Here is a 57,671-nt window from a genome sequence, read left to right as displayed (position 1 = left end):
CGGCAGGTTTTCGGGCGTCACACGCTCCATGCCCTCTTGGGGCAAACGGGCATGCAGATGTTCCAGCACGTCGTGGACAAAGTTGCCCTTCTCCATGTTGCCAAAACCCGCGTCGATAGACTGGGGCTTAACGCGATACGAGACGAACCAGCACAGCGGGCAGGTGGAATAGGCCTCGATCTGCGAGGCAGACGTCAGACGCGGTACAAGCGGCGCGTCCTCGCCCTCGCCGTCCCGACGGCGCAAGACCAGATATGGCACGGCCGCCTCGCTCAAATGCTGAGGAGCCTCGCATGCCACGCGCTCGCGCTTGAGGCCCTTGCCGGCTGCAGGGTCAAAATCACCTACGATATCGCCCTCGCCCACGCATGTCACCTGAGCGGCACCGGTGGCCTCGGCATGCGCCCGCAACTCGGTCCACACGGCAGCCGGATAGCACTCGCGCGCCTGGCGATCGTGCGTCACGCGCGCAAGCGCAACTGGGCCACGTGCCGCCCGCATCGCGTGGCCAAAGCGCACGCGCAACAAGGCCGCAGGCTCAAGCGTCACGCCCTCGCGACCAAGGCTCGCAGCCAACGTGGCCAGCGGTCCTTCCTCGTGTGAGAGCGGATAGCTGTCCAGATCGACATCGGCAAACAGCACGGCATCGTAGCTGCCGGGGCGCAGAGCCGCCGCATCGGCAAGCGAGGCAAAGCGAACCTGGGCACGTGGCGCACCGTCAACCTCGTAGGTCTCGTAATCGTAGGCGGTGCTACGCTTGTCCACCTTGGTGCGAATGCCATCGAGCACGGGCACGGTCGCGGCCTGCGACACGTCGAGCGCGCGGGCGTCATTCATAAGGATGTCGATGGCGTGGCGCAGCAGGGCCGTCTCCGCTTGGCGACGAGCTTGGCCATCCAGGCTGCCCAGCGAGCGATCGGGCAACGCCTCGGCAACGGCAAGCATGGCCTTGAGCGCCGTCACGGGCTTGTCGCGCCACAGTGCCTGGAACACGTCCGAGACCACACACGGTACGTTCTTAAACCAGTTTTCGTCGCTCGCCGCCTTGCGTGCGCCCCTCACCTGGCCTTGCACGCTCTGCAGCAGGCTCTTAGCGCCCGCGGTAGTCTTGCTACGCGAGAGACGCATATTCTTATCGAAGATACGGGCATTGGCTGCATCAGCGCCCGAAAGCGGGCTGTAGATCCAGTCGGTAAGCTCCGGCGCGGGCCACCACTCGGTCTTTGACGCCACACCCTTATCGGCCGCCTTCATGCGCTCGATCAAGCTGGCAAGCGCCGCAAACTGCCTGCCCGCAATGGATTGGGAAAACGCCGTGAATTCAGTTGTCTCGGCAGCGATATGACGAGCCGCCAGACGAGAGGCGAGCTCACCGAACAGCTGGGGTGCCCGGGCAGAAACAACGAGCACGCGTACGGGGTCGGCGGAGAGGCCGGCGGTATCGTCGGCCCCGAAACCCTGGCACGCTTTTACCAGATCATCAATTGCGTCCGCATAAGCATGAGCACGGGCGTGGGGGCCAGCGACCTCAATAAAGGCAGGCTGAGCGGTAGCTCCACAAGCGGCATCAGACGCGACGGCGTCCTCCCCCAGCGGCGCGACCTCAAACAGCACACCGCTGGCATCAAATGCCGCGGCAAGTTCCTCGCGCATCGCCGCCTGCTCGCGAGCAAGCAGCACGACGACCTCTCCCCCACTGTTCGCCACAGCAGACAGCAGCTCGAGCAGACCGTGCGTAAACGACGTGACGCCGCGTACACAGACGGCACGGGCGCGCGCCGGCAGATTATCGGCCAGGGCGCTGGCCATAATGTCAGCCGCCTCGCAGGGCTCGACCATATCTCGACGGTCCAAACCGCCCGCGTAGGCACGCAAAAGCTCGAACACACGAGCCTCGGCATCGCTTTTTGGCTCAGGCCGGCAATTGTTGCCACGGCATCGCTCGGCAGCTGTCCCCGCCACACCTGGCAGCACATCGCGGGCCATGCGCGCAAGCATGCGCACCGTGCCCTGGCTGCGCGAAAGCGGCTGCAGGTCGACATCATCGAGACGCGTGACCATGTCCGAAAACAGCATCTGGCGCTGCAGGTTGTCGACGAAACCGCGCCCGTCGCCCAAAAGCTCCCAAAGCGAGCGAAGCCACGACGCGGGCGTCTTGTAATCGATGCCCAGCGAAACGCCGGCTTCCGCCGCATCATGACGGCACAGGTCGAGCTCGGCAAACGTTGGCGCCAGCAGCACGGCACGCCCGTGGCGGGCAATAAGGTCGGCAAGCAGCGCCGATTCGGCATCGCTCAAATCCGTGCCGGCATTAGTGGTATAGATTCGAACAGGCATGGCCCTCCACTCAAACTGTTCGCAATAATCAATGCATCCATCCTACCCGCCCAAGCGGACACATTGCCACCGCAGCTTCATCTTTTGGCGCTTTGGAGACAAGTCGCTTTGCACCACATTGGTGCCAAGGGGGCAGACTCGTCCGTCGGTGCAAGGGGGACAGGTTCGCTTGCGCCACATTGGTGCAAGCGAACCTGGCCCCTTTGCACCAATTATTCGGCATATAAAAACCGCCCCCGGAGGAGCGGTTTTTCACAATTCGTTTTGCCGCGGCCTATTCGCCATCCTCCAGCTTAATGAGGATCTTGCGGTAGCCACCGTACTCGCCGTTGAGCGCCTTGGATACACGGCTCACCGTGGTGGACGAAGCGCCGGTACGGACCTGAACCTCGACATAGGGCTCGCCCTCATCCAGGTAGCGCGCGACCTGCAGACGCTGCGATAGATCGCAAATCTCGCGCGGTGTGCAGATATCGGTCAAAAACGCTTGGATATCTTTCTCGTCGTCCAAAAGACTAAATGCGTGGACTAGCTGCTTGACATCAGGCTTGTCAAACATGTTCTCGATATTCATCGATCACCGCCAAACCCGCCAAAAGGCATCGAAGTTGATACTGGCACCGGGCATCGTTCGCCCATTCTATGCAATAGGGCAACGCATGTAGCTTTTGCCCGTAGCAGTTTAGCACACCACCAAACTAAAGTGACAAGACTCTCTGTCAGCGGCGCGTTTTTTAGGACGAACGCCGTTTTGAAACCGAATGCGCACGCAAGCTCCACGAATATCTGAGACAATGGGCGCCCAACGCAGAGGCGCACGCCAAGGCAACCATCCGATTCGCCGCGGCAAACGAGCTTACGCGCCACCAACACGTCACGCGCACCGGAAAGGAACCCACCATGCGCTTCTTGCTCAACTGGCTTTTGACCTCAATCGCTATCGCGATCGCCACGTTCCTCGTCCCCGGCATTCAGCCCTTCGGCATGGCCGACGCCTGGGTCTGCTTTGCCTTTGTGGGACTGTTCCTCAACGTCGTCGACTCGCTCGTCAAGCCGCTCCTGACGGTCATCTCGCTGCCGCTCACCATTATCACGCTGGGTATTTTTCAGCTTGTAGTCAACAGCTTTATGCTCGAGCTTGCCAGCTACCTATCGGTAAATCTACTGGGCGCGGGCATCTCCATTGCCAGCTTTGGGTCGGCCTTTATGGGTAGCATTTTGGTGTCCATCACTCGAAGCATCTTCGACAGCATCGCCAGGAACTAAAGCAACCGGATACGGACCGCCACAACACGCCAAAACGAAGGCCGTCCATCGCAACGATGGACGGCCTTCGCCTTTGTCAAGCCTCAGAGGACAAGAAAATCTACCATTTCTACCCCGTCCCCAAATGGCTGGTGGGGCTAGATGACGTAGTCGTAGCCCCCGTTGGGGGCGACGAGCGCATCGAGCGTCACACCGTCGAGGTAGTCGTTGATGAGCTTGTCCAGGTTCTTCCACACGTCGAGCGTGGGGCACTCATCAGATCGCGAGCAGCCCTTGCAGTCGCCATCCAGGCAGGCGACCGGCGCCAGGCTGCCCTCGGTCAGGCGCAAGATCTCTCCCACCGTGTACTGCTCGGGCGGGCGCGTGAGCACGTAGCCGCCGCCCTTGCCACGCATGCCCGAAAGCATGTTGGCGCGCACGAGCGTAGCCAAGATGTTCTCGAGATATTTCTCGGAAATCCCCTGTCGCGCCGCGATCTCTTTGAGCGGGATGCGACCGGCCGCCTGGTGCTCGGCCAGGTCGACCATAACGCGCAGGGCGTACCTGCCCTTAGTAGAAACCAACATATATAGTGCTGCCTTTCGGTCTTTTAATCCGTTGAAATTCTAGCCGAAAAATTGGCTTTGAAAATACCCATTCCAGTCAAGGTGGTTAATCGGCTCGTAATAATCTCCTATTTCCTATTGCATTACTAGGCTTTAGTGTCTACTATGCTTGCCAACAGCTAAATGAACAACCTATAAGGTTTATGGGTTTAGCTACTAGGCCACCGTAAAACTACACGGTATCCAGTCATTTGAACACTTGGAGGTTCACCATGAGCAAGGTTTATACGTCCATCGATCAGCTTATCGGCCACACCCCGCTTTTGGAGCTCACTCACTTTGAGGCCGATGAGGACCTCAAGGCCCGCGTGCTCGTCAAATTGGAATACTTCAACCCCGCCGGGTCCGTCAAAGACCGCGTCGCCAAGAACATGATTGACGAGGCCGAGAAGGCCGGCAAGCTCGTGCGCGGCGGCGACTATACCATCATCGAGCCCACGAGCGGCAACACCGGCGTCGGCATCGCCTCGGTGGCGGCGGCTCGCGGCTACAAGGTGATCATCACCATGCCCGAAACCATGTCCGTCGAGCGCCGCAAGCTTATGCAGGCATACGGCGCACAGCTCGTGCTCACCGACGGCTCCAAGGGCATGAAGGGCGCCATCGCCAGGGCCGAGGAGCTGCAGAAGGAGACCCCCAACAGCATCATCGCCGGCCAGTTCGTGAACCCCGCCAACCCCGCCATTCATAAGGCCACGACCGGCCCCGAGATCTGGGACGACACCGACGGCAAGGTCGACATCTTCGTCGCCGGCGTTGGCACCGGCGGCACCGTGACCGGTGTGGGCGAGTTCCTCAAGGAGCAGAACCCCGAGATTCAGGTTGTCGCCGTCGAGCCCGCCACCTCCCCGGTACTCTCCAAGGGCCAGGCCGGTCCGCACAAGATCCAGGGCATCGGTGCCGGCTTTGTGCCCGACGTCCTCGACACCCAGGTCTATGACGAGATCATCCCCGTCGAGAACGACGACGCCTTTGCCACCGGCCGCGCCGTGGGCCACAAGGAGGGCGTGCTCGTGGGCATTTCGTCCGGTGCCGCCGTGTGGGCCGCGCTGCAGCTAGCCAAGCGCCCCGAGAACGAGGGCAAGACCATCGTGGCACTGCTCGCCGATACCGGTGAGCGCTACCTGTCCACGGCACTGTTCCAGGACTAGAGCCTTTTTCCCATAGGTTGAGCTCAAGGACGAACCTGCCTCCTCTCTCTCCCGGCGGTCTGAGCCCATCCCGTCGGGGTGTCCCACGAGACGTCCGAACTTGCTACAATGTCTGCGGCGCGGAACCAGCCTCCCGCGCCGCTTTTCTTTTTTGGCCACATGCCACCAAGGAGAACCTCCCCATGCACAACAAGCGCGTGCTCGTCGCCATGAGCGGCGGCGTCGATTCCAGCGTGACTGCCTATCTGCTCAAGTGCCAAGGCTACGAATGCGTCGGAGCCACTATGCGCCTCACCTGCCCTGCGCCCGATCCCGTCACGGGCATGAGCAAGGTCGACCGTGACATCGCCGATGCAAAGGCCGTCGCCGATCGCCTGGGGATACCTCACCATGTGCTCGACCTGCAGCAGACCTTCGACCGCAACGTTATCGAGCGCTTCGTGACTGCCTACCAGGAGGGGCTGACGCCCAACCCGTGCATCATCTGCAACCGCCATATTAAGTTTGGCGCGCTGCTCGACGCGGCGCTCGATATGGGCTGCGACTACATTGCCACGGGTCACTACGCCAAAACGAGCCAAGCGCCCGATGGCACCTGGCAGCTGCACCGCGGCGAAGACTCCAAGAAGGACCAGAGTTACTTTTTGTATTCGCTCACGCAAGAGCGCCTGGCACGCACAATCTTTCCGCTGGCAGGGTTGGACAAAGAGCACGACGTGCGCCGCATTGCCGCCGAGCAGGGCTTCGTCAACGCCAAGAAGGCCGAGAGCGAGGATATCTGTTTTATCGCGGACGGCGACTACGCGGGCTATATCGAGCGCCGCTGTGGGCATGCCGCCGAGCCAGGCGATATTGTATGGCGCGACGGCAGCGTGGTCGGACGCCACAACGGCGCACTGCGCTATACCGTCGGCCAGCGCAAGGGCCTGGGCGTCGCGATGGCGCGCCCCGTGTATGTAACGGGCGTCGATGCCGCCAACAACATTGTGCATCTGGGCGAGGCTGAGGACCTGACGGCGACAGCACTCACGGCCAATGACTGGATCTGGAGCGCCCCTGCCGACCGCATGGAGGCAGAGCTCACGTCCGGCGACATTCGCGTGGGCACCAAGTACCGCTACCGTCAAAAGGACCAGGCAGCGACCCTTACACGTGGCGCCGACGGACAGATGCTTCTGACCTTTGACGAGCCGCAGCGCGCCGTCGCCCCCGGCCAGGCCGTCGTTATCTATCGCGGCGACGTCGTCCTGGGCGGCGGCACCGTAACCGCCGCCATCAGGTAGCCGCAGGATTATCGCCGCACGTGTCGAAGCACTTCAACAGCAGCATTCACCTCGATAACGCGACGCTCGAGGCCGCGGCAAATGGACTCGAGCCGGCCCTCCGCTGTGGCCCATTCGCTCTGCGAAAGAATCTCGATCGCCTCATCAACAAATCCGTTGAGCCGCGATGAATCGAACCAATCGAGTGAGTCCGCAAGCGCCAGCTGGACGGAAGGGTCGGGCCCAAACGGCTTAGCAGAAAACCCAAACTCCCCAGCTGCGAGCACGGCAGTTGGTACGTTGTACCATAGGCAGTTGCCGCTATCGAACAGCGGAGCAGGCCTTATCTCCAGGGTGTCGACATTGCGGATGATGCCGAAGTTTCGCCAATGGCGATCGCTGTTGGCCAAAAGGGCATCGCAGACAATCATCTGCGACATAGACCTTCTCACGGCAGCCTCGTCTGCTCCATGCTTACCAAGGAAGCGGCAGTACCGGTCGTATGTCGAGTTTCCCCGCTGGCTACCAAGTGCGCCCTTACCGTAAACAGCCGGAACGTATTCCTCGCGGCCGTCAAGAAAGTCGTCGCACAGACACACAGGGCCATCGAACATTCGCTCAACCGTATAAGGAACATACTCGCCCTCCGACAACAAGCGACGATGTAGAGCCGTTGCAACCGCCTCGTTAAAGGGACGCTGATCGTCCATGCCGCAACCTTTAGCCAAAACGCGAATGCCGTTTCGGATCATCCACGATTTAGGGAGCTCGCCCTCGGACGTGTTATCCGGATTTTTAAGACCGATGCCCTCCAGCCAACCCGAACGTCCCTCGGGCGCCGATCGCTCAAAATCATTCTCGAAGTAATTGAGGTTTCGCCATTTGAGCCCGTCGCATTCTGCCGGCCGCAGCCAATAGCAATCCGAAAGCGAGAGGCCCAGGCACTGAACCGGGACCTCGATGCCACTGGCAATTCCCAGTTCACGATAGCGCGAGACGAGTCCGGGGCGAACATCGGGCACCGACCGATGGCTCCACCACACGTTGAGCTCCCGTTTATTCACCGTAGGAGAAGAGCTCGAGCACGTGCCAAACGGCATTCGTTGTGCATCGAGGACCTCCGCGATTTCGAAGGGAAATTCGCGCGACGGATCAAATGAGACATGCGCGACCTCATGGTCGGCCGACATCAGCGTAAACTTGCGCCCCACATCGGCCGCAGGACGGCGTCCACGTTTGCGGACCTTTTGATAAGCGACCGCGGAATTGTACTCGACCATCTTCCGTCCGCCCACAATATCGCACGCGAGCGTTCCCGATGCGGCAAGTTGAGATATGCGAGCTTTCGTAACGCCCAGCAGGTGGGCAGCATCACCCATAGACAAGTACTCAGACGTATCCATACACCGCATCACCTCGTTAAGTAATTTATACGTTTAGTTAATAGATTACATACATCATAATACTAAACGACCCAAAGCGAAAAAAAGCCCGAGAAATCGGGCTTTAGCGATTGGTCAGCCGAGTCGCAAGCTGCTCCCCTAGCGCTGAACGTAGGCGCGAACCAGCTCGTAGGTATTGCGCACGCCGTCGATGTGGCTGCGCTCGTAGTTGTGGCTCGCGTACACGCCGGGGCCGATCAGGCCGTGACGGATGTCGTAGCCGGCCGAGAGCGTGGCCTCAACGTCTGAGCCGTAATGCGGGTACACGTCGATGGCGTAATCGAGCTCCAGCTCGCGCGCGATATTGGACAGCGTGGTCACCAGATCGTAGTTGTAGGGGCCGCCCGAATCCTTGGCGCAAATCGACACCATGCGCTCGGTGCAGCCCAGATCGTCACCCACGCAACCCATGTCAACGCTGATCATCTCGCGCGTGTCGGCTGGCACGAAAGCGCCACCGTGGCCGACCTCCTCGTACACCGTAAAGAGCAGTGAAACCTTGCGCGAAAGCGTCACCTCGCCAGCGGCGACGGCACGCGCCAAGCCCAGCAAAATGGAGGCCGACAGCTTGTCATCCAGGAAGCGGCTCTTAATGTAGCCGCTCTCCGTCACCGTGGTACGCGGGTCCATAGCGATGATGTCGCCCGTCTGAATGCCCAGCTCAAGCACGTCATCCTTGCTGTCGACATTCTCATCGAGCAGGATTTCCATGTTCTTCTCGATGGTCTTGACCGGCTCGTCGGCCACGTGCGCCGAAGGCTCGGTATTGAGGACCACACCCGTGTACACATTGCCATCGCGCGTGTAGACGGTGCAGTTCTCGCCATCGGCCGTAGACCACTGATGCCCGCCGAGCGTCGTGGGACGCAGGCGACCATTGTCCTTAATGGAGCGCACCATGGCGCCCAGGGTATCGACATGGCTCGCCAACACAAGCGGCTCGCCCTCGCCGCCAAGCTCAACCAGCACGTTGCCCTTATTGGAACGCTCGGGGCCAAAGCCCATATCGCGCAACGTTTCCATTAGATAATCAGTCGCCGCACGGGTATAGCCCGTAGGCGAAGCAATAGAAGTCAGCGCCTTCAACTGGTCAGTAATATAGGAGAGCGTAGAATCCATCTTGGACACCAAAGTCACCCTTTCATATCGAATTAAACCCACAGCAACGATACCACCGCGAGCCATCTTTTTACCTAGCGAGACAACCCATCGGGCTTCTCAGAGCAGCGCCCACCACGATAACGAGCCGGCGGGCCCCGCCCGTTAGCCCCAGAATCTTTCCGCAGGACAGAAGGAGGCCCCGCCGCACGTAGTGCGCAGCGGGGCCTCCGACATGTCCGAGGACGATTGTGGGGGTAACGGGCAGGGGCCCGCCGAACCATGTTAGGCAGCCGGGCAGATCTTCTTGAAGAGCTCGATGACGTCGTCGAGCGTCGCCTCACGCGGGTTGCCCGGGAAGCAAGCATCGGCCATGGCGTCCTTGGCCAGGACCTCGATCTCGTCAGCCTTCATGGCCTCGCAGACGTGCGGGATGTTCACGTCAGCGGAGAGCTGCTTAACGGCGGCGATAGCGGCGTCGGCAGCCTCATCGGTGCTCATGCCCGTGGTGTCAACGCCCATGGCGACGGCGACCTTGGCCAGGCGCTCGGCGCAAACCGGCTTGTTGAACTCCATGGCAATCGGCAGCAGCATGGCGCAAGCGACGCCGTGCGGGGTGTCGTAGTGAGCGGACAGGGTGTGAGCCATGGCATGGTCGATGCCCAAGCCAACGTTAGAGAAGCCCATGCCGGCGACATACTGACCAAGAGCCATGCCCTCGCGGCCGGAGCCGGGCTGGCCGGACTTGGCCTCGGCAACGGAGTCGCGCAGGTTCTCGCTGATCAGCTTGATGGCCTCAAAGTGGAACATGTCGGAGAGCTCCCAAGCGCCCTTGGTGGTGTAGCCCTCGATGGCGTGGGTCAGAGCGTCCATGCCGGTGGAAGCGGTCAGGCCGGCGGGCATGGAAGCCATCATGTCGGGGTCGACGACGGCGACCTCGGGGGCATCGTTGGTGTCGACGCACACGAACTTGCGGACCTTCTCGGGGTCGGTGATGACGTAGTTGATGGTCACCTCAGCAGCGGTACCGGCGGTCGTCGGCACGGCGATGGTGAACACGGCGTGGTTCTTAGTGGGAGCAACGCCCTCGAGGCTGCGGACATCGGCGAACTCGGGATTGTTGATGATGATGCCGATGGCCTTGGCAGTGTCCATAGAGGAGCCGCCACCGACGGTCACGATAGCATCAGCCTCGGCGGCCTTGAAGGCCTCGACGCCGTCCTTGACGTTCTGGATAGTGGGGTTGGGCTTGATCTCGGAGTAGAGGCTCCAAGCGATGCCGGCGGCATCGAGCTCGTCGGTCACCTTAGCGGTAACGCCAAACTTGACCAGATCGGGGTCGGAGCAGACGAAAATCTTCTTGTAGCCGCGACGCTGGAGCTCGCCGGGGATCTCCTTGATGGCGCCGGAACCATGATAAGAAATAGTGTTGAGAACGAAACGATTAGCCATTGATAGCCTCCCATCGTGTGCGGGGCACCCATTACGCCCCACGCTATAAGTCCCATCCTAACGCTTTTGAAGCGAAAAACGCGTGAGAACGTCAGATTATTTAAAGCGTTTCAACAACTGGTATCGTCACCGCCTGACCACTAAACAAAAAAGGGGCGGCCGAGATGACCGTCCCCTCCCCATTATTGATCAGTGTGGCAAGGGGTCAGCCCCTTGCCACATCCTGCCGCTATTTTTGGCAGGCCTCTTTCCAATCTTCGCAGGCGCGCTTCCAGCGAAAACGCAGGTCGCGCTCGCGGTCGATAAACATGATGGCAAACGCCACGAACAGCAGCACGCTCGCCACCGCAATAGCGTGCAGCCCCATGCGCTCAATACACCAGTTTCCCAGCACAGCGCCAAACACAAAGGTAAAGATCACGCCAAAGTACAGCAGGCCGTTTTCCAAAAAGCCGCGCTTGTGGGTGATGATGTAGTCGTCCACGTTTTGCAGAGCATTGCGCAGGTTACCGATGCACATGGTCGTGGCAATACCGTGACCGTGGATCTTGCGAAAGCTCTCGACCTGCATACCGCAGGCAAACGAGATGAGGCAGTTGGCGAGCAAGTTGTAGCCGCCACCGGGGATAAAGCTCACGCCCAGCAAGATGACGGCTTCAAAGAACACCGTCACCTGGCGCCAGTGAATCACGCTGCCAAACCGTTCGTGTACCAGGTCGGCAAGCATAATGCCCACAGCAAACGACACCACAGGGAAGAAATAGCGCCCCGCGAGCGCCCAATTGCCCTCCGAGATGCTCACGCCCACCAGCAAGATGTTGCCCGTCTGTGCGTTGGCGAAAACATGGTCGCGCCCAATGTACGAATAAACGTCCATAAAGCCACCGGCGAGCGCCAAGATGATGCCCAGCTCAATAGACTCCGATATCTGTTTGGCACGCTGCATCGTCGTGCGCCCTCCTTGTTGACGACCCTCTCGTGCGTTGGCGGAAACATAGCCGCCGTTCATACTGTAACCCATTGACAACATGGCGCGCCCGCGAGACGGACTCCCCAACGCGCAGATACACCGTCTGGAAACAAACGGCGGGCGCGGCATCGACACCCGACACCTCGTGTACTCCACCAGTCTTTTTAGCCCCGTCCCAAAAAGACTGGTTACAATTACGTGCAGCATACAAACACCGGGAGGAATCGTGGCAAAAAAGCCCCAGGACGCTCAGCACAACCAGCACGGCAAGCATGCCCAACGCGGCCAGCAGCAAAAGCGTGGAAGCAAAGCCCAGGGCTCGCGCCCCGCGCATGTCCCGGCAGCGCCTGTCCGCCCCTGGCGCCCGGGCCGCGATAAGTTCCTCCCCGTCAGCCGCGCCGACATGGATGCGCGCGGCTGGGACCAGTGCGACTTTGTCTACATCTGCGGCGACGCTTACGTGGACCATCCCAGCTTTGGCATGGCCATCATCAGCCGCGTCCTCGACGCGCACGGCTACAAGGTGGGCATCATCTGCCAACCCGACTGGACCGACCCCGCCAGCATCACCGTGCTCGGCGAGCCGCGCCTGGGCTTTCTCGTCAGCGCCGGCAACATGGACTCCATGGTCAACCACTATTCGGTGACCAAGCACCGCCGCCACACCGACGCCTATACCCCCGGTGGCGAGGAGGGACACCGCCCCAACCGTGCCGTCACGGTCTACGGCAACCTCATCCGCCAGACATTCAAGGACGCCCCCATCATCATCGGCGGCATCGAGGCAAGCCTGCGTCGCTTGGCCCACTACGACTACTGGCAGGACAAGCTCAAGCACTCGGTACTGCTCGACTCGGGCGCCGACATCCTCATCTACGGCATGGGCGAGCACGCGATTGTCGAGATCGCCGACGCGCTCGACGCGGGACTGCCCGTCGATCAGATTACCTATATCAACGGCACCGTCTACCGCACGGGTTCGCTCGACGAGGTCTACGACTACGACCTGCTGCCCAGTTGGGACGACCTTACCGCCGACAAGCTCAACTACGCGCGCAGCTTTAACGTGCAGCAGCAGAATATGGACCCCATCACCGGACATCGCCTGGTAGAGCCCTACCCCAACAGCGTCTATGTGGTGCAGAACCCGCCGTCGGCGACGCTCACCACCGACGAGATGGACGAGGTGGCCGAGCTCCCCTACGCACGCGATTGGCATCCCGATTACGACGCGGCGGGCGGCGTGCCGGCCTTTGCCGAGATCAAGTTTTCGATCAGCTCCAACCGCGGCTGTTTTGGCGAGTGCTCGTTTTGCGCGCTCACCTTCCACCAGGGTCGCGTGCTGCAGATGCGCAGCCACGACTCGATCATGCGCGAGGCCGAGCTGCTCACGCGCGACCCCGAGTTTAAGGGCTATATCAACGACGTGGGCGGGCCGACGGCCAACTTTAGCCGTCCCGCCTGCGACAAGCAGCTCAAGCACGGCGTATGCAAGAACAAGCGCTGCCTGTGGCCGAGCGTGTGCAAGAACATGGTGGTCGACGAGAGCGGCTACACGCAGCTGCTGCGCGACCTGCGCCAGCTGCCGGGCGTCAAGAAAGTCTTTGTCCGCAGCGGCATCCGCTTCGACTACACCATGGCCGATGCCTCGGACGAGTTTTTGCGCGAGCTGCTAGAGCACCACGTCTCGGGCCAGCTACGCGTAGCACCCGAGCACGTGAGCGACGCGGTGCTGTCCGTGATGGGCAAACCGAGCCGAGCCGTCTACGACGCATTCTGCCGCAAATTTGAACGCTTGAACCACGAGTACGGACTCAAGCAGTACGTGGTGCCGTATCTGATCTCGAGCCACCCCGGATCGACGATGAAGGAAGCCGTGGACCTTGCCGAGGCCGTGCGAGACATGGGCTACATGCCCGAGCAGGTGCAGGACTTCTACCCCACGCCGTCCACCATGTCGACGTGCATGTACTACACCGGCGTGGACCCGCGCACCATGGAGCCGATCTATGTGGCGCGCGACCCGCACGAAAAGGCCATGCAGCGCGCGCTCATCCAGTATCGCAAGCCCGAGAACTACAAGCTCGTGCGCGAGGCGCTAGAGAAAGCCGGCCGTCGCGACCTGATCGGCTACACCAAGCATTGCCTGATCCGCCCCGTGCCGCCACGCCCGGGCGAGACATCTGCCGGCGGCGGACATGGCACCGGCAAGAAGGGCGGCAAGGGCCACGGTGGCGCTGGCGGCGCTGGAGCCAAGGGGCCCAAGGGCAGCAAAGGGCACAGCGGCATGTCGCGCGCGCAGAACACCGCCGGGCGCAACCGTGCGGCTCAGGGGCGTCAGGGTGCCAACGGAGGCGGTCGCCGCAACTAAGGCAGCAGTGTGCTCGCTGCGTCCATCCCACACGCGTGGCGCAGCGAGCGCATTGCCTCAACGAGGATGACGCCGGCGATAGCGACCGTAATTGCCACGTCGACCGGCGTGTTCACAAACCACAGCAGGCCCATGAGATACGACCCGGCATTAAAGGCAAAGTGCAGCAGGATCGTGTAGCGAAGCTTTCCAGTCGTCACGAGCACCCAACCAAAGATGAGGCCGGCGGCACCCGCGTAGCAACCCTGCACCCAATTCATGTGCATAAAACCAAAGATTGCCGCCTGCAGCACAATCGCCGCGGCGACACCCCACGTGCTTGGGGCCGCCCAGGGCACTATGGCGCCGTCTTGCGCACTCGCACGACGCCGGCGCTTCCAGAGCGGACGGCACTGGGGATTAAACGCACGCAGCGAAAACTCAAAGATGACACCGCGCACCAGGAGCTCTTCGCAAAACGGCGCGCCGAGCACCGTGGTCAGGACGGCAAGAGGACTGGTATCGCCCATGCCCGTTTCCTCGACAAGCTCGCTGTAGTCGGCCGCGGCATCGGGCAACAGCGACAGCACGGCGTCGGTCACGTAGCTAACGACCACCTGCAGGGCAAGACCGATCACGATAACGCAGGCGATGCGTTTCCACGCCCCACGCGCTCCCCCGCCGAGCGGATGCTCGCTTTGCGAACGCGTCATAAACGAGCGCGGCCACAGATAACGCCACCACAGCAGCGCCATCAAAAACGACGCCGTCTGAGCGGCGGCCTGAAGCAATTGAATGTCGAGGTCATCGATCGAAAAACCCATGAACACCGATGCGACGCCAAGGGCGGAGAACAAAACGACGCTCAGGGCTATATCGGCAGCGACAACGCCAAAACAGGCGAGCGCCCACGCTATCGCATTGAGCATGCCAGCCTCCTCAAAACCCGGTACTTGGGGACGTTCCTTAACTGCCGGCAGAAAATGAACGTCCCCAAGTACCGGCAGTTTGGGACAGTCATTGTTGATGAGAATCGGGTGCAGTGCCAAAGGCCCCGTTGGGCGAGATGTCGAACGGGAAGGTGCCACAGCGATTGAACGCGGCGATAAACATGCGGATGGCGTTGGACGGCGTGGTGCCCACGAGCTGGGTCGCCGCCGCGAAGGCCGCCTTTTCCTCGGGCAAGACCTTCGCGACAACCGGGGTCATGTGTTCTGCCATGGCGCTTCCTTTTTTGAAACAACGGTAGTGCGGATAGATGCGGGCCACGCGGCTGGGCGACGGGCTGTGAAGGCAACCCGATTGGCCCGCATCTGGAGTTTGTTTCTGCGGCGTTGGTATTACTTGGTATTCCTAAGTTATACCCGGCAGATAGAATACCACACCCGATCCCATGGGGACGGAGAAAAGACGGATTAATTTGTTGCTGGGTAAGTATTTAGAGCGTGATGATGTCCGAGATATCGAGGTCCTAAGCGTCGGCGTATGGCGCGCCCAGGCTGGGTATCCGGCGCATGGCGCCCTATTGTCTTGCATAATTTCGCTTATGCCATGCATAAAAAGACGGGGGCACCCCTTCTCGTCCCAACGTACCCCCGCTTGTACCGTGCAAAAACCGGAGTTTTCAGCATCGCGGCCCCCGCAGGCGGTGCCGCGAATCGTGGACGCCGCGCGATTGGCGTCGTTTTGGGGCACGGCGCGACGCGAAACGCGCGTTATCGCCGCGCCGGACGCCGTCAGCCAACCCAAATCGCCTGCCGAAGGATCCCGCTGGCTCAAAAAGACGATTCCGGCGCGTATGCAGTCACCCCGGCTTGCTGAAAACTCCCAAAAATGCACGGCGCGCCCCGGGGGACCCGTGCGCGCCACGAAAAACACGCCCGCATCCAAAAGAATGCGAGCGCGTAAGCCGGATGGCGGCAAGGGCGCCAGGCAGCGGGCGAAATCCCCGGCGTGTCCGCCCGGGCACCGCAGCCGCCGCGCGTCAGCAGAAAACCTCATGCCCTGAGTTGATGTCGGCCCCCGCATACGCGAATCTCCAACTAGGTCGATAGCCCGTATCTCTTGCCGCGACTGTCTCCGCGCGTTTCCGCGAAGAAGACTGGCCCCACCTAATACTGAGCCCACTAAAAGGGCCCCGAGCATAGTCTGCTCGAGGCCCAAACTCGTGTCGCCTTACCGCGCGACGCGTATGTTACTTGCGCTTGCCGCCGCCGTCACCGGGGCGACGGGAGCTGCCGCCGCGCTTGCCGCCACGGCTGTTGCCATAGCTGCCACGGTTATCGCGACCGCCGGCACGGCCACCACGGGAGCCGGCCTGGTTGCCGCCACGTCCGCCGCGATAGCCGCCGCGGCGCTCTTCGCGGGTATCGTCGTAGTTGCGCCAGTCATCGCGACGATCTCGACTGGCACGCGGGTCGCGACGATCGCGCGACTCGCCAGAACGGCCGGCGCCACTGCGGCCGCCATTGCCGCGAGCATCCTCGCGACGCTCACCGCCGCGGCCGCCGCGCTCTTCAAAGCGCTTGCCGCCACGGGACTCGCCGCCGCGGCCGCCGCGCTCGTCATCGCGACCGGAACGACGACGGTCGCCCGCGCCGCGCTTGCCGCCGCGCGAGCCACGGCCCTCGTCCTCGCGCTCAACACGGCGTCGACCACCGCGATCCTCGTCCTCGCGGCGACGGCGATGTGCCTCGCCCTGGAACTGCTTGGCACGGCGCTCGGCACGGTTGCCGCGCGGGGCCGGCTCGACGGCACCAGCACCGGCACGCTCCTCGGCAGCCACCTCGCGGGCCACGCTCTCCACGGCCTCGTCCACGCGAGCCTGAACGCCCTCGCGCACGCGGGTCTTGCCGCCGCGCTTGGGACGGCTCGGGCGCTCGCTGTCGCCGCGACGCTCATCGCGACCGCGGTTGGAACGACCGGCCACATCGCCGTAATCGTCGCCGTTGCGCTTGCCGTCGCGACGCGCCTGCTCAAGCTTCTTCTTGCTCTTGGACTTACCGCGCTTGGCCTTCTTCTTCACCTTAAAGGCCGCAGGGTCGCGCTCGGGGTCAACCGCGGGCGGATTGGGGCCCACGTGCAGGTCGCCGGCCTCGTAGATGTCGGCAGTCTTGTCCATGAGCTTCTCGATCTCGTAGAACTCATCCACGTCCTGCTCGGTCACAAACGTGATGGCCCAGCCCAGCTCGCCGGCGCGGCCCGTACGGCCAATACGGTGGATGTAGTCGGTCGGCTCGGCCGGCACGTCAAAGTTCACGACGTAGCGCACATCGCTGATGTCGATGCCGCGGGCGAGCACGTCGGTTGCCACCAGCACGTCAACGGTACCGTCGCGGAAGGCCGAAAGCGCGCGCTCGCGCTGGGCCTGGCTGCGGTTGCCATGAATCGCGGCAGCCTTGATGCCCTTGCGCTCCAGACGACGGCAGCAGCTGTCGGCACGGTGCTTGGTGCGCATAAAGACGATGGTGCGCTCCGGGCCTTCCTTCTTGAGGAACTCGGGCAGCAGGTTGTTCTTGGCCTCGATGGACACCGGGAACACAAACTGGTCGACGGTGTCGGCGGTCGACGTGGCGGGCGCGATCTCCACGCGGGCCGGGTCGCTCACCAGGTCGGTGATCTCGCCCACGGCCTCCTCGTCGAGGGTCGCCGAGAACAGCAGCGTCTGGCGCTCGGCCGGCGTCTCGCGCACAATACGGCGAACGGCGGGCAAAAAGCCCATGTCGAGCATGCGGTCGGCTTCGTCGAGCACCAGCACCTTGACCTCGTCCAGGTGGCAGGCACCCTGCTCGATCAGATCGACCAGACGGCCCGGCGTTGCGACCAGGATGTCGCAGCCGTACTTGAGGGCAGCGGTCTGCGGCTTGTAGCTCACGCCGCCCACGACGGTCACGGCAACATGGCCGGTGACGTCGGCGATCTTGCTCGCGACCTCGTCGATTTGCTGGGCGAGCTCGCGCGTAGGAGTGATGACGAGCATCACGGGGCCGCGGCCGTTGCCCTCGGGCTTTTTAGCACCGCGACGACGGTTACGGCCGCCGCGCTCGCGCACAGGTTTGGGAGGAGCGATGTGCTCCAGATTGTTCATGGTCGGCAGCAAAAAGGCGGCCGTCTTGCCGGTGCCGGTCTGAGCGGCGGCAAGCAGGTCGCGGCCCTCGAGCACCACGGGGATCGAACCGGCCTGCACGGGCGTCGGCGCCGTGTAACCCAGGTTCTCGATGGCACGAAGTATCTCGTCCGAAAGACCCAGCTCATCAAAGGCGGGCAGGTTCTCGGTAGCGGACTCGACGGTCTCGGCGGCGCTGGCCTCGTCGGCCGCATCGAAGGCAGCCTGGGCCATGGCCTCGCGGGTCTCGTCCAGGATCTCGGCGTCGGTGACGTCGGATACAGAATTACGCATATGTTGTTGTTCCTTATCTGCACGCGCAAGGGGCACGGCATGCGGCCGCGCGGGCGTGCTTGGTAGTGCGCTAGTACATACAAAAACGGGTGCGCACAGAGAGGACGTTGCTCAGCACGCTGGCGATCGCTTTGGCAGCCCTATCACGCGCCGTCCAGACGCAGCAGCTCTAAGCGATGGAGCAGATTCGCCGCGGGTTAGTATACCTGCACTCCGTATGCCCCCACGTAAACCACAGATGACGAGGCGGACGGGGTGGGTCTGGGCCAATTGTCTCAATCTGTAACAGTTACGAGGCAAAACCAGGTCTACACGTTACGAATCGAGACAAACCAAAACCTCGCAAAACAACATCTCGATCTGTAACAGATAGAGGTCATTTTCCCTGCCAGATGTTACAGATCGAGATGTTAAGCAACCGCCGAATTGTTTGTCTCAATCTGTAACAGTAACTCGGCAAAAACGGAACTAGATGTTACAGATTGAGATGAAGGACGAGGATGGTGCGCTAACTTGGCAGTCGACCCCCGTATCGGAATGTCATACATTTCAACTTTTGCCATACACCCCCAGGGGGTATGGGTGTATAGTATCGAGAGGTTAACAATTCCAACACCGAACCACAGAAAGGAGAGGCCATGGCTCAAGATAAGTTCGACGTAGGCGGCATGACATGCGCCGCCTGCCAGGCGCACGTGGACCGTGCCGTGAGCAAGCTCGACGGCGTCCAAAGCGTCGCGGTCAACCTACTCGCCGGTTCCATGATGGTCGACTACGACCCCGCGCAGGTCTCCCCCGACGATATCTGCACCGCCGTCGACCGCGCGGGCTACTCGGCCTCGCCCGTCAGCACGGGCACCGGTGCCGCCGGCTCAAACGGCAGCGCGCAAGCCAGGTCCGGCGCCGCCCATATGGAGTCGCCCGCCAAAAAGTTGGAGGCCGCCGCCTCTGCCATGCGCACCCGCCTCATCGTCTCGATTGTCTTCCTCATCCCACTGTTCTACATAGGCATGGGACACATGCTCGGCTGGCCGCTGCCCGGCATTTTCACCGACCATATCCACAGCATGACGCTCGCCCTCACCGAGCTTGTCCTGCTCATCCCCATCGTCTACGTCAACGACGCGTACTTTATCAACGGGTTTAAATCGCTCGCGCACGGCGCACCCACCATGGATGCCCTTATTGCCGTGGGCGCCACCGCTTCCATTGCCTGGTCGCTCTATGCCATGTTCATCATGGCCGACCAGCTGGCCACAGCTCAGGTGCACGAGGCCATGATGACAGGCATGGACAATCTGTATTTTGAGAGCGCGGGCACGATCCTGTCGCTCGTCACCGTGGGCAAATACCTCGAGACGCGCAGTAAGTCCAAAACCGGCGGCGCCATCGAGGCGCTCATCGATCTGGCGCCTAAAACCGCGACCGTCGTTGCCGACGATGGCAGCGAAACCACCGTCGACGTCGATAGCATCCTTCCCGGCCAGGTCCTGCGCGTGCACCCCGGCGAGTCAATCCCCGTCGACGGCGTGGTGCTCGAGGGTAGCTCGGCCGTGGACGAGAGTGCGCTCACCGGCGAGTCAATCCCCGTGGAAAAGACCGCCGGCGACACCGTCAACGCCGCCACCGTCAACCGCACCGGCTCGTTTACCTTCCGCGCCACGCGGGTTGGTGCCGAGACATCACTCGCCAAGATCATCCAGCTCGTCGAGGACGCCAACGCCACCAAGGCGCCCATCGCCCGCATGGCCGACAAGGTCGCCGGCGTGTTCGTGCCCGTGGTGTTCGTGATCTCGGCCGTGACCTTTGCGGTGTGGATGGCACTAACCGGCAGCATAAACGAGGCACTCACCTCCGCCGTGGCCGTGCTGGTGATTAGTTGTCCCTGCGCGCTCGGCCTAGCCACGCCCGTCGCCATTATGGTGGGCACCGGCAAGGGCGCCGAGATGGGCATTCTGTTTAAGAGCGCCGAGGCGCTGGAGAACCTGCGCGGCGTGGGTACCGTAGTGCTCGATAAGACGGGTACGGTCACCCGCGGCAAACCTGCCGTGACCGATATCGTGGTAGCCACGCGCGCCGATGACTCGCCCGCCATGAGTGAAAAGGCGTTACTGAAGCTCGCTGCCGCGCTGGAGCGCTCGAGCGAGCATCCGCTGGCCGAGGCGATTATGACCGAGTGCGAGGCGCGCGGAATCGTGGCGCGCATGGTCGAGGACTTTGCCGCCGTGCCTGGACGAGGCGTTACGGCGCGCGAGGGACAAAACGCCATCGCCGCCGGTAACGTTCGCTTAATGGGCGAGTTGGGTATCACCGTGCCCTCAGGACTTGCGGAGCGATTCGCCGCCGAGGGCAAGACACCGTTGTTCTTTGCCAAGAACGGCGAGCTTGTCGGCACCATTGCCGTGGCTGACGAGGTCAAGGAGACGAGCGCCGAGGCCATCGCTGTAATGCGTTCGCTCGGCGTCGACGTGCATATGCTCACCGGCGACAACCGCGTCACTGCCGAAGCAATCGCCCGCCGCGTAGGACTGAGCAGCAAGCAGGTCATTGCCGACGTGCTTCCCGCCGACAAGGAACGCCACGTGCGCGAACTGCAGGATGCGGGCGGCAAGGTCGCCATGGTGGGCGACGGCATCAACGACTCCCCCGCCCTGGCGCGCGCCGACGTGGGCCTTGCTATCGGCACCGGCGCCGACATCGCCAAGGAAGGGGCAGATGTGGTACTCATGCGCAGCGACCTCATGGACGTCGCCCGCGCTATCGAGCTTTCGCGCGCCACGATTCGCAACATCAAGCAAGACCTGTTCTGGGCGCTGTTCTACAACGGCATCGGCATTCCGCTCGCTGCGGGCGCGTTCTTCCCCCTCACCGGCTGGCAGCTCTCGCCGATGTTTGGCGCCGCGGCGATGAGCCTGTCGAGCGTGTGCGTCGTGTCCAATGCTCTGCGCCTGAAATCCTTTAAGCCTAAAGTGGCAAAATAGGCTCACCATTAAATCCGTTTAGAACGGGTTTTCCAGGTGCCCGAGATTGACCTGAAAGAGGAGCGACGCGTACTTTGGTACGCGAGCGACGGCTTAAAGGTCAAGGTCGGGTGCCTGGGAAAGCCGACATAACAGAGAGGAATACCCATGCGATACACAATTAAGACTTCCGGCCTTATGTGTGGCCACTGCGACGCTACTGTCGAGACGGCACTGCTCAACGTTGCCGGCGTGACCGACGCCGATGCCGATCACGAGACTCAGACGGTACAGGTGGAGTGCGCCGACACCGTGGCCGCTGAGCAGCTCGCTGCCGCCGTCGAGAGCGCCGGCGAGAAGTTCCACGCCCTGTCCGTGACCGCAGCCTAGCAGCTACCAGAAGCATTCGACCCCATCGACCAGAAACGAGGACCCGCCATGATGGCAGACCACAAATCGGTGAACCGTATGCTCAAGACGGCGCGCGGCCAGATCGACGGCATCCTGCGGATGGTCGAGGAGGACCGCTACTGCGTCGATATTTCCACGCAGCTCATGGCCACACAGGCACTCCTCGCGCGCATTAACGCCGACGTGCTCAAGGCGCATATCGAGGGCTGCGTGACTTCGGCAATCGAATCGGGCGACGAAGACCTCAAAGCCGCGAAGCTCGCCGAGATCGAACGCGTCGTCGACAAGCTCTCTAAGTAATCGGCGCATTGGGGACAGACCACTTTGCACCGTCTTGATGTTCCGAGGACGGGTATGTTTGCACCACATTGGTGCAGATTAACCTGTCCCCCTTGCTCTAAATCGGGTATAAAGGCGTGCGGCATATCGAACGAAAGGCAATTTGCATGAATGACTTTATGAAGGGCCGCAATGGCGCCGACGAGCTCACCATCGTGATGGGTTTTGCGGGCATCGTCATCGCGATGATCGGATCGATGGCCCGCGTCCAGTGGCTCAGTTGGATCGCCATCGCCGTCATCGTGATCGGCGTACTGCGCGGCCTGTCCAAAAACATCGACGCACGTCGCAAGGAGAACGAGGCCTTTGTCGCCGGCTCGGCTAAGGTCCCCGGCTTGGGCAAGTTTGTCGCCAGCTTGGGTGGCGGCGCTGCAGCGGCCAGCACCTCACGCGCGGCCGGCACCAGTAAGGAAGACTTTGAGCGTGCCAAGCGCACGGCCAAGAAGATGTGGAAAGGTCGCAAGACCACGGCATACCTCAAGTGCCCCAACTGCGGCCAGATGCTCTCCGTTCCCAAGGGCAAAGGCAAAATCCGCGTCACCTGCCCCAAGTGCCACGCCAAGATGGAGACGCGCTCGTAGCCGCTATACCGCAGGACAAAATAAAAGCCGAGGCCTCGCACTGGGACCTCGGCTTTTTTGAATGCGACAAAGGGCCCGCCCCCGTCACACCTACGCCACGCCGTCGCGGGCAAGCTCCTCGGCAAGCGCCTCGGCTGGCATGGCCATAATCGTGTCGAGCTCGGCGTCCACCTCGGGAATACGCCTCACCTTGAGTTTGCGCACCAGATCGCCACGACACATCACGTGCATCGGCTCGCGCAGAGCGCACAGGTCATCGAGCGGGTTCTCGCGCGTCACCAGGATATCGGCAGCCTTGCCGCACTCGATCGCACCGGTCTCGCCGCCCAGCCCCAGCAGCTCAGCATTGACCTGCGTAGCCGTATGCAGCGCAAACGCATTGTTCACGCCCACGTACTTGGCAAAATAGGCCACCTCGCGCCACATGTCGTACTGGGTCACGAACGGGCAGCTCGAATCCGTACCCAAACCTACCTTGATACCGGCTTCCAGCGCCGCACGAGCGCTCTCGATAATGCCCGAGCACACGATATCGCCGTTCTTCTTTTGCGTGTCAGTCGAATGAGTCTTCTCCGGATCGAGCAGCACAAACGGCAGTGCGGGGCTGATCGTGCAGGTCACACTCGGCGCACGCCCCTCGAGCTGAGTTCCCGCGGCGCCGCGGTACAGCTCCAGGATCTCGGGCGTCAACGGAGCGCCGTGCTCGATCGTATCGACGCCGGCCTCGAGCGCGGCCTTCACGCCCTCGATGCTCTCGACATGAGCCATAACCGGAAGGCCCATATCGTGCGCTGCCTTGCACGCCGCCGCGGCAACCTCCACCGGCATACGCAGCACGCCCGGCTCGCCCACCTCGGTCGCATCGAACACACCGCCCGTTACGAACAGTTTAATGACGTCGGCACCGCGCGCATACAGGTCGCGCACCTGTTCGGCCGCCTCGGAGGGACTGTTGGCCACCTGGGCGAACAAGCCCGCGCCGTGGCCACCCGGCACCGTGACGCCCGTTCCCGGCGCCACCAAACGCGGACCCTGATACTTGCCGGCGTCGATAGCATCGCGCACAGCCAGATCGGCAAACAGCGGGTCGCCCGCGCCGCGCACCGTGGTCACGCCGCTTGCCAGTTGTTGTTGGGCGCTGCCCTTAAGAATATGGCGCACGATAGCGCGCCCCACGGGATTATCGAGCTTCTTCATCAGCGTGCCCGCATCGCCCGCCGAAACCGGCTTGCCCGAGCCGCACAGATGCACATGCATATTGATGAGGCCCGGCATGAGATACGCCCCGGCCAGGTCGAGGACCTCGGCACCTGCAGGCGCCTGCGCCACAGCACTCGGCCCCATCCACGTGATGACACCGCGCTCAACGGCCACGGCCATGTCGGGCTGCGGCTCCATATGCTCCGAACCATCCAGGACGGTCGCATTGATAAACAACGTGGAACGATCGGCAGACGCCATATCGAGCTCCTCCCTCACGATTAACTTGAACATTTGTCCATTATCACCTAATGCAGCAAACTAAAGTCGAACATATCGGTTAGCGGAGGGACGAGAGAGCTGTGAGGACAAACGGAGACAGCACGGCAATGCTCCGGCCGTTCCAGCAAAACGTCTTGATTTGTAACAGGTAGACCAGGTTTTAGCAGTCAGATGTTACAGATCGAGATCTTTCGGCACCGCGTCCAGCCTTTGTCTCAATCTGTAACAGTTGGGTCGAATTTTGGCCGTTAGATGTTACAGATCGAGATATTCTCCAGCCCTGTCGTCAAACATCTAAATCTGTAACAGGTAGACAGGTTTTCGGCCTATAGATGTTACAGATTTAGATCTTTTAGCGGCAGCCAACCTTCTGTCTCGATCTGTAACAGTTACGAGGCCAAACGGCCCCTTGTTGTTACAGATCGAGACAAACTCGACAGGAACAACCACATCCGCATTAGTCGTATCCCTCAGCGCCCATACCACTGACGCTTCCATCCCTCAGCCAAATCGGCCCGCTGCGAAATACCCGCCAGCCTCATCTTTTCAGCCAGCTTCCCCGGGTTCTTGAGCTCATCAAACGTGAACCTCAGCACCTTGTGCCCGAGCATTGTCAGATGAGATTCCCGCTGACGCTCTGCTACGAACGGGTCGACCGACTCCCGATCCCCACCATCCTGCAGGGTATACTTTCCTCTTCCGTCGAGCTCGCCAATCACGCACGTCCCGTCCTCGAGCCTCCAGAAATAATCGACCCGAAACACCTGGCTCGAATCGAGCGGATCGCGAAACTCCACCTGCAACTCTGGCACCGGAAAACCGTATGCAATAAAGAACGCTCGGAACCGAGACTCGCCACCGTTTTCGGACAGCCCGTCCGCATGCGACGCAATCACCTGAGCTCTGCGATACCCGCGTCTGCCCTCGCAATCGGCCTGGAGCCGTTCGCAGAGGTCGTCGCGCGATATGCCCTTCGCCCGCAGCGCAGAATCGGCAATCGCCAGACCATATGAAAACGGCGCACGCAGCAGACAATCCTCCACCGTGCGCCAAAACGGCGTCACTCGCACGCCGTCGACGCGCTCAAGCGCACCCGCCGCCTGCGGACGCAGCAGCCTATATCCCGTACTCAACGCCACCGAACAACCCGTCTTGACCAAGTAACGCGGCCCGAGCAGATCATTCGGCACCTCCAGACCCCATATCAGCGCGGCGTCATACCCCCAAAACGCCCAATCGGGATGAAACTCCGCAAGCCCCTTGATGGTCCGCCGAGCCCGCTCCGGCGGCGTCAACGCATCCCATTCATGCTGAAAACAGAATAGGTGCGATTCGGGCTCCGCAATATCGTCTGTGCCCACATGGCGCCGCAGCCACATGAGCTCGGCATTGTCGTGCGTCGCAAGCAGCACGCCTTGTTCAGCCGTCTCCGTGAGCCTGGCAAGCATCCTATTCCGCGCCAAGGTGCTACGTGCTGCATGTTTGTGTTTGAAAACGGTATTAGACACTTTCATCACCACCACGTCAGACAAATGGACCATCGTCACCGTTGCCTCCGCTGACAAATGTCTTGATCTGTAACAGGAAGACAGTCTTTGAGCCACTAGTTGTTACAGATTTAGATTGTTCGGTACCGCGGCCAACCTTTGTCTCGATCTGTAACAGTTAGGTCGAATTTTGGCCTGTAGATGTTACAGGTTGAGACATTTCCCCAGATAGGCGCCAAACGTCTCAATCTGTAACAGTTGGATCGAATTTTGGCCTGCAGATGTTACAGATCAAGACATCCCCCCTGCCAGGTGCCAAACGTCTCAATCTGTAACAGTTAGACGTTCTCCAGACCCCTAAACGTTACAGATTTAGACAAACCAGCAACGCCCAAGCATTCGTCTCGATCTGTAACAGGTAGACTGGCTTTTTGTCCCAAAACGTTACAGACCGAGACAAATAGACAGGCCGCGGCGCTGCGAAGGCCCATCCCCTACTCCCATTCCTGTTTGTAGATGTTGAGTGACTTTACGTAGCGCCCCTGGGCGCCCATGATGTCGCGAACCAGCCTGAGAAAGAAGCTGATACACGAGGTATCGAAGCCATCTTCTAGGTCCTCAGGATGCACGGCGCCAGGCCCGTCGACCGCCGTATCGCTCAGGCGCGCAATGTCGTAGAGGTAGAGCTGCCCCGCCGTCAGCCAGACGTCGTCGACGCACGCGAGGCGCACCGCAATCGCGCCATCGCGCCAGTGTTCCTTTTGCACGATATGCGGATCGTAGACGTCAAAGCGACGGTCGGTACGCGTGTCACGCAGCGCGACCATACCGGTCGCGGGATCCTTATCCAAAATGCCAAAGCGAGAGAAATAGTGCGTGCCGCGCACCTGCTCGAGCCGTCTGAGCGAGACGGGCGAAAGCGACGCCGGCGGCTCGTCAACATACAGCTCAAGCAGCGTCTTGCCATGGTAATAGGGACGCTCGAACAGCAGCCAATCGGTAAATGCCATGTTATAGGCCATGATTTCATTTTGCGAGGGCTCCTCGCAATAGCTGAGCCATGGATCGACTATCACTTCAAACTGTGTACGCGCCGCCTCCAAAAACTGAAACTTGCGCAGCATCCAAAACTGGGCCATGCCGGTAATATCGTCACCGACGGCCTCGGCCAGACGTCCCCGGTCCAAAACATGATCAGCCATGGCATCCTCCTCAAACTGATAAACCTCAATTTGAGCTTACGAGGAGGGCGGGTGGTCGCCGCCATCACGGGCGAAATGGGCATCGGGCTGCAAACCAGATGCTGACCAAGCACTTGACGAGATACTTGCAGATTATGCAAATTGCCACAAAAACGCGGGTAGAACTAGACGAATCACCCGCGCCGCTGTCCGCAAACAACTAAAGCCGCCACATAAACAGCAGAGCGCAACGAGCGCAAACGCCAACGGGTAGGCATCCAAACGTCGGCAAACGAGCAAAACGCTCGCAAACCCGCAAGGAGTGTCCCCGGATGCCGGCACGTAAGGAACGTCCCCAGCTGCCGGCACTTGGGGACGCTCCTTATATGCCGGCCGTTGGGGACAGCCCTTGCCGATTCGATTGTTGAGTAACTCCGTGATTGTCTTACAGCCCCAGCGCCTCGGCGACCTCGGCTGCGCAGGCGAGGGCATCGGCCATGGCACTCACCACGAGCGAGCTGCCGTTGCGGGCATCGCCGGCCACATACACCGGCGCGGCATCCGCGGCAACGCCATCCACGCGAGCCGCAAGATGCGAGTCCTCGGAGGCCATCACGGGCAACGGACGGCCCGCCGTGCCAATAGGCACGTCAACAGCGTCGAACACGCCGTGCTCCGGACCCGTAAAGCCACAGGCGATCAGCACCAGCTGGGCCGGCACCTCGTGCTCGGAGCCCGCAATGCGTTCGGGCTTGCCGGCCGACCAGTCCAGATCGACCACGCGCAGGCCCGCGGCAGCGCCCTTCTTGTCCAGCAATACCTCGAGCGTATCCACGCCCCAAGCACGCATCTCGCCGCCCATGGCAGCGATAGCCTCCTGCTGACCGTAGTCGGTCTTCTTAACGTTGGGCCACTGCGGCCAGGGATTGCTCGCCGCACGCTTATCGGGTGCGGCCGGCAAGAACTCAAACTGACGCACACTGCGTGCACCCTGGCGCACCGCGGTACCCACGCAGTCGTTGCCGGTATCGCCGCCGCCAATGACCACAACGTCCAGGCCGCGCGCGTTCACCGCGGGCTCACCGCCATCGAGTACCGACACGGTCGAAGCCGTCAGGTAGTCCACGGCATATACCACGCCCGGGGCATCCACATTCGTAGCCAAAAGACCGCGGGGCGTACGAGCACCGGCAGCCACCACAACGGCGTCAAAACCATTGAGCTTGGCCGCCACCGCAGGGTTCGTAACGTCAGTACCCAGCTCAAAGACAATGCCCAGCTCGCGCATGAGCGCCACGCGGCGCTCGACCACGGACTTCTCGAGCTTCATGTTGGGAATGCCGTACATGAGCAGACCGCCTGGGCGGTCGTCGCGCTCAAACACCGTCACGCGGGCACCGCGACGCGCAAGTTCCCATGCAGCCACCAGGCCAGCCGGGCCGGAACCAACCACGGCGACCGAGGGCGCGTCCTCCCCTGCCGGCTCAAAGCGACGCGGGCCGCCGTTTGCCCATTCGTGGTCGCTGATCGCGCGCTCGTTATCGTGAATCGTTGTGGGCTGGCCGTCGACCGAACCCAGGTTGCACGCAGCCTCGCACAGTGCCGGGCACACGCGGCTCGTAAACTCGGGCATGGGCGAGGTGAGCGACAGGCGCTCGGCCGCCTCGTCCCAGCGACCGCGATACACCAGCTCGTTCCACTCGGGAATCAGGTTGTGCAGCGGACAGCCACTCGGACGCGCCTTGCCAAAGCTCGCACCCATCTGGCAAAACGCCACGCCGCACATCATGCAGCGGCTCGCCTGGGCGCGGCGCGTATCGTCGTCGAGCTCCACATACAGCGGATCGAAATCGCGGCTGCGCTCCTCCACGGGGCGCAGCTCGTGGGTCACGCGATCGATATCAAGAAAAGCACCGGGCTTACCCATGGCACTTACGCCTCCTTCTTGGTCGAAGCAACAGAGCTGACAGCCACGGGCGCAGCACCGCCCGCGACATCAAAGCGAGCGACATCCGCGTTGCTCGCGCGGCCGGTCACGATGTCAAACGCCAACTCCTCGGCCTGCGCATGCGTCTTGCCCACGGCCTCGGCCGCAGCGACAATCGCCAGCACGCGCTCGTACTCGGTCGGAATGACCTTCACAAAGTGCTTGCTCATCGTCTCGAAGCTGTAGAGCAGCTTAATGCCGCGCGGGCTCTGCGTCGCGTCCACGTGCTCCTGGATGAGCGCGCGAATCTGCGCCAGCTCGCCAGCCGTCGGGGCCTTGAGTTCCACGCTCTCGTGGTTCACACGGGCCTCGAGCGTGCCGTACTGGTCAAAGACATAGGCCACGCCACCCGTCATACCGGCGGCGAAGTTCTGCCCGACCTCGCCCAAGATGAGCGCCAGGCCGCCCGTCATGTACTCGCAGCCATGGTTGCCGCAGCCCTCGACCACCACGGTGGCACCGGAGTTACGCACGCCAAAGCGCTGGCCTGCCAGGCCGTTAATAAAGCCGCGGCCGCTCGTGGCGCCAAAGAACGCCACGTTGCCCACGATGATGTTCTCGTCGAACTTGTAGGTCGCATGCGGGTTGGGGCGCACCGACACCTCGCCGCCCGAAAGGCCCTTGCCAAAGTAGTCGTTGGCGTCGCCGCACACGTTGAGCGTAATGCCGCGCGGCAGAAAGGCGCCAAAGCTCTGACCGGCCGAACCATCGCAATCGATGGTGATGGAGCCGGCGGGCAGGCCCTCGGGATGCGCCTTGGTCACCGCATTGCCCAGGATGGTGCCCACGCAACGGTTGACGTTGGCGATATCGGCGCGGAACCGAATCGGGCGCAGGTGCGCACGGGCATCGGCCGTATAGGGCACAAACAACGTGGAGTCGAGCGTCTTGTCGAGCTCGCTGTCCGCAGCCATCTGCGGCAGGAAGTGGCGACCGTCGGCGCCCGGGATATGGGCACCGAACTCGCAGGTCGCGCTCGCCAGCACGGGCGACAGATCAAGCAGGTTGGCCTTGCGGTTGCCCGGTACCTCAATCTGGCGCAGGCACTCGGGATGGCCGACCATCTCGTCGACGGTGCGGAAGCCCAGGCTCGCCATGACCTCACGCAGCTGCTCGGCAACAAAGAGCATAAAGTGCTCAACGTGCTCGGGCTTGCCGCGGAAGCCGCGACGCAGGCGACAGTTTTGCGTGGCGATGCCGGCCGGGCAGGTATCCTGCTGGCAGTCGCGCTGCATGAGGCAGCCCATGGAGATGAGCGGCATGGTCGCAAAGCCAAACTCCTCGGCGCCCAGCAGGCAGGCGACGGCAACATCGGTGCCGTCCATGAGCTTGCCGTCGGCCTCAAGCACCACGCGGGAGCGCAGGCCGTTTTGCAGCAACGTCTGCTGAGCCTCGGCAAGGCCGAGCTCCAGCGGCAGGCCGGCGTGCCAAATGGAATCGCGCGCCGCGGCACCCGAGCCGCCATTGTGGCCGCTGATCAAGATCTTGTCGGCGGCACCCTTGGCCACACCGGTGGCGATGGTGCCGACACCGGCCTCGCTGACCAGCTTGACCGACACGCGCGCACCGGGGTTGGCGTTCTTAAGATCAAAGATCAGCTCTGCCAGGTCCTCGATGGAGTAGATGTCGTGGTGCGGCGGAGGCGAGATCAGGCCGATGCCGGGCGTGGACTGACGGACCTCGGCGATCCAGGGGTAGACCTTCTTACCGGGTAGGTGGCCACCCTCGCCGGGCTTGGCGCCCTGGGCCATCTTGATCTGAATCTCGAAGGCGCTGCACAGGTAGCGGCTCGTTACGCCAAAGCGCGCACTTGCCACCTGCTTGATGGCGGAGTTCTTGGAGTCACCGTTAGCCAGCGGGGTCTCGCGACGCGGATCCTCGCCGCCCTCGCCCGAGTTAGAGCGTCCGTGCAGGCGGTTCATGGCGATGGCCATGCACTCGTGCGCCTCTTTGCTGATAGAACCGTACGACATGGCACCGGTGTTAAAGCGGCGGACGATGTTGCGCGCGGGCTCCACCTCGTCGAGCGAAACCGGCGTGCGGCCGTTGGCATTAAAGTCGAGCAAGTCACGCAGGCGCACGGCACGGCCGGTGCGGTGCAGGCGGGCGCTGTACTCCTTAAAGGTGTCGTAGCTGTCCTCACGGCAGGCGGTCTGCAGCAAGTAGACAGTCTGCGGATCGATGAGGTGATCCTCGCCGCCGAGCGGGCGCCACTTGGTCAGACCCAGCGTGGGCAGCTGATCGGGAGCCGGGCTCTTAAGGATAGCGAGCGCGGCGTCGTAGCGCTCGTTTTGCTCGCGCTCAACGTCCTCGACACCCATACCGCCCACACGGCTCACCGTGCCGGCGAAGTACGCGTTGACGAACTCCGGCGTAAAGCCCACGGCCTCGAAGATCTGCGCCGAATGGTAGCTCTGCACCGTGGAGATGCCCATCTTGGACATGATGGAAACGATGCCGGCGGTCGCAGCCTTATTGTAGTTGGCGATGCCCTGCTCGGCTGTCACATCCAGATCGCCGTGCGCCGCCAGGTCGCGAATGCACGCATGCGCGTTGTACGGATAGATGCCGCTCGCGGAGTAGCCCACCAGCGCCGCAAAGTCGTGCGGAGACACGGCGTCGCCACACTCCACCACGATGTCGGCAAAGGTACGCACGCCGGCGCGGATCAGGTGGTTGTGCACGCAGCCCACGGCGAGCAGTGACGGCACGGGTACCTCGTCCACTCCGGCGCGATCGCTCAACACCACGATGTTCACGCCGTCGCGGACCGCAGCCTCAACGTCCTCTGCAAGCTGCTTGAGCGCAGCCTGCAGCGCGCCCTCGCCGGCATCGCGGCGGTAAACGGCACGGAAACGGCGGGTCTTAAAGCCAACACGGTCAATCGCGCAAATGCGGTCGAACTCCTCCTCGCTCAGCAGTGGGCGCTCCAGACGCACCAGTTGGCAGGCCGTACGAGAGTCCTCGAGCAGGTTGCCGTGGTTGCCCAGGTAGAGCGTGGTCGAGGTGACCATATGCTCGCGCAGGGCGTCGATCGGCGGGTTCGTGACCTGGGCGAACAGTTGATAGAAGTAGTCAAAGAACGAGCGCGTCTTCTTGGACAGGCAGGCCAGCGGCGCATCGATACCCATCGAGGCGAGCGGGGCCTTGCCCTGCTGGGCCATGGGGCGCACGACCTCGTCAACATCATCCCAGTGGTAGCCGAGCTTGGCCATACGCACGGCGGCGGGCACCTCGGCATCCTCGGCGGGCGTTGCCGCGGCGGGCTTGTCGAGCGCGTCAACGGTCAGCGTCTCTTCGGCAATCCAATCGCGGTAGGGCTTTTCCTTGGCATAGCGGGCGCGCAGCTCGTCATTGTAGATCACACGGCCGCGGGCAAAATCGACCTCGAGCATCTGGCCCGGTCCCAAACAACCGCTTGTCAGGATATTCTCGGGGCGCACCTCGATGGTGCCCACCTCGCTTGCCAGCATAAAGCGGCCGTCGCGCGTCACGTAGTAGCGAGCCGGGCGCAGGCCGTTGCGGTCGAGGGCGGCACCCAGCGTACGGCCGTCGGTAAAGGCGATGGCCGCCGGGCCGTCCCAGGGCTCCATGAGCATGGACTGGTAGGCATCGTAGGCGCGACGCTCCTCGCTCAGGTTGTCGTTGTGGTCCCACGGCTCGGGCAGCAACATGGACGCGGCACGCGTGAGCGGACGGCCGTTCATGACCAAAAACTCGAGCACATTATCCAGAATCGCGGAGTCGGAACCCTCGCGGTTGATGATGGGCATCACACGCTCAAGATCATGCTGCAGCACGGGGCTGTACAGGTTAGGTTCGCGGGCGCGAATCCAGTTGACGTTGCCCTTGAGGGTGTTGATCTCGCCGTTGTGGATAATAAAGCGGTTGGGATGTGCGCGCTCCCAGCTAGGCGTGGTGTTGGTGGAGTAGCGCGAGTGGACGAGCGCCACGGCCGTCTTGACGGCGGCGTCGTTGAGATCGATAAAGAAGCGGCGCATCTGCGTGGCGACCAGCATGCCCTTGTACACGATGGTGCGCGAGCTCATGGAGCACACATAGAAGATCTTGTCGCGCAGGGCAAACTCGGCGTCGGCCTTCTTTTCGATGGTACGGCGGCACACGTACAGGCGACGCTCAAAGGCATCGCCGGCGGGCGTGTCGTCCGGACGGCCCAGGAAAGCCTGCAGGATGGTGGGCATGCAGGCACGGGCCGTCTCGCCCAGATCGTGAGGGTCGACCGGCACCTCGCGCCAAAAGAGCAGCGGCACGCCGGCCTCGGCACAGCCTTCCTCAAACACGCGGCGGGCATCCTCTACGCCCTTGTCGTCTTGCGGAAAGAACAGCATGGCCACGCCATAGTCGCCCTCTGCCGGCAGAATCTGGCCGCACTTTTGAGCCTCTTTGCGGAAAAAGTGATGCGGAACCTGGAACAGGATGCCGGCGCCGTCGCCGGTATTCTTCTCAAGTCCCGTGCCACCGCGGTGCTCCAGGTTGACCAGAATGGACAGCGCATCGTCCAGAATCTGGTGGTGGCGCTCGCCGTTGATATCGGCAAGAGCGCCGATGCCACATGCATCGTGGTCGAATTCGGGGCGATAAAGGCCCTGCTGCTGAGCGGAATCTGCCTGCATCGCGATCCTCCCCTAGTATTTAGACAGTCAGTTGAATAGGCATACTAGAAGCATCGCCGGCCCATTGTGTTTCCCGCCCGTTTCGAAACAATTGCGTAACGCACGCCCTACGAGTGGACACCGCCGACCTCAAGGGCAACAACAAGGACCCCAGGTTCGGCCTGTAAGCTCACCGCTTCAAACATCTCAATCTGTAACAGGAAGACCCAATTTCGACGACCAACTGTTACAGATTGAGATGTTCTCGAGAGACGGTTCCGAATGTCTCAATCTGTAACACGAGGGGCCGGTTTTGGCGGTCAGCTGTTACGGATCGAGTTTTTCCATAGGACCATTTCTTCCTGTCTCGATCTGTAACACCTAGGCCCAATTTCCATCTCTAGTTGTTACAGATCAAGACATTTCGGCAACCCCCTTTTACCATCACAACAATTTTGTTAGTCATGGTCAAATTTCGAGCCTAAAACGGGTATCCTTTGCGGCGTCAAACAAACGGCACGCAGGAGTGCACCATGATCGACCATCTCAAATATCACTTTGGCTCCCCGCGCACCGGCGGCCACGGCGGACTCGACATCGCACGGCATATCGGCCCCGGGCTGCTCGTGACCGTCGGCTTTATCGACCCGGGCAATTGGGCCTCCAATATGGCCGCCGGCTCGCAGTTTGGCTACGCGCTGCTGTGGATCGTCACGCTGTCCACGATCATGCTCATCGTGCTGCAACACAACGCGGCTCACTTGGGCATCGCCACGGGCATGTGTCTTGCCGAGGCCACGACGCGCCACCTGCCCCGCCTCGTCGGGCGTGCGATACTCGGCAGCGCGTATCTAGCCACGGTCGCCACCGCCATGGCCGAAGTCCTGGGCGGTGCGATCGCACTTCAAATGCTCTTTGGCCTGCCCGTACGTGCCGGCTGCATCATCGTGGCGGCGGCATCGATTGCCATGCTCATGACAAGCTCCTACAAACGCGCCGAACGCTGGATCATCGCCTTCGTGGGCGTGGTGGGACTTTCGTTTTTAGCCGAGCTTCTGCTGGTCAAGGTCGACTGGCCGCAAGCCGCCACAAGCTGGATTACACCCAGTATGCCCACCGGCTCAGTCGCGATTATCGTAAGTGTCCTAGGCGCGGTCGTTATGCCCCACAACCTCTTCCTGCACTCCGAGGTCATCCAATCCATGCACTTTGAAGGCCAAGGCGAGCAGGTTATCGAAGAACGCCTGCACTACGAGCTCTTCGACACGCTCTTTTCGATGGGTGTGGGCTGGGCAATCAACTCGGCCATGGTCATCCTGGCCGCAACGACCTTCTTTGCGCACGGCATTGTCGTAGACGACCTCGCCGTCGCAGCGGCCACGCTCTCCCCCATTCTGGGCCCGGCAAGCTCGACCATCTTTGCGGTGGCACTGCTGTTTGCGGGCATATCGAGTAGCGTGACGGCGGGCATGGCGGCGGGCACCATCACCGCGGGCATATTCGACGAGGAATACGACATCCACGACCGACATTCCTCGATCGGAGTGGCGGCCTGTTTCGTCGGCGCAGTGGCGGCGTGCCTGATCGTCCCGAATCCTTTTGAGGGTCTCATTTGGAGTCAGGCACTGTTGTCGCTTCAGCTGCCGATTACGGTCTTTGTGCTCATACGACTCACCAGCTCGCCCCGCGTCATGGGCAAATACGCCAACTCGCGCCCGCTCAACGCGTTGCTCGTAGGGATCGGCGTCATCGTGACGATTCTCGACATCGTGCTGCTAACGGGGATGTAATGGGATGGCGTGACTGTCCAGATATAACGTCTCAATCTGTAACACGTGAGGCCGTTTTGAGCCCTTAGATGTTACAGATTGAGATTTTCTGAGAGATAGTTTCAGTTTGTCTCGATCTGTAACAAGTGGACCCAATTTCCGCGCCCAGATGTTACAGATCGAGATATTTCTTCAGCCCCAACCTTTTGTCTCGATCTGTAACAAGTAGAGGGGGTTTTACGTGCCTAAATGTTATAGATTGAGATTTTGGGAATGATGGTTTTGGTTTGTCTCGTTCTGTAACAGGAAGACCCGTTTTGAGCCGTTAGATGTTGCAGGTTAAGACAAAAGGTCGGCCGGACTCACAACAGACAGGATCGGCTAATAGCAGCCGTGATCCCTTGGGGACGGAGGAAAAGGGCCCCGGCCGGGATATCCGACCGGGGCCCTTGGACAGAGCTATATGTTGCTGCAAGTCGTGTGTCTACGAGCTACTCCTCGACGAGCTCAAACTGATCGGGACCGACGCCACACACCGGGCACACGTAATCCTCGGGCAGCTCGGGCGTGTCGACCTCTACCTCGTAACCGCAAACGGTGCACACGAACTTGTACGTCTTCTTTTCCTCGGCCATGATGTTCTCCTCTCGAACGTGGCTGCTGGTGTACTTTGCTTATTAGTATATATTCTTAATAATATAATGCAAGCGGTTTTACCGCATTTCTACCCTTGGTACGAAGACGCCTTGGGCGGCGTCTTGCCCTTCAGGACCTTATGGTAGTAATCGTAGGTGAGCGGCGTCTCGTCGCTCAGGCGCTCGGCATCCTCGACCTCGCCGATAAACAGTAGATGCGTGCCCACATCCACTGTGTCGATCAAACGGCAGCTAAACAAGGCCGCCGCATGCTCGGGAACATAAGGCATGCCCAGTGCGGTCTCGCGCGTCTCGTACTTGGCAAATTTGTCATAGTTGCTGCTGGTACGGAATCCAAAGTTACCAATGTAGGGCATATCGGCCGTCTGATCGATCACGGTCAGCGCAAAGGCCTTGGCAGACGAGATAACGCCAGACGTGACATTTTCCTTGTTCACGGCAACCGAAATGCGCGGCGGCGTGGACGTCACCTGCACCGCGGTGTTGATAATGCAGCCGGCGCGCGACCCATCTGCCGCGGCACTCACCACATACAGCCCGCACGGCATCGTAAAGAACGCAGTTTTATCCAAAACGATCACTCCCCTAACTCGGAATTGAGCCTTGCAGACGTATATACCCACAATGAGACATATGTGTCAGAACGGTAAGAAAAATGAGCCACACGCAGTTGCGGTGAAAAAGTCCCTGTTTAAGCCTGGATACCCAACAAACAGAAACTATTCCACCGCAACTTGCGAGGAGCAGACCGGGAGTACGACAACAGTGATGGATGAACATCCCCGCCCGCCCGGATATCAACCCTTAGCGATTACGCTCCTTAAGCGCGCGATCGATTTCGCGCTGAACGTCACGTTTGGCCATGTCCTCGCGTTTGTCGTAGAGCTTTTTGCCACGGCCCAGGCCCAACAGCAGCTTAACGCGACCATCGGTATTAAAGTAGAGCTCGAGCGGCACCAGTGCATAGCCGCGGTTGCGTAGTTTGCCGTCAAGAAAATCAATCTCCTTGCGATGCAGCAGCAGACGGCGCCGGCGATCGGGATCACGGTTCCACACGCCACCGTGACTATAGGGATGGATGTGCAAACCCACCAGCCAGCACTCGCCGCCGCGAATCAGCGCAAAAGTATCGGTAATCTGACAGGCGCGCTCGCGAATCGACTTGACCTCGGTACCGCTCAGCTCAATGCCGCATTCGAATGTCTCGTCGATAAAGTATTCGTGATGCGCCGAACGATTCTTGGAGATGAGCTTGCGCTCGCGCTTACTGGGCATCGCCGGCCTCCTCGGCGTCATCGGCTTTCCCGCTCGCAGCCTCGCGTTTGGCCTTGCGCTCGGCGTTGAGCTCGGCATCGCTTTCGCGCACCAGCTTAATGATCGCCGCGCATGCCTCCTCGCCCACCAGGTCGCGGGCACGGACCGTCAGGCGTGTAGCCTCCTGCTTGTCACCGTCGCCCGCAGCGTCGGTCGCACACATAATCAGACAAATGGCAATCTCGGCCGAAGGCGAGGTCGGTACGCCCTGCAACGCCAGCTCGCCCATCACATGCTCATCACTCTCGTCGGCGGCATCCGGATAGGTGGCATGGATCTTGCTGAGCAAGCGCGTCGTATGTGAATCGCCAGGGGCCAAGCGCAGCGCCAGACGTGCGCAACCCACGGCCGCCGAGACGTTCTCGGTCTCGGGCTCCAAAAAGTACTGGCCCAAGTTGGCGTAGGCGCGGGCGGCGCACCTGCCGTCACTCGCACGCTCCAGCACCGAAAACGAAAGCGAAGCCCACTCCTGCTTGTCCTCGAGCGCACGGAACAGCTCGGCCAGATCCAGTCGGTAGTTGCAGTTCATGGGGTCCCAGCGCACGGCCTGCATCAAGGCATTGCGGGCGCTCACATAATCCTGCTGACGGATGTAGGCAAACGCCATGTCGGAGTACAGGCGGTCAAACGGCACCTCGACCTGCACCAGCTCGCGTGGATCCTTTTCCACGCGGCGGTAGGCCAGGCGCTCAAACTTGCTATCGAAGCTAAAGTACTGGCGGTTCTCCTCCGTTTTGCACTCGGCATCGATATACTCCTCGGCGAGCTCCACCAAACGCTCCAGCAGCGGCGTCGCCGTGGCCAGGTCTCCCTGCGCCAGGTAATTCTCGGCATACGTAATGTCTTGTAGGCTGATGGGCAGGTCCATGGCAACTCCTCGGTCCAGGTGAAACGCGGCTCATTCCACACATGCGGTGTATACACAAAACCCGGGTCTCTTGCGAGGCCCGGGCATTCAATTTGTGGTAGCCCGTACCAGATTCGAACTGGTGATCTCCGCCTTGAGAGGGCGGCGTCCTAAACCGCTAGACGAACGGGCCATATGTAGCAAATGCAATGGCTGGGATGGAGGGAGTCGAACCCCCATTGACGGAACCAGAATCCGCTGTCCTGCCATTAGACGACATCCCAATGACTGCATCGCTGCGCTCGGCTGTGCCTTTGCGCAAGAAAGAAATATACGGGAAGTCGCTCCGTGACGCAAGCCCCAATTTTGACTTTTTTAAAATTCGGTCAAATTGGCCTAATTTCGTCCAGCCCGTGAAGGACCTGTGAAGCCGACCGCTGTACACGAAGGGCAAAACGCCGCGAGCGGTAGCCGTCAACCGTTGGCAGATACTAACGCGAAAACGATAGCACCAGGCAACACAATCGAAGTATCTTTTGATCATGCGGACGTCATGGCATGCGGCGCTCCCCGACCTCAAGCGCATCCAGGCAAGTCTCGTCGAGCTGTCCGGCATGCCGACCGTCATATCCGAGACGAACCTGGAGCGGCGGCAGCGAGAGCGGCGGCAGCGGCAACGAATTCCGTTTATCTGCCCCGGCATTCAGGCATACCTGCCCTTTATGGACGAAGAGTACAGGAACGACACGCCCGACAAGCACGTAAAGATCTACGACCCACACGAATGGGCGCAGCTGAAGGACTGACTGGGGCAGGCCCGCCCTGGAGTAGGCCCGCCGGAAGAAAGCGCATCCCAGATTTCAAGCTCAAACTGGTCCCCACTTTCCCGTCGAGCCCTCAACCGGAAACCGTGTCCCAGAATCAGCGCTCGAAACGGGATGTCATTTCCGATAGAGCCCTCAACCGGAAAGCACATCCCAGAATCAGCACTCAAAATGGGACGCACTTTCCGAAGCCGCTACAGCAACGCCTCGGTCCAAGCCGCTTCCCTAAAGCCGGGGATCGCAAAGTCGTCGCCCACCAGCAGCGGGCGCTTAACCAGCATGCCGTCAGTCGCCAGCAGCTCGCAGCATTCCTGGTCCGTCATACCCGCATCCAAGCGCGCTTTCAGACCAAGCTCTCGATATTTCATGCCCGACGAGTTAAAGAAGCGTCGCACCGGCAGCCCCGAACGAGCAATCCAGGTCGCAAGTTCCTCAGCCGAAGGATTGTCTGTAACAATATCGCGATCGACGTACTCAACCCCATGCTCGTCCAACCAGGCCTTGGCCTTTTTACACGTCGAGCATTTGGGGTATTCAACAAACAGCACTGCCATGGGGATTCCCTTCTTAGAAAAGACAAGTGTCTGGCAAACAGCGCATCGATGGCCATCTGCGACCGATGCCGATATTGTAACCAGCGCCGACGTACAGGCGGTCGCGATTTTCCATCTTGAGGTTAGCGCCTCGCATGGGCGCCAATGGGACAGGTCGCGCACTGAACCAGCGCGGCGGCCAACAGCACCAACAGCATGGCGACAACGTAACCCGCGGCATCGAAGCCCAGGTCGATCATGTCGAAATGACGACCAGGAACAAAGATCTTGTGCACTTGGTCACCGACAGAGCAGACGGCGCAAAAGGCTAAGACAGACACGCACCGTAATCGAGTGGGCGACACGCGCTTATCCAAGCACACCGCCACCAACGAAGCAAAAAGTCCTACAAAGAAGAACTCAACGGTATGTGCGACGCGACGAATGTTGGCACCCATCCACAGACGAACGGGCGCAAGCGGGTCGGGATGAACAGTGGCAGTCGTTGAATCCGTGCCCTCGACGGCATCCCCCGCCTGGAACTCCTGCGTGGCGTCGGGCCGCACGTCCGCGGCCCGTCCTTCCACCGCACGCGCGGTGGACTCGCTGAGCGACGACGTCTGCTCCACGTTTTGCTCCGTCAGCATCCAAATACTTGCCAGCGTCACGACCAGCAGGACAATCGAAATCCATCCGACCACGTGCTCCACACGCGCCAAGGGCTAACCTCCGTCATTTTTTGAGCAGCAGCGAGTGTACCCCCAAATGCAGTTGTCGCCGTAGCGAAATCCAAAATGTTCGAATCGGGGCGCCAAAGGACCGTGGCGCCCCTACTCCATCTCGCGCATCCAGCGATCGAACGTCCCCACGCACACGTCTAGCCGCTTTGCCGCCTGACTCCGCGTGATATCACCCGCCTCGTAGGCATCGCGTACCAGCTCGAATTGCGGGGGACAGGGCTTGCGGGGGCCGGCCAAAGCGCACACCGCGCGCTCGCGCCGCCGCAATGCCCTCGGCTTGGCGCCGGTGGATGTTCTCGCGCTCCACCTGCGCCACATAGCTCAGCAGCTGCAAAACAATATCGGCAATCAACGTACTCGTCACGTCCGACCCACCACAGTCTCTGGCGCGCGTGTCGAGCAATGGCATGTCCAGCACCACGATGGCGGCGCCGAGCTCTTTGGTTATGCACCGCCATTCCTCGAGGATCTCGCTGTAGTTACGGCCCAGCCGATCAATGGAAAGTACCACCAGCACATCGCCGGAATCCAACGCGCACAGCAGCTCGCGATACCGCGGTCGATCGAAGTCCTTGCCACTCGCATGGTCGGCAAAGATATTCGCCGGTTCCACGCCATAGGCGCCCAGCGCATCCAGCTGCCGATTCAGATTTTGATCACGCGAGCTCACCCGCGCATACCCGTACACCGTTGTCATCTCATCCCCGCTCTCTCGTAAACCTCCCAAAAAGGGACAGGTTTATTTTGGTAGGTTTTATCTCCCCTATAGCAGGCGGAAGACGCAAGCGCGCGAGCGGCAAGACGATTGAACCGCCACGAAAAAGGCAGCCCCAAAAGACCGCCCCGTTCTCTATCAATCACCAAATTCCGGCTAATGAATAAGCCTGAAATCCAAGTGCCCGCGGGTCGTGTTGACGCGCGAGACCTCGATGATCACGCGCTGCCCCAGCTCATAGCGAGTCCCCGTGTCGACGCCCGTGAGCGTGAGCGCGTCCTCGTCAAACTCGAACCACTCGCTTCCCAAGCTCTTAATCGAGACCAAGCCCTCGACCTGTGTCAGGTCGAGGCGCACAAAGAGGCCCATGCTGCTGACCCACGAAATGGTTCCGGCATAGCGCTCGCCCAGACGATCCTCGTAATACTGGGCAATCTTGATCTTTTGCGTCGCATGGCTGGCGGAGTCCGCCGCACGCTCGGCATCGCTGCATGCACGGCAAATCTGCGGCAAGATGCGCGGCAGCGACTCGCGACCCTTGCCGATCAGCCGCGGCGTGCGCGCCAAGGCATCCTTGCCGCCCAGCTGCTCATACGCCAGTTGCAATTTGAGCACGCGATGGACAACAAGGTCCGGATAGCGTCGGATAGGGCTCGTAAAGTGGCAGTAGCACGGCGCGGCGAGCGCAAAGTGGCCCTCGTTGCGCGGCTTGTACAGCGCGCGCTGCATGCTGCGCAATAGCAACGTGTTGACAAGCGGGGCATTTGCCGTGCCAGCGGCAGCGTCAACCGCCGCCTGCAGCTCATCGGGACTTCCCAGGGCAATGCCGGCCGCGCGGCGATCGTCGATGATACCCAGCTGCGCCAGCGCCACAGCGGCCCCGTGCAAGCTGTCGGGGCTGGGATCCTCATGCACGCGATAGCATGCCTCAATATCGCGGTCTGCCAGCCACTCGGCAACGCACTCGTTGGCAAGCAGCATAGCTTCCTCGATGAGCGACGTGGCACACGAGCGCTCGCGGGCCACGATCTGCACGGGAACGCCGTCCTCGTCCAGCAAAGCGCGAATCTCCGCCGTGTCAAAGTCGACCGAGCCGCGCGCACGGCGAATGCGACGGCGTCGCTCGGCAAGCTCGTTGGCAGCAACTAGGAAATCGCTCAGATCCACGTCGTAGTCGCGGGCAGTCTCTTCGCCAGTCAAACCGCGCTCAAGCGCCTCCTCGCGCGACGCCTCGGCTGCAGCAACATCCTCGGCGGCACCTTTCAACACGGAGTACTCCACCGCACCGGCACGCACCAGCAGTGCCTCGGCACCGTCATAGTCCATGCGCACGCGCGAGCGAATCACGCTGGGATACGGATCGTAGTGGCGGACGTGCCCCTGCGCATCGAGCTCGATGTCGACGGTAAACGCCAGGCGATCCTCGTCGGGGCGCAAGGAACACAGGTCATTCGACAGGCGCTCGGGCAACATGGGGAGCACGCGATCGGCAAGGTACACCGACGTCGTGCGATGGCGAGCCTCTAGGTCGATGTGTCCGTCCCAGGCCACATAATGCGATACATCGGCGATATGGACACCCAGCTTGTAGCCGCCCTGCGTCGTGCGCTCCAAAGAGATGGCGTCGTCAAAGTCGCGCGCGTCGACCGGATCGATCGTGATGATAAAACGGTCGCGCAGATCACGGCGAAGTGGGTCCTTAAGAGCTGTCGCCACGTCGAGCGATAGCTCCTCGGCCTCGGCAAGGGCGGTCTCGGGATAACTATCGGTATAGCCGTAACGAGCCATGACATATTGAACGCCCAAGTCGGGTGCATCGTCGCCGCCAATACGGCGCTCAAGAGTCACGGTGCCCGATTCCAAGCGCGTCGGATAGCTCAAAATGCGTGCGACGACTGCATCGCCCGGATGCACGCCTAAACGCTCCGCCGAAGTATCCTCGGGCAAAATAAAGAAATCGGCCTTGAGACGCGAATCAAGCGGCTCGATCACACCGAGCGGGCCTGCCGTCTGATACGTGCCCACCACGCTTATGGCCGCGCGCTCGACAACGCCCTCGATCACGGCACGGCGATCGCCGCGCGGTCCGGTCTTAATGCTCACGGCCACGATGTCGCCGTCCATAATCTCGCGCTTGCCGCGACCCATAACCTTATAGTCGCCATTATCGGTGACAACATAGGCGCTGTGCTCATGGAGCTGCACACGGCCCGTCAGGCTGGGACGCCGCTCGCTACGCACTGGCGCGCGCTTGTTGCGAGCGCTACGCTTATGTTTGTTATTGCGCCCCATGGCGCCTCCTTACTATCTGTTGCGGGGCCCGCAGGCGCATCCGCATCATGTCAAAACACCGTGCAGGCCTAAACCGCACGCATCAAAGAGTCTACCCAATCAACAACAGGGCACGCACCTCGCGTCATGATCCCTATGTGACGGAGAAAATCGAATTATCGAGACAAGCCGAACTGCCGGTGAGCCCTTTTCCTCCGTCGCACGGGATCAAAAAACGGGCCGCCCCAGAGCGGGACGGCCCGTTAGCAAAACTAATTCCAGCTGTGTCTACACGCGCAGGTAGCGACGCATGGCAATGGCGGAACCAAAGAGACCGATGATCACGCCGACCAGTATCAGTGCGGCATACGTCACCAGGTAGTATTGCATCGGCAGCGCAAACGACATCCAGCCAATGCTCTCCTGAAGACGCGGAACCAACAGGTTGCGAAGCAGCTCCAAAACACCGATGGAAAGCAGCGAGCCCAAAACGGCCTGCAGCACGCCCTCGGTGATAAACGGACCGCGAATAAAGCCATTGCTGGCGCCCACCAGGCGCATGATAGCAATCTCGCGGCGGCGAGCCGTAATCGACAGGCGAATCGTGTTGTTGATAAAGATGAACGCGATAAACGTCAGCAAACCAACAAGCACAACGGCAGCGATGCGGATGTAGTTCGTCACCTGGAACAGGCGGCTCACTTCCTCCTGACCGTACAGAACGCTCGCGTCAACGTCACCGTCATCCGCGATCTTCTGGAAATCGGAGTTCTTCTTGAGCTTCTTGGCCGTGCTCTCGACCTGGGACGGATCGTCCATCTCGATCGCGAACGAAGCAGGCAGCGGATTCTGGCCATCAAGTGCGCTCAGAGTGGCGTCGGCGTTACCCGACATCTTGCTCGTGTACTCGGCCAGCGCGTCGTCCTTGTCCTTATAGGTCACGGACTTAACGTTGTTCCACGTCTTGAGCTCACTCTCGAAAGCCTGGACGTCGGCCTGGTCGGCGTCATCGCTAATAAACGCGTTGATAACAACCTGGTCCTCAACGGTGCCGATCACGGAGTTCAGCATCGCGGAACCCATGATGAACAGGCCGATGATAAACAGCGAAAGAAAAATCGTGATGACGGCGCCGAGCGAGGTGGTCCAGTTACGGAAGAAGTGGCTCATTGCCTCTTTGAGCGAATAGCCCACGTTAGTTGGTGCCATAGTTGCCGTAACCTCCCCTCTCCTGGTCGCGGATTACGTGGCCGCCCTCGAGGGCGATCACGCGACGATGCATACTATCGACCATCTCGCGATCGTGGGTAGCCACGATCACGGTCGTACCGGTGCGGTTAATGCGCTCGAGCAGCTTCATGATGCCGAGCGAAATTGCCGGGTCGAGGTTGCCCGTTGGCTCGTCGCAAATCAGCAGCGGCGGACGGTTGACCATGGCGCGGGCGACGGCCACGCGCTGTTGCTCGCCGCCGGAAAGCTGATCGGGCAGCGAGTCCATCTGATCGGCCAAGCCGACCAGACGCAGTACCTCGGGCACCTGGCTGCGAATGACGCCCTTGGGCTTGCCTATGCACTGCAGGGCAAACGCCACGTTTTCATAGGCGGTCTTTTGCGGCAAAAGCTTAAAGTCCTGGAACACGGCGCCAATCTGGCGGCGCAGGAAGGGAACCTTGCGGTTCTTGATTTTCATGAGATCCTGACCGGCGACCAAAATGCGACCGCTCGTAGGCCTGACATCACGGTTGAGCGTGGAAAGCAGCGTGGTCTTACCCGATCCGGAATGACCGACCAAGAAGACGAACTCACCCGGATAGATCTCGATGTTGATGTCGTCGAGTGCGGGCTTGTTGGGCTGTGCCGGGTAGATCTTGGTGACATGCTCCATCAGAATGACGGGCTCGACACCGGCCTGCTTGGCCATCTTCTTGCGACTTGCCTGCGGATCGATAGGCGCGAACACCGACGTAAAATCGGGGTTGTTGAGCGCATTGTCAAGACTTGCGACCTCGGCAGCCTGATCATTCTCGACCATGGGCGCAGCGGGCTGCGTAGGATCGGGAATGCCGGCAAAGAGGCCGGACTGCGCCGGTTGCGGCGCGGGCGTAGCAGGAACCATGGGATCGGGAATGCCCGCCATGGTCGGCTGAGGCTCGGCTGACGTCTGAGGCTGGTTCACGCGAGCAGTCACCTTTTGGACGGGCTCAAAGCCCGCAGCGGCAGAAAGCTCGACATCGCTGGGGGGATTGTAGGCAAAGGGATCGGATGCCGGCCGTGCCTGATCTGCCGGCTGTGCGGGGGCCTGGGCAATATGCTGGCCCTCTGAATCCGGAGTGGCGAAACGTGTGCCCGGGACACCTTGCCGTGTCTTGGGGGCCTCATCGCCCGCACCGGAGGTACGGAAGTGGTTACCCACTGGTGCTCCTTATCATCGTGCGTTTAAACTACATGAGCGCTTTGTATTTTAGCAGCATTAGCTTCGCTGCACATAAGAAGCATGGCAGGGTTTTGGTCTCACCGGCCGCGCACAGGGCTACCTCCCAAATCGTCCTCGGACATGTCGGAGTCCCCGCTGCGCGCTTCGCACTGCGGGGACTCCTCCGTCCTGCGGAATGATTTGGGAGGTAGCCCTGTGCGCGGCCTGCGGCTACTAAGGAGTCGCCGCGTTTTTCTTGGGGTGCTGCATATACAAAGTTGGAAGGGCTGAGTTGCACTTTGCTGGCCTGGGCCCGCTTCCCTGAGGAAGCCCTTGCTTGGTGCGGGCCTAATTTGTTTGTTACCGACAAAAACAGGGGCGCCCTCTTTGGGGGCGCCCCTGTTCTGGCTTGCTTACGGTTGCTAAAGCGATACTTTGCCTCGTCTTGCCCTAGGCCAAGAACTCCTTGGTGGTTGCCACGATGTTGGCGGCATCCAGGCCGTACTTGTGCAGGAGCTCGGCGCCCGGACCGGACTCGCCAAAGGTATCGTTGACGCCAATCTTCTTGAGCGGCGTCGGGCACTGAGCGCAGAGCACGTCGGCAACGGCGCTGCCCAGGCCACCGATCACGGAGTGCTCCTCGACGGTCACGACGTGGCCGGTCTTGGCGGCGCTCTTGACGATCAGATCGGCGTCGATGGGCTTAATGGTGTGCATGTTGATGACCTCGGCGTCGATGCCCTCGGCAGCGAGCTGCTCGGCAGCCTCGAGAGCCTCGCCAACCATCAGGCCGCAGGCGATGATGGTCACATCGGCGCCCTCACGCATGACGATGCCGCGGCCCGGCTCGAACTTGTAGGTCTCGGGGTCGTTGATGACCGGCGAGGCCAAACGGGCAAAGCGCATGTACACGGGGCCGTCGCACTCGTAGGCGGCGCGGACCACGGCGCGGGCCTCCACGTCGTCGGCCGGGACAATCACGGTCATGCCAGGGATAACACGCATAAGGGCGATATCCTCGCAGCACTGGTGCGTGGCGCCGTCCTCGCCCACCGAAATACCGGCGTGCGTGGCGCCGATCTTGACGTTGAGGTGCGGATAGCCGATGGAGTTACGGACCTGCTCAAAAGCGCGGCCGGCGGCAAACATGGCAAAGGTGCTCGCGAAGGCAGTACGACCGGTGGTCGCGATACCGGCGGCGACACCCATCAGGTTGCTCTCGGCAATGCCCACATCGAAGAAGCGGTCGGGGCAGGCGGCCTTAAACTTACCGGTCTGCGTGGCGGCAGCCAGGTCGGCGTCGAGGACCACAAAGTCGTCGTGCTCGGCAGCGAGCTCAACGAGGGCCTCGCCGTAGCTTACGCGCGTGGCGATTTTCTTGACGTCTGCCATCCTAGAGCTCCTCTCCGGCGGCCGTGAGCTCTGCCATGGCCTGCTCAAACTGTTCATCGTTGGGGGCCTTGCCGTGCCAACCAACCTGGTTCTCCATAAAGGAAACGCCCTTGCCCTTCATGGTCTCGGCGATAATGGCGGTAGGCTGACCCTTGGTGGCGCGAGCCTCGGCAAAGGCGGCGCGAATCTGACCGAAGTCGTTGCCGTCGGCGAGCTCCACCACGTGGAACTTAAAGGCGCGGAACTTGTCGGCGAGCGGCATGGGATCGTTGACCTCCTCGACGGGACCGTCAATCTGCAGACCGTTGTGGTCAACGATCACGCAGAGGTTGTCGAGCTGCTGATTGCCGGCAAACATGGCGGCCTCCCAGACCTGGCCCTCCTCGCTCTCGCCGTCGCCCAGCAGGGCGTACGTGCGGTAAATATCGCCCCAGTGCTTGGCGGCGACGGCCATGCCCACGGCGGCGGAGATGCCCTGGCCCAGCGAGCCGGTGGACATGTCGACGCCCGGGGTGTCGTTCATGTTGGGGTGGCCCTGCAGGTGGCTGCCGATATGGCGCAGCGTCTCGAGGTCCTCCTTGGGGAAGAATCCGCGCTCGGCGAGCACGGCGTACAGACCCGGAGCGCAATGGCCCTTGGAGAGCACAAAGCGGTCGCGGTCGGCCTTGCGAGGATCGGCCGGGTCGACATTCATTTCCTCAAAGTACAGATAAGTCATGATGTCGGCAGAGCCGAGCGAACCGCCCGGATGGCCGGACTTGGCAGCGTGCACGCCGGTGACGATGCCCTTCCTTACCTCGTTGGCAACCTTTTTGAGCTCTTCGTCGCTCATTGTGCCTTCCTTTCATCCTCTTTAGACAAGATGCGCACGGCGCAGAAGGTAATCCCAACCCAGCCGCAATGCACGTGCGCCATTCATTATGCTGGAAACTGAAGGCTTTACCAGAGTTTTTATCATTATTTGAATAATTTAGCTGGCAGACCCGCTGATGAATCGGTTTATCAATGTGAACGTCTTTTGGATGGAGCGCAGTCTGCCCTACGCGTTAATGTCCTTGAACCCCTCGCCGAAGGCTTCCGTAACGTCGGCGACCGTCACGATAGCTTGAGGATCGCGCTCGCGCACGATGGTCTTGAGTGTATTGAGCTCGCGGCGGCTAACGATCACCATAATCACCGGCTTCTCCGCGCCCGAATACATGCCGGTCGCCTTAAATTTAGTGCAGCCGCGACCCAGGCCATACATGATATCGGCCGCGATATCGGGGAAATTCTCCGAGATGATGAGCACCATACGGCGCTTGTTGCCGCCATCGACCACAGCGTCGATCACATAGCCGCTAATTACCATCGAAAGCCCTGCATACAGCGCGTTCTCCAGAGAGAAGACGGGGGCCGATGCCGCGCATACGGCGACATCGATCGCCATGACGGTCGAACCCACCGGCAGCGAGGTATTACGTGAGATAATCTGGCCGATGGTGTCGGAGCCGCCGGTGTTGGCGCCGGCGCGTAACACCATGCCGCAACCAATGCCCGTGATAATGCCGCCCCACATAGCGGGAAGCATCAGGTCTGCATCTGCCAGAGGCGCTACAAACGGGGCAAACAGGTCGGTAAAGAAGCCCAGTAGCACAAAGCCTGTCGCCGTCTGTACCACATAGAACATGCCGCCCTCGCGCATTACGACCAGCAACAGCAAGGCGTTCATCACGATGGTTTGGATACCGACGGGCAGCGACACGCCCCGCGCGGCACCGACCGCCTGGATAATAGTCGCAAGGCCCGTAACGCCACCGGCGGCAAGACCGTTGGGAATCAAAAACAGGTCGGTCGCGATGGCCGCCAAAGCGCACCCAAGCATGATCTGGGGTAGATCGCGGAAGAAGTTCATTGAAAGAATGCGCTTGATATCCAGACGATATGCCATGCTACCTCCCTCAAAAAAGCGCACCCCCTTGGGTGCGCATTGAACTTCTTACCGTATTCGATTCTACCGATTCGCCGAGGAAAAACCACCCCGCGGCGGGTTTGCTCTGGATATAAAACCGCCTGTCCAGAGTTTAGTGTCGGTCCGTGACTCACCCGGGGCTTAAGCGGACGGAGACTCCGCATCAGCATTGCCGGTAGCCCAGCGATGGTAGCCGATCACAAACGGATCCAAGTCGCCATCGTCGAGAACGGCGTCGACGTTGCTGGTCTCCACGCCCGAGCGCAGGTCCTTGACCATCTGATACGGATAGAGCACGTAGCTGCGGATCTGGTTGCCAAAGCCAATCGTGGTCTTGGGACCGCGGATCTCGTCGAGCGCCTCGGCGCGCTTCTCGAGCTCAATCTCGTACAGGCGGGCCTTGAGAATCTGCATACACGCGGCCTTGTTCTGAATCTGGCTGCGCTCATTTTGGCAGGTCACTACAATGCCGCTGGGAAAATGCGTCACGCGCACGGCGGAGTCGGTGGTGTTGACGCCCTGGCCGCCCGGGCCGCTTGCGTGGTACACGTCGACGCGGATATCGTCGGGGTTGATCTCGATATCGATATCGTCGGGCAGCACCGGAATGACCTCGACGCCGGCAAACGTAGTCTGTCGACGCTTCTTGTCATCGGTGGGGCTAATGCGCACCAAACGGTGAACGCCGGCCTCGGCACGAAGCATACCGAAGGCATCCTTGCCCTCAACGGTAAAGGTCGCGCGATCAATGCCAATGACCTCGGCAGCGGGGCAATCGTTGATGGTGACCTTCCAGCCGCGGCGTTGGCAGTACTTCATGTACATCTTAAAGAGCATGAAGGTCCAGTCCTGCGCCTCCAAGCCGCCCTGTCCGGGCTTGATGGTCACAATCGCGTCACCGTGATCGAACTCGCCGGTAAACCAGCTCGAAAGTTCGAGCTCATCGATGGCGCGAGCCAGACGATCAGCCGTGGCGGCAGCCTCCTCACGCAGTGCAGCGGCATCGGGGTCATCGCCCATTTCCTCGGCAAGTTCCAGCGCCGCGCGGGCATCGGAGAGCTCGCCGCGCGCGGTATCCACGGCGGCGATATCCTCCTTGGCGCGCGCAATCTCTTCCATCGTGGCGCGAGCGGCATCGGCGTCGTCCCAAAAGCCGGGAGCGACGCTCTTGGCCTCAAGCTCGGTCACGTGGGTGCGCTTCTCGTCCAAATGAAGATACGACTCGACCTCGCCGAGCCGGTCCGCAAACTTGTCCAGCTCGGCGGGCGTTACCTCTAAAGCCTCGGCCATTAACGATTCCTGCCGTGGCAGTACTTGAACTTCTTGCCGCTGCCGCAAGGGCACGGTTCGTTGCGACCCACGTTGACATACGGGTCGTCGCTCTCGGACTTGCGGTAGGTGGTCACCTTAGCGCCGTTGTTGACAGCTGCCGGTCCGCCCTGGACGGCCGTGCGAGCCTGTGCCCGTGCCTCCTTGCGCAGGACCGAGTTGCCGTTGTCGCCATCGACGTCGGCGGGGCCGGAGAAGCGCGCACCCTCGAGCGCGGGGTCCTCCTTGCGCTCCACAGCCTGCGGGGCGGCCTTGATCTCGATGCGCAGGACGGTGCGCAGGTAATCCTCGTACATGGTGTCAACGAGCATCTGGAAGGCACCATAGGCCTCAGTCTTGTATTCGACCAGCGGGTCGCGCTGACCAAAGCCGCGCAGTCCGATACCGGTCTTGAGGTAGTCCATCTCCTGCAGGTAGTTCATCCAGCGGGTATCGATGACGCGCAGCATGACCTGGGTGTTGAGCTCGCGCATGAGGTCCTCACCCAGGCGCTCGGCCTTCATGTTGTAGCACTTCTCGACGTAGGCTAGGACATCGGCAGCAAGGGCCTCGTAATCCTCGTCGGGGAACTTGGGCGTATCGATATGGCCGGTCAGCTCCACCACCCACTTGCGCAGGCCATCGAGGTCGCGCTCGCCGTCGTGGCTGTCCTTAGTGCAAAACTCCTGCACGCAGCGGTACACGGTGTCGTGCATGACCTCGGTGATGTGGTCGGTCAGGTCCTTACCGTCCAGAATCTTGTTGCGCTCGGCGTAGATAACCTGGCGCTGCTTGTTCATCACGTCGTCGTACTCAAGAACGCTCTTGCGCATGGAGAAGTTGATGCTCTCGACCTTGTGCTGGGCGCTCTCGACGGCCTTGGAGATGATCTTGTGCTGGATGGGCATGTCGTCGCCCATTTCTGCCGTGACCATCATCTTGGAGACGCGGTCCATCTTGTCGCCACCGAACAGGCGCATCAGATCGTCCTCGAGCGACAGGTAGAACTGGGTCTCGCCCGGATCGCCCTGACGGCCAGAACGGCCACGCAGCTGGTTGTCGATACGACGGGACTCATGGCGCTCGGTACCGATGACGGTCAGGCCGCCGGCGGCAAGCACGCGCTCGCGCTCGGCCTTGCAGGTCTCCTTGGCCTCGGCGTTAAACTGCTCGAGCTGCTCGGGCGTCACGTCCTCCATGGTCAGGCCCTCGTACTCCAGGCGCTCGCGCACCAGCTCGTCGGGGTTGCCGCCCAGCAAGATGTCCGTACCACGACCGGCCATGTTGGTGGCGATGGTCACGGCGCCGTAGCGTCCGGCCTGGGCAACGATATGAGCCTCGCGCTCGTGATGCTTAGCGTTGAGGACCTCGTGTGCGATGCCGCGCTTGGTAAGGGCGGCCGACAGCTTCTCGGAGCTTTCGATGGAGACGGTACCGACCAGGACCGGCTGGCCCTTGGCGTGACGCTGCTCGACATCATCGGCAACGGCGTTGTACTTGGCCTGGATGGTGCGGTACACCAGGTCCTCGTGATCGACACGCTGCACGGGCTTGTTGGATGGAATGACCTCGACGGGCAGCTTGTAGATCTCGCGGAACTCGGCGTCCTCGGTAAGCGCCGTACCGGTCATGCCGGAAAGCTTGTCATACAGACGGAAGTAGTTCTGCAGGGTGATGGTGGCAAGGGTCTGGTTCTCCTCGCGCACGAGCACGCCCTCTTTGGCCTCGATGGCCTGGTGCAGGCCCTCGGAGTAGCGGCGGCCTTCCATGATGCGGCCGGTGAACTCATCGACAATCTTGACCTCGCCGTTGGTAACGACGTACTGCTTGTCGCGGTGGAACATGTATTGGGCCTTCAACGCCTGCTGCAGGTGGTTGACCAGCTGGCCCGAAAGGTCGGCGTAGATGTCCTCGATACCCAGGCGGCGCTCGATCTTCTTGAGACCGCGCTCGGTGGCGGCAATGGTGTGCTTGGCCTCGTCCATGACGTAGTCGCCCGTGGGCTCCACGTCCTCGGTGGCGGTGAGCATATCGTGCGACACGTCCTCGCCGCGCTCCAGCCCGCGCACGGCGCGCGCGAAGTCCTTGTAGGTGCTGGCCGACTTGGTGCCGGCGCCCGAGATGATCAGCGGGGTCCTGGCCTCGTCGATCAGGATGGAGTCGACCTCGTCGACGATAGCGTAGCTGTGGCCGCGCTGGACGCGCTGCTCGGGGCGGGTGACCATGTTGTCGCGCAGGTAGTCAAAGCCAAACTCGGAGTTGGTGCCGTAGGTGACATCGGCCTGGTAGGCCGGGCGCTTAAGCTCGAGCGGCATGTTGTTCTGCAGCAGGCCGACGGTCATGCCCAAATACTTGTAGATGCGGCCCATCCACTCGGAGTCGCGCTTTGCCAGGTAGTCGTTGACGGTAACGACATGCACGCCCTTGCCGGCGATGGCGTTAAGATAGCCGGCCAGGGTGGAGACGAGCGTCTTGCCTTCGCCGGTCTTCATCTCGGCGATATGACCCTCGTGCAGCGCCATGGCGCCGATGAGCTGTACGTCAAAGTGACGCATGCCCGTGATGCGCTTTGAAGCCTCGCGCACGGTGGCAAAGGCCTCGGGGAGCATGTCGTCAAGCGACTCGCCGTTAACATAACGCTCGCGGAACTTATCGGTCTGGCCGCGAAGTTCCTCCTCGGTCATCTTCTCAAACTGAGGCTCAAGCCCGTTGATCTGGTCAACGATCTTGTAGTAGCGCTTAAGGTCCTTATCGGATCCAAAGGACAGCAGCTTTGACATGAATCCCATGTGGTTTTCCTTTTTTGGCCATCGCCCGTAGCGCACTGCACTGGGCGAGTTAAACACAGATAGTTGTACTTTAGCCAAACGGGACGCACGCTATACGCTCGACCTCATCCCCCACGTAATAACTACGACCGACCTGCCAAAAAGGGACGTTTTATTTTAGTGGCTACGGCCCAGATAGGCGCCGATAACTTTGCGCTGCTCGGCGCTCGCCCGATAGTAGACGCGAAGCTCGCCTTCGGCATTCAAATCAAAGCGCGCCTCGTCAATCAGGCCATTCTTGTGCGCGGTCATGAGCGCCTCCTGCATGCGCGGCCTTGCAAAGGCGGCAAACGATGCATACTCGGCCGCGAGATCGGCCATCACATCATCGACGCAAGCCTCGTCATGGCAAACAAAATAATCGAGCATGGCATAGTTAAGCGGAAGCATCCCGATCACCGTCCTTTTTAACCATGTCGAGGGGATTCACGGCGATCAGGCAAATGCCGACGAGGTTGACGACGGCCGCCACCCATGCAACGGACGGAAGCGCGTAGCCGTCAAAGCCCAAGACCAGGCCGACGATAATCCACGTAAACAGCGGCGCTGTAAAGGTATAGGTGCCGTTGATGGCCATGCCCAGCGCCGTGCCGCACATGGAGTTGGCGCGATACCAGCTCATAAACGAAAAGTAGGCGGCAAAACCGGAGCAGGCGAAAAACACGACGGAGGATTTGTCGGTGAGCGCTTGGGCGACAAGGACGTAACTCTGACCAAGGGGCTCTCCGCATGCCAAGGTTAGGGCCGGCAGTACCAAGCACAGGTTGCCGACGCCCGAGACAAGCTGACGGATGTTGATGGCGATCTGAGGATCGATCATGCAGGTGGCGCGGCCGCCCACGCATCCCTCGACGCCCCAGCACAGGGCGGCTAACAGCGCCAGGCCCAAGCCAAGCGCCATGCCGAAAGATGCCTGCCCGCTCAGGCCGGCGCTACCGATCATAGCGCCGGCGACCACGCAGACAACGATGCCGGTGACGACACGGGGGCTAAGCGGCTGTCGGTAGAGCACGCGGGCGAGCACCGCACCGATCGCGGGGTTGAGCGCGGCGATGGGCACGGCAAGCGTGCCTGCCTGCGAAAGCGCGATAACGTAGGCGGCAGAAGCGATGGGCCCGCCAATGAAGGCGGCGGCGATAACGATGACGCCGGGCTTTGAGGCGATGCAGCGGCCTAGGTCGGCGAGTTTGCCCTGACCGGCAGTGAAAAACGTGGCCCAGACGGCACTCAACACGTCATTGACGCCCGAGGCGATCGTGGGCAAGATGAATACCGCCAAAAGGCCGGAGGGAGCAAATGCATCGAACCAACCGGCCCAAACGCCAAAGAGCTGACCGGCGGTAACAAAGGCCGTGTACAGCGCATACATGCAGCTCGAAAGCGCCGCGACAGCGATACCCTTCCTAAAATAGGCAGCATCGAGCGCACGCTTCTTTGCCACCGCGAGCTCGCGATTGCCCAAGGACGTCGATGTGTCCACGTAGCCTCCTATCGGTTACCTGCCAAAAAGGGACAGGTTTATTTTGGCAGGTTTTATCTGGGCAAACGAAAAATCCCCACCGTTCGGTGCAAAGAGGACGTGCTACTTTGCGTCGATAAGAAAAGGGCCGTGCACCCAATTGGATGCACGGCCCTTTTGCCATGAATGCGAGCGATTCCTCGGCGAGCTATTTACTCAGCAGCCTCGGTGGTCTCGGCCTCGGCAGCGGCCTCCTCGACGGGAGCCTCTGCGGGAGCCTCGGCGGCCTGCTTGGCAGCCTCCTCGGCAAACTTAGCGGCACGCTTGGCCTTCTCGGCAGCCTTAGCCTCAGCGGCGGCCTTGCGAGCGGCCTCGGCCTCAGCAGCCTTGGCGGCCTTGGCAGCCTTGGCCTCCTCGGCCTTCTTGAGCTGGGCGGCAGCGGCGCCACCGAACTTGTCGGCGAAGCGCTGGACGCGTCCACCGGTGTCGACGAACTTCTGCTGGCCGGTGTAGAACGGGTGGCACTCGTTGCAAAGCTCGACCCTCATCTCGGACACGGTAGCGTGCGTCTTGAAGGTGTTGCCGCAGGAGCACGTCACCGTGCACTCGACATACTGGGGATGGATACCCTGCTTCATGGTAGGACTCCTTATTGGTCAGGCGCTGGTTACCGATCAGCGCATAAGGCGTCTTGGTTTCCGACCAAGACAACAAACTCGGCTATGTTACCACGGCGTCGAGCGTCCCACAAAAGGTTCACGGTCTTTACGCCGGAGTGCACAGGCGAATCTGCCCGATCGCGGCGCCAACAGAGCCGCCCGAGCTGTCCAGGGTGCCAAAAATACACCCTACGAGACAAGCGCTCCATGTTGCAGACGTGTAACGCCGCAGCAAAGGTGCCCCTTTTTGCACGGGACAGGTACAATGATGAACACTGTACCGTAGCGGAGCGCCGCCGCGCGCCGCTAACACGCGAAAGGGTTTCCCATGGCCGAGATCTCGTCCTCCCGTATCGTCATCACCGTCCTTGGCAAGAACCGCCCCGGCATTGTCGCCGGCGTCACCCGCGTCCTGGGCGAAGCCAATGTCGACATCCGCGACATTACGCAGTCCATTATCGAGGACATCTTCACCATGACCATGCTGGCCGACACCGCCGAGTCCAAGCTCGACTTCGCCGAGCTGCAGAAGGCCCTGGCCGAGGCCGGCGAGCTTTCGGGCGTCAACGTGTCCATCCAGCGCGAGGACGTCTTTAACTTTATGTACCGCCTGTAGCGAACAGGCTGCGTGACGACGGCCCAACGTGCGCCCAGGCGCAACGTCGCCACATGGCCCGGAGAGGAGCGCGCATGGCCTACGACGCCAAGAAAATCTATTACCGCTTCGACGACCACCTGAGCCGCCTGGTCTTGGACTACGAAGCAAGCCGCCAGATTTCGCCCGAAAGCGAAAATCTATACTACGGCATGCCCACCGAGCCTTATGACGAGGGCCTGTTTGTCGAGCACAATGTTAAGCGCGGTCTTCGCAATGCCGACGGATCGGGCGTGGTCGCGGGCCTCACCCGTATCTCGGACGTGCACGGCTACAACAAGGTCGACGGAAAGGCTGTGCCCGATCAGGGTAAGCTCACGCTTCGTGGCTACAGCATCGAAGATCTGGTCAACAATGCCCAGGCCGAGAACCGCTACGGCTACGAAGAAGTCGCCTACCTGCTCATCACGGGCTCGCTGCCCAACAAGGATGAGCTCGACGGCTTTTGCGGGCGTCTGGGCGCGTTTAGGCACCTGAGCGATGAGTACGTTAAGGAATTCCCGATGACCACGGTGTCGTCGAGCATCATGAACGTGCTTCAGCGCGCCGTGCTGCTGCTCTATGCCTTCGACGCCGAGCCCGACGTGATCACCCCCGAGCACGAGATCGATGTTGCCATCTCCATGCTCGCCCGTCTGCCCCGTATTGCCGCCTTCGCGCACATGGCTTCGGTCGCCAAGCGTCGCGGCTCCGAGGTGCATGTGCCGCACCCCACGCCCGGCCTGTCCACGGCCGAGACCATTTTGCAGGTGCTGCGCGGCGGCATGGCGTTTACCCGCGACGAGGCGATGCTGCTCGACGTGATGCTTATGCTCCATGCCGAGCACGGCGGCGGCAACAATTCCACGTTCGCCTGCCGCGTACTGTCGTCGTCGGCCACCGACCCGTATTCGGCCTACGCCGCGGCCATCGGCTCGCTCAAGGGCCCACGCCACGGCGGCGCCAACGCCAAGGTCGTATCCATGCACGAGGACATTCGCGCGCACGTTTCCAACTGGGAAGACGACGACGAGGTCGCTTCCTATCTGGGCAAGATCTTGGACAAGCAGGCCTTCGACGGCACGGGGCTCATCTACGGTATGGGACATGCCGTCTACACGCTCAGCGACCCGCGCGCCGAGGTCTGCCGCCACTACGCGCGCACGCTGGCCGCCAAGAAGGACCTGGGCGAGGAGTTCGCGCTCATCGAGCGTATTGAGCGCCTAGCGCCGCAGGTGATGCGGGACCACGGCATGACCAAACCCATCTGTGCCAACATCGACCTGTATACAGGCTTTATTTACAAGATGCTCGGCGTGCCCGAGACGCTCTTTACGCCGCTGTTCGCCGTCGCGCGCATGGCAGGCTGGTCGGCGCACCGCATGGAAGAGCTCTTCTGCGCGCATCGTATTATTCGCCCGGCATACCGTCCGGTAATCGAGCCACTGGAGTACAAGCCGCTCGCCGACCGTTAGGACGCGCACCGTTATAGAACACGAGCGTGGCCAGGGCATCACCGCCCTCGGCCACGCTTTTTATGCCAGCAGAAAGGGCTGCATCGAATGATTGTTTTTGGCTCTTCGGTGGTTTCTGTGGGAGAGATTCCGGCATAGGCCCAGCTCAGCGGGCGAAAACAACGATCTGGAACTGAAACGGCCCCGGGAGGGGCCGTTTCCGCGTCATCCGCCTATGATTGCTAAGCCAAATTCAGACAACCGAAGAGGCGTGACGCATGAAGAGTCTACTACTTCTCGCCCTCGGTCTGGCCCGCACGGTCGTCCTGGGCGCGCGCATCGAGGCCGAGCGCATCGTCGTGAGCGTCCGGCCCCACAAGCGCGAGCAGCGCCGCTGCCCCGTATGCGGCAGGGCCTGCGACTTCTACGACATGGCGAACCGCGGGGCCCCCAGGCTGTGGAGGGCGATGGACCTGGCGCGCTCGGCCTGCTACCTGGAGTACGCGCCCTGCAGGGTGCGCTGCCCGGAGC

Annotated in this window: 45 protein-coding genes, 2 tRNA genes and 1 pseudogene (1 of these 48 running past the window's edge); 13 read left to right on the top strand and 35 right to left on the bottom strand. The window is 61.2% G+C overall.

All coding sequences use genetic code 11. The features are described 5' to 3' along the window. Together ACTQXM_RS02655 and ACTQXM_RS02650 are read right to left on the bottom strand one after the other, a co-directional pair. A protein-coding gene (locus ACTQXM_RS02655; RefSeq protein WP_441537137.1) for a PD-(D/E)XK nuclease family protein crosses the window boundary here: on the bottom strand, positions 1 to 2,337 show its 5' portion. It extends 765 nt beyond the left edge of the window; 2,337 of the gene's 3,102 nt are visible here — the first part of the coding sequence; the start codon lies at positions 2,335 to 2,337; its stop codon lies off the left edge, out of view. Positions 2,338 to 2,611: 274 nt separating this feature from the next. Beyond that, positions 2,612 to 2,911, bottom strand: coding sequence for a YerC/YecD family TrpR-related protein (locus tag ACTQXM_RS02650; protein WP_154515917.1), 300 nt, complete (start codon positions 2,909 to 2,911; stop codon positions 2,612 to 2,614). Positions 2,912 to 3,237: 326 nt separating this feature from the next. Here ACTQXM_RS02650 and ACTQXM_RS02645 point away from each other — a divergent pair, with 326 nt between their 5' ends. Next, on the top strand, positions 3,238 to 3,603 hold the full coding sequence (locus ACTQXM_RS02645) for a phage holin family protein (protein WP_427717799.1): 366 nt from the start codon (positions 3,238 to 3,240) through the stop codon (positions 3,601 to 3,603). Between the two features lie 137 nt (positions 3,604 to 3,740). Here the strand turns inward: ACTQXM_RS02645 and ACTQXM_RS02640 are convergent, their stop codons facing one another. Further along, the gene (locus ACTQXM_RS02640) at positions 3,741 to 4,169 is read right to left on the bottom strand and encodes an RrF2 family transcriptional regulator (protein ID WP_154515923.1); all 429 of its coding nucleotides are present in this window, start codon (positions 4,167 to 4,169) and stop codon (positions 3,741 to 3,743) included. Positions 4,170 to 4,420: 251 nt separating this feature from the next. Between ACTQXM_RS02640 and cysK the strand changes: the two genes are divergently transcribed. Both cysK and mnmA read left to right on the top strand, forming a co-directional pair. Then, positions 4,421 to 5,359 (top strand): cysteine synthase A, encoded by a 939-nt coding sequence (cysK, locus tag ACTQXM_RS02635; protein WP_154515926.1) that lies wholly within the window; start codon positions 4,421 to 4,423, stop codon positions 5,357 to 5,359. A 17-nt stretch (positions 5,360 to 5,376) separates the two neighbouring features. After that, positions 5,377 to 6,642, top strand: a complete 1,266-nt coding sequence (mnmA, locus tag ACTQXM_RS02630) for a tRNA 2-thiouridine(34) synthase MnmA (protein ID WP_441537138.1) — start codon at positions 5,377 to 5,379, stop codon at positions 6,640 to 6,642. 8 nt (positions 6,643 to 6,650) lie between these two features. Here mnmA and ACTQXM_RS02625 read toward each other — a convergent pair whose 3' ends face one another. The 4 genes from ACTQXM_RS02625 to ACTQXM_RS02610 all read right to left on the bottom strand — a co-directional run bounded on the left by ACTQXM_RS02625 (position 6,651) and on the right by ACTQXM_RS02610 (position 11,559). Next, positions 6,651 to 8,024, bottom strand: coding sequence for a hypothetical protein (locus ACTQXM_RS02625; protein WP_441537139.1), 1,374 nt, complete (start codon positions 8,022 to 8,024; stop codon positions 6,651 to 6,653). A gap of 138 nt (positions 8,025 to 8,162) precedes the next feature. Next, a complete protein-coding gene (locus ACTQXM_RS02620) occupies positions 8,163 to 9,182 on the bottom strand; it encodes a M42 family metallopeptidase (protein ID WP_117635086.1) in 1,020 nt (339 codons plus the stop codon). Positions 9,183 to 9,446: 264 nt separating this feature from the next. Continuing rightward, positions 9,447 to 10,613, bottom strand: coding sequence for a lactaldehyde reductase (fucO, locus tag ACTQXM_RS02615; protein WP_154515935.1), 1,167 nt, complete (start codon positions 10,611 to 10,613; stop codon positions 9,447 to 9,449). A gap of 229 nt (positions 10,614 to 10,842) precedes the next feature. Continuing rightward, positions 10,843 to 11,559 (bottom strand): YoaK family protein, encoded by a 717-nt coding sequence (locus tag ACTQXM_RS02610; protein ID WP_154515938.1) that lies wholly within the window; start codon positions 11,557 to 11,559, stop codon positions 10,843 to 10,845. A gap of 250 nt (positions 11,560 to 11,809) precedes the next feature. On the opposite strand from ACTQXM_RS02610, the gene ACTQXM_RS02605 reads away from it, so the two are divergent. After that, positions 11,810 to 13,954 (top strand): YgiQ family radical SAM protein, encoded by a 2,145-nt coding sequence (locus ACTQXM_RS02605; RefSeq protein ID WP_441537140.1) that lies wholly within the window; start codon positions 11,810 to 11,812, stop codon positions 13,952 to 13,954. Here the strand turns inward: ACTQXM_RS02605 and ACTQXM_RS02600 are convergent. The 3 genes from ACTQXM_RS02600 to ACTQXM_RS02590 form a co-directional block, all read right to left on the bottom strand. Then, positions 13,951 to 14,862, bottom strand: a complete 912-nt coding sequence (locus ACTQXM_RS02600; protein WP_441537141.1) for a CPBP family glutamic-type intramembrane protease — start codon at positions 14,860 to 14,862, stop codon at positions 13,951 to 13,953. The two genes, ACTQXM_RS02605 and ACTQXM_RS02600, sit on opposite strands and share 4 nt — an antisense overlap. An 88-nt stretch (positions 14,863 to 14,950) precedes the next feature. Further along, complete coding sequence (locus ACTQXM_RS02595; protein WP_117734431.1) at positions 14,951 to 15,154, bottom strand: type II toxin-antitoxin system RelB/DinJ family antitoxin; 204 nt, start codon at positions 15,152 to 15,154, stop codon at positions 14,951 to 14,953. Positions 15,155 to 16,127: 973 nt separating this feature from the next. Further along, positions 16,128 to 18,332, bottom strand: coding sequence for a DEAD/DEAH box helicase (locus ACTQXM_RS02590; RefSeq protein ID WP_441547598.1), 2,205 nt, complete (start codon positions 18,330 to 18,332; stop codon positions 16,128 to 16,130). 638 nt (positions 18,333 to 18,970) lie between these two features. Here ACTQXM_RS02590 and ACTQXM_RS02585 point away from each other — a divergent pair. The 4 genes from ACTQXM_RS02585 to ACTQXM_RS02570 all read left to right on the top strand — a co-directional run bounded on the left by ACTQXM_RS02585 (position 18,971) and on the right by ACTQXM_RS02570 (position 22,623). Next, positions 18,971 to 21,313: a heavy metal translocating P-type ATPase gene (locus ACTQXM_RS02585; RefSeq protein WP_441537456.1), complete on the top strand. Its 2,343-nt coding sequence runs from the start codon at positions 18,971 to 18,973 to the stop codon at positions 21,311 to 21,313. A gap of 147 nt (positions 21,314 to 21,460) precedes the next feature. After that, positions 21,461 to 21,682 carry a heavy-metal-associated domain-containing protein gene (locus ACTQXM_RS02580; RefSeq protein ID WP_154515953.1) on the top strand — a complete coding sequence of 74 codons (222 nt, stop codon included), beginning with the start codon at positions 21,461 to 21,463 and terminating at the stop codon, positions 21,680 to 21,682. A gap of 51 nt (positions 21,683 to 21,733) precedes the next feature. After that, positions 21,734 to 22,003, top strand: a complete 270-nt coding sequence (locus ACTQXM_RS02575; RefSeq protein WP_229778266.1) for a metal-sensing transcriptional repressor — start codon at positions 21,734 to 21,736, stop codon at positions 22,001 to 22,003. A gap of 146 nt (positions 22,004 to 22,149) precedes the next feature. Beyond that, positions 22,150 to 22,623 (top strand): hypothetical protein, encoded by a 474-nt coding sequence (locus tag ACTQXM_RS02570; RefSeq protein ID WP_427717775.1) that lies wholly within the window; start codon positions 22,150 to 22,152, stop codon positions 22,621 to 22,623. Between the two features lie 90 nt (positions 22,624 to 22,713). Here ACTQXM_RS02570 and ACTQXM_RS02565 read toward each other — a convergent pair whose 3' ends face one another. The 5 genes from ACTQXM_RS02565 to gltB form a co-directional block, all read right to left on the bottom strand. Next, on the bottom strand, positions 22,714 to 24,084 hold the full coding sequence (locus tag ACTQXM_RS02565; RefSeq protein ID WP_441537455.1) for an amidohydrolase family protein: 1,371 nt from the start codon (positions 24,082 to 24,084) through the stop codon (positions 22,714 to 22,716). A gap of 491 nt (positions 24,085 to 24,575) precedes the next feature. Then, entirely contained in the window at positions 24,576 to 25,553 is a 978-nt protein-coding gene (locus ACTQXM_RS02560; RefSeq protein ID WP_441547597.1) for a hypothetical protein, read from the bottom strand. Between the two features lie 533 nt (positions 25,554 to 26,086). After that, a complete protein-coding gene (locus ACTQXM_RS02555) occupies positions 26,087 to 26,794 on the bottom strand; it encodes a hypothetical protein (RefSeq protein ID WP_441537453.1) in 708 nt (235 codons plus the stop codon). A gap of 424 nt (positions 26,795 to 27,218) precedes the next feature. Then, complete coding sequence (locus ACTQXM_RS02550) at positions 27,219 to 28,700, bottom strand: glutamate synthase subunit beta (protein ID WP_441537452.1); 1,482 nt, start codon at positions 28,698 to 28,700, stop codon at positions 27,219 to 27,221. 5 nt (positions 28,701 to 28,705) lie between these two features. Then, positions 28,706 to 33,394 (bottom strand): glutamate synthase large subunit, encoded by a 4,689-nt coding sequence (gltB, locus tag ACTQXM_RS02545; protein WP_441537451.1) that lies wholly within the window; start codon positions 33,392 to 33,394, stop codon positions 28,706 to 28,708. Positions 33,395 to 33,906: 512 nt separating this feature from the next. Here gltB and ACTQXM_RS02540 point away from each other — a divergent pair. Continuing rightward, positions 33,907 to 35,163 (top strand): Nramp family divalent metal transporter, encoded by a 1,257-nt coding sequence (locus ACTQXM_RS02540; RefSeq protein ID WP_441063534.1) that lies wholly within the window; start codon positions 33,907 to 33,909, stop codon positions 35,161 to 35,163. A 470-nt stretch (positions 35,164 to 35,633) separates the two neighbouring features. On the opposite strand, the gene ACTQXM_RS02535 is transcribed toward ACTQXM_RS02540, so the two are convergent. The 6 genes from ACTQXM_RS02535 to ACTQXM_RS02510 form a co-directional block, all read right to left on the bottom strand. Beyond that, complete coding sequence (locus tag ACTQXM_RS02535; protein WP_035137395.1) at positions 35,634 to 35,777, bottom strand: rubredoxin-like domain-containing protein; 144 nt, start codon at positions 35,775 to 35,777, stop codon at positions 35,634 to 35,636. 89 nt (positions 35,778 to 35,866) lie between these two features. Continuing rightward, positions 35,867 to 36,370: a flavin reductase family protein gene (locus ACTQXM_RS02530; RefSeq protein WP_427717758.1), complete on the bottom strand. Its 504-nt coding sequence runs from the start codon at positions 36,368 to 36,370 to the stop codon at positions 35,867 to 35,869. Between the two features lie 232 nt (positions 36,371 to 36,602). Then, complete coding sequence (smpB, locus tag ACTQXM_RS02525; protein ID WP_006235325.1) at positions 36,603 to 37,073, bottom strand: SsrA-binding protein SmpB; 471 nt, start codon at positions 37,071 to 37,073, stop codon at positions 36,603 to 36,605. After that, positions 37,063 to 37,980, bottom strand: coding sequence for a hypothetical protein (locus ACTQXM_RS02520; RefSeq protein ID WP_427727424.1), 918 nt, complete (start codon positions 37,978 to 37,980; stop codon positions 37,063 to 37,065). Before ACTQXM_RS02520 ends, smpB begins: the two co-directional genes overlap by 11 nt. Before the next feature lie 95 nt (positions 37,981 to 38,075). After that, positions 38,076 to 38,152: transfer RNA gene (locus tag ACTQXM_RS02515), tRNA-Glu, on the bottom strand. Between the two features lie 17 nt (positions 38,153 to 38,169). After that, positions 38,170 to 38,243, bottom strand: a tRNA-Gln gene (locus ACTQXM_RS02510). 258 nt (positions 38,244 to 38,501) lie between these two features. Between ACTQXM_RS02510 and ACTQXM_RS02505 the strand changes: the two genes are divergently transcribed. Further along, positions 38,502 to 38,765 (top strand): hypothetical protein, encoded by a 264-nt coding sequence (locus tag ACTQXM_RS02505; RefSeq protein ID WP_441537450.1) that lies wholly within the window; start codon positions 38,502 to 38,504, stop codon positions 38,763 to 38,765. 212 nt (positions 38,766 to 38,977) lie between these two features. Here the strand turns inward: ACTQXM_RS02505 and ACTQXM_RS02500 are convergent, their stop codons facing one another. The 14 genes from ACTQXM_RS02500 to rpmE all read right to left on the bottom strand — a co-directional run bounded on the left by ACTQXM_RS02500 (position 38,978) and on the right by rpmE (position 55,031). Then, positions 38,978 to 39,343, bottom strand: coding sequence for an arsenate reductase family protein (locus tag ACTQXM_RS02500; protein ID WP_427717859.1), 366 nt, complete (start codon positions 39,341 to 39,343; stop codon positions 38,978 to 38,980). A 116-nt stretch (positions 39,344 to 39,459) separates the two neighbouring features. Further along, a complete protein-coding gene (locus ACTQXM_RS02495; protein WP_441537458.1) occupies positions 39,460 to 40,026 on the bottom strand; it encodes a VanZ family protein in 567 nt (188 codons plus the stop codon). Positions 40,027 to 40,225: 199 nt separating this feature from the next. Then, positions 40,226 to 40,753: a recombinase family protein gene (locus tag ACTQXM_RS02490; RefSeq protein WP_441537449.1), complete on the bottom strand. Its 528-nt coding sequence runs from the start codon at positions 40,751 to 40,753 to the stop codon at positions 40,226 to 40,228. 174 nt (positions 40,754 to 40,927) lie between these two features. Next, on the bottom strand, positions 40,928 to 43,063 hold the full coding sequence (locus ACTQXM_RS02485) for a ribonuclease R family protein (protein WP_441537448.1): 2,136 nt from the start codon (positions 43,061 to 43,063) through the stop codon (positions 40,928 to 40,930). Between the two features lie 267 nt (positions 43,064 to 43,330). Then, positions 43,331 to 44,251: a permease-like cell division protein FtsX gene (ftsX, locus tag ACTQXM_RS02480; RefSeq protein ID WP_154515997.1), complete on the bottom strand. Its 921-nt coding sequence runs from the start codon at positions 44,249 to 44,251 to the stop codon at positions 43,331 to 43,333. After that, positions 44,238 to 45,455 carry a cell division ATP-binding protein FtsE gene (gene ftsE, locus ACTQXM_RS02475; RefSeq protein ID WP_441537447.1) on the bottom strand — a complete coding sequence of 406 codons (1,218 nt, stop codon included), beginning with the start codon at positions 45,453 to 45,455 and terminating at the stop codon, positions 44,238 to 44,240. The genes ftsX and ftsE overlap by 14 nt, the downstream gene beginning before the upstream one ends. A gap of 450 nt (positions 45,456 to 45,905) precedes the next feature. Beyond that, on the bottom strand, positions 45,906 to 46,847 hold the full coding sequence (locus ACTQXM_RS02470) for a transketolase family protein (RefSeq protein WP_427747708.1): 942 nt from the start codon (positions 46,845 to 46,847) through the stop codon (positions 45,906 to 45,908). Position 46,848: 1 nt separating this feature from the next. After that, a complete protein-coding gene (locus tag ACTQXM_RS02465; protein ID WP_441537446.1) occupies positions 46,849 to 47,679 on the bottom strand; it encodes a transketolase in 831 nt (276 codons plus the stop codon). Positions 47,680 to 47,886: 207 nt separating this feature from the next. After that, positions 47,887 to 48,777, bottom strand: a complete 891-nt coding sequence (locus ACTQXM_RS02460; protein WP_441537445.1) for a YitT family protein — start codon at positions 48,775 to 48,777, stop codon at positions 47,887 to 47,889. 162 nt (positions 48,778 to 48,939) lie between these two features. Next, positions 48,940 to 50,088 (bottom strand): peptide chain release factor 2, encoded by a 1,149-nt coding sequence (gene prfB, locus ACTQXM_RS02455; protein ID WP_441042315.1) that lies wholly within the window; start codon positions 50,086 to 50,088, stop codon positions 48,940 to 48,942. After that, the gene (gene secA / locus ACTQXM_RS02450) at positions 50,088 to 52,895 is read right to left on the bottom strand and encodes a preprotein translocase subunit SecA (protein WP_441537444.1); all 2,808 of its coding nucleotides are present in this window, start codon (positions 52,893 to 52,895) and stop codon (positions 50,088 to 50,090) included. The genes prfB and secA overlap by 1 nt, the downstream gene beginning before the upstream one ends. A gap of 156 nt (positions 52,896 to 53,051) precedes the next feature. Beyond that, positions 53,052 to 53,324, bottom strand: coding sequence for a hypothetical protein (locus ACTQXM_RS02445; protein WP_427794657.1), 273 nt, complete (start codon positions 53,322 to 53,324; stop codon positions 53,052 to 53,054). Beyond that, positions 53,311 to 54,414, bottom strand: coding sequence for a hypothetical protein (locus ACTQXM_RS02440; RefSeq protein ID WP_441044638.1), 1,104 nt, complete (start codon positions 54,412 to 54,414; stop codon positions 53,311 to 53,313). The genes ACTQXM_RS02445 and ACTQXM_RS02440 overlap by 14 nt, the downstream gene beginning before the upstream one ends. Positions 54,415 to 54,605: 191 nt before the next feature. After that, positions 54,606 to 55,031: a 50S ribosomal protein L31 gene (gene rpmE / locus ACTQXM_RS02435; protein WP_154516018.1), complete on the bottom strand. Its 426-nt coding sequence runs from the start codon at positions 55,029 to 55,031 to the stop codon at positions 54,606 to 54,608. 349 nt (positions 55,032 to 55,380) lie between these two features. On the opposite strand from rpmE, the gene ACTQXM_RS02430 reads away from it, so the two are divergent. From ACTQXM_RS02430 to ACTQXM_RS02420, 3 genes and pseudogenes are all read left to right on the top strand, one after another. Next, positions 55,381 to 55,668, top strand: a complete 288-nt coding sequence (locus tag ACTQXM_RS02430) for an ACT domain-containing protein (RefSeq protein WP_006235289.1) — start codon at positions 55,381 to 55,383, stop codon at positions 55,666 to 55,668. Positions 55,669 to 55,742: 74 nt separating this feature from the next. Continuing rightward, positions 55,743 to 57,161 (top strand): citrate synthase, encoded by a 1,419-nt coding sequence (locus ACTQXM_RS02425; RefSeq protein WP_441048324.1) that lies wholly within the window; start codon positions 55,743 to 55,745, stop codon positions 57,159 to 57,161. A 257-nt stretch (positions 57,162 to 57,418) separates the two neighbouring features. Then, positions 57,419 to 57,671, top strand: a pseudogene (locus tag ACTQXM_RS02420) (hypothetical protein); the annotation flags it as partial.

This window comes from Collinsella sp. LCP19S3_D3 (genome assembly GCF_052121455.1).
GTDB lineage: Bacteria > Actinomycetota > Coriobacteriia > Coriobacteriales > Coriobacteriaceae > Collinsella.
This window is presented reverse-complemented; position numbering and strand designations above follow the sequence as displayed.

Coding starts and splice junctions, on each gene's coding strand:
- ACTQXM_RS02650 (WP_154515917.1), bottom strand. CDS start 2,911: ATGAATATCGAGAACATGTTTGACAAGCCTGATGTCAAGCAGCTAGTC.
- ACTQXM_RS02645 (WP_427717799.1), top strand. CDS start 3,238: ATGCGCTTCTTGCTCAACTGGCTTTTGACCTCAATCGCTATCGCGATC.
- ACTQXM_RS02640 (WP_154515923.1), bottom strand. CDS start 4,169: ATGTTGGTTTCTACTAAGGGCAGGTACGCCCTGCGCGTTATGGTCGAC.
- cysK (WP_154515926.1), top strand. CDS start 4,421: ATGAGCAAGGTTTATACGTCCATCGATCAGCTTATCGGCCACACCCCG.
- ACTQXM_RS02625 (WP_441537139.1), bottom strand. CDS start 8,024: ATGGATACGTCTGAGTACTTGTCTATGGGTGATGCTGCCCACCTGCTG.
- ACTQXM_RS02620 (WP_117635086.1), bottom strand. CDS start 9,182: ATGGATTCTACGCTCTCCTATATTACTGACCAGTTGAAGGCGCTGACT.
- fucO (WP_154515935.1), bottom strand. CDS start 10,613: ATGGCTAATCGTTTCGTTCTCAACACTATTTCTTATCATGGTTCCGGC.
- ACTQXM_RS02610 (WP_154515938.1), bottom strand. CDS start 11,559: ATGCAGCGTGCCAAACAGATATCGGAGTCTATTGAGCTGGGCATCATC.
- ACTQXM_RS02600 (WP_441537141.1), bottom strand. CDS start 14,862: ATGCTCAATGCGATAGCGTGGGCGCTCGCCTGTTTTGGCGTTGTCGCT.
- ACTQXM_RS02595 (WP_117734431.1), bottom strand. CDS start 15,154: ATGGCAGAACACATGACCCCGGTTGTCGCGAAGGTCTTGCCCGAGGAA.
- ACTQXM_RS02590 (WP_441547598.1), bottom strand. CDS start 18,332: ATGCGTAATTCTGTATCCGACGTCACCGACGCCGAGATCCTGGACGAG.
- ACTQXM_RS02585 (WP_441537456.1), top strand. CDS start 18,971: ATGGCTCAAGATAAGTTCGACGTAGGCGGCATGACATGCGCCGCCTGC.
- ACTQXM_RS02580 (WP_154515953.1), top strand. CDS start 21,461: ATGCGATACACAATTAAGACTTCCGGCCTTATGTGTGGCCACTGCGAC.
- ACTQXM_RS02575 (WP_229778266.1), top strand. CDS start 21,734: ATGGCAGACCACAAATCGGTGAACCGTATGCTCAAGACGGCGCGCGGC.
- ACTQXM_RS02570 (WP_427717775.1), top strand. CDS start 22,150: ATGAATGACTTTATGAAGGGCCGCAATGGCGCCGACGAGCTCACCATC.
- ACTQXM_RS02565 (WP_441537455.1), bottom strand. CDS start 24,084: ATGGCGTCTGCCGATCGTTCCACGTTGTTTATCAATGCGACCGTCCTG.
- ACTQXM_RS02560 (WP_441547597.1), bottom strand. CDS start 25,553: ATGCTTGCCAGGCTCACGGAGACGGCTGAACAAGGCGTGCTGCTTGCG.
- ACTQXM_RS02555 (WP_441537453.1), bottom strand. CDS start 26,794: ATGGCTGATCATGTTTTGGACCGGGGACGTCTGGCCGAGGCCGTCGGT.
- ACTQXM_RS02550 (WP_441537452.1), bottom strand. CDS start 28,700: ATGGGTAAGCCCGGTGCTTTTCTTGATATCGATCGCGTGACCCACGAG.
- gltB (WP_441537451.1), bottom strand. CDS start 33,394: ATGCAGGCAGATTCCGCTCAGCAGCAGGGCCTTTATCGCCCCGAATTC.
- ACTQXM_RS02540 (WP_441063534.1), top strand. CDS start 33,907: ATGATCGACCATCTCAAATATCACTTTGGCTCCCCGCGCACCGGCGGC.
- ACTQXM_RS02535 (WP_035137395.1), bottom strand. CDS start 35,777: ATGGCCGAGGAAAAGAAGACGTACAAGTTCGTGTGCACCGTTTGCGGT.
- smpB (WP_006235325.1), bottom strand. CDS start 37,073: ATGCCCAGTAAGCGCGAGCGCAAGCTCATCTCCAAGAATCGTTCGGCG.
- ACTQXM_RS02520 (WP_427727424.1), bottom strand. CDS start 37,980: ATGGACCTGCCCATCAGCCTACAAGACATTACGTATGCCGAGAATTAC.
- ACTQXM_RS02505 (WP_441537450.1), top strand. CDS start 38,502: ATGCGGACGTCATGGCATGCGGCGCTCCCCGACCTCAAGCGCATCCAG.
- ACTQXM_RS02490 (WP_441537449.1), bottom strand. CDS start 40,753: ATGACAACGGTGTACGGGTATGCGCGGGTGAGCTCGCGTGATCAAAAT.
- ACTQXM_RS02485 (WP_441537448.1), bottom strand. CDS start 43,063: ATGGGGCGCAATAACAAACATAAGCGTAGCGCTCGCAACAAGCGCGCG.
- ftsX (WP_154515997.1), bottom strand. CDS start 44,251: ATGGCACCAACTAACGTGGGCTATTCGCTCAAAGAGGCAATGAGCCAC.
- ACTQXM_RS02470 (WP_427747708.1), bottom strand. CDS start 46,847: ATGGCAGACGTCAAGAAAATCGCCACGCGCGTAAGCTACGGCGAGGCC.
- ACTQXM_RS02465 (WP_441537446.1), bottom strand. CDS start 47,679: ATGAGCGACGAAGAGCTCAAAAAGGTTGCCAACGAGGTAAGGAAGGGC.
- ACTQXM_RS02460 (WP_441537445.1), bottom strand. CDS start 48,777: ATGGCATATCGTCTGGATATCAAGCGCATTCTTTCAATGAACTTCTTC.
- prfB (WP_441042315.1), bottom strand. CDS start 50,088: ATGGCCGAGGCTTTAGAGGTAACGCCCGCCGAGCTGGACAAGTTTGCG.
- secA (WP_441537444.1), bottom strand. CDS start 52,895: ATGGGATTCATGTCAAAGCTGCTGTCCTTTGGATCCGATAAGGACCTT.
- ACTQXM_RS02445 (WP_427794657.1), bottom strand. CDS start 53,324: ATGCTTCCGCTTAACTATGCCATGCTCGATTATTTTGTTTGCCATGAC.
- rpmE (WP_154516018.1), bottom strand. CDS start 55,031: ATGAAGCAGGGTATCCATCCCCAGTATGTCGAGTGCACGGTGACGTGC.
- ACTQXM_RS02430 (WP_006235289.1), top strand. CDS start 55,381: ATGGCCGAGATCTCGTCCTCCCGTATCGTCATCACCGTCCTTGGCAAG.
- ACTQXM_RS02425 (WP_441048324.1), top strand. CDS start 55,743: ATGGCCTACGACGCCAAGAAAATCTATTACCGCTTCGACGACCACCTG.